The organism is Candidatus Bathyarchaeia archaeon, assembly GCA_035935655.1.
Lineage (GTDB): Archaea > Thermoproteota > Bathyarchaeia > 40CM-2-53-6 > 40CM-2-53-6 > 40CM-2-53-6.
Genome location: DASYWW010000046.1, coordinates 115,344 through 173,014, shown reverse-complemented (window position 1 = coordinate 173,014; position 57,671 = coordinate 115,344). Strand labels below are relative to the sequence as shown.

59 protein-coding genes and 1 pseudogene (2 of these 60 cut by a window edge) are annotated in these 57,671 nt (G+C 52.3%); 26 read left to right on the top strand and 34 right to left on the bottom strand.

The features are described 5' to 3' along the window. Nucleotides 1-324, top strand: the 3' portion of a protein-coding gene (locus VGS11_09940; protein ID HEV2120407.1) for a hypothetical protein. It extends 195 nt beyond the left edge of the window; the window shows 324 of its 519 coding nt (coding positions 196-519); its start codon lies off the left edge, out of view; the stop codon is at nucleotides 322-324. Here the strand turns inward: VGS11_09940 and VGS11_09935 are convergent. After that, the gene (locus VGS11_09935; protein HEV2120406.1) at nucleotides 321-617 is read right to left on the bottom strand and encodes a winged helix-turn-helix domain-containing protein; all 297 of its coding nucleotides are present in this window, start codon (nucleotides 615-617) and stop codon (nucleotides 321-323) included. The genes VGS11_09940 and VGS11_09935 overlap by 4 nt on opposite strands. A gap of 11 nt (nucleotides 618-628) precedes the next feature. Further along, entirely contained in the window at nucleotides 629-1,858 is a 1,230-nt protein-coding gene (locus VGS11_09930; protein ID HEV2120405.1) for a hypothetical protein, read from the bottom strand. Between the two features lie 239 nt (nucleotides 1,859-2,097). Here VGS11_09930 and VGS11_09925 point away from each other — a divergent pair, with 239 nt between their 5' ends. Together VGS11_09925 and VGS11_09920 are read left to right on the top strand one after the other, a co-directional pair. Continuing rightward, the gene (locus VGS11_09925) at nucleotides 2,098-2,943 is read left to right on the top strand and encodes an LLM class flavin-dependent oxidoreductase (GenBank protein ID HEV2120404.1); all 846 of its coding nucleotides are present in this window, start codon (nucleotides 2,098-2,100) and stop codon (nucleotides 2,941-2,943) included. 74 nt (nucleotides 2,944-3,017) lie between these two features. Beyond that, nucleotides 3,018-3,323: an NfeD family protein gene (locus tag VGS11_09920; protein ID HEV2120403.1), complete on the top strand. Its 306-nt coding sequence runs from the start codon at nucleotides 3,018-3,020 to the stop codon at nucleotides 3,321-3,323. Nucleotides 3,324-3,332: 9 nt separating this feature from the next. Here the strand turns inward: VGS11_09920 and VGS11_09915 are convergent, their stop codons facing one another. The 3 genes from VGS11_09915 to VGS11_09905 all read right to left on the bottom strand — a co-directional run bounded on the left by VGS11_09915 (nucleotide 3,333) and on the right by VGS11_09905 (nucleotide 7,504). Further along, a complete protein-coding gene (locus VGS11_09915) occupies nucleotides 3,333-6,092 on the bottom strand; it encodes a vitamin B12-dependent ribonucleotide reductase (protein HEV2120402.1) in 2,760 nt (919 codons plus the stop codon). A gap of 183 nt (nucleotides 6,093-6,275) precedes the next feature. Then, nucleotides 6,276-6,905, bottom strand: a complete 630-nt coding sequence (locus tag VGS11_09910) for an O-methyltransferase (protein ID HEV2120401.1) — start codon at nucleotides 6,903-6,905, stop codon at nucleotides 6,276-6,278. 62 nt (nucleotides 6,906-6,967) lie between these two features. Continuing rightward, entirely contained in the window at nucleotides 6,968-7,504 is a 537-nt protein-coding gene (locus VGS11_09905) for a hypothetical protein (GenBank protein ID HEV2120400.1), read from the bottom strand. Nucleotides 7,505-7,629: 125 nt separating this feature from the next. On the opposite strand from VGS11_09905, the gene VGS11_09900 reads away from it, so the two are divergent. The 3 genes from VGS11_09900 to VGS11_09890 all read left to right on the top strand — a co-directional run bounded on the left by VGS11_09900 (nucleotide 7,630) and on the right by VGS11_09890 (nucleotide 10,236). After that, nucleotides 7,630-7,920, top strand: a complete 291-nt coding sequence (locus tag VGS11_09900; protein HEV2120399.1) for a hypothetical protein — start codon at nucleotides 7,630-7,632, stop codon at nucleotides 7,918-7,920. Nucleotides 7,921-8,032: 112 nt separating this feature from the next. Beyond that, nucleotides 8,033-8,962: a hydroxymethylbilane synthase gene (gene hemC, locus VGS11_09895; GenBank protein ID HEV2120398.1), complete on the top strand. Its 930-nt coding sequence runs from the start codon at nucleotides 8,033-8,035 to the stop codon at nucleotides 8,960-8,962. A gap of 440 nt (nucleotides 8,963-9,402) precedes the next feature. Then, nucleotides 9,403-10,236 carry an aldo/keto reductase gene (locus VGS11_09890; GenBank protein HEV2120397.1) on the top strand — a complete coding sequence of 278 codons (834 nt, stop codon included), beginning with the start codon at nucleotides 9,403-9,405 and terminating at the stop codon, nucleotides 10,234-10,236. An 8-nt stretch (nucleotides 10,237-10,244) separates the two neighbouring features. Here VGS11_09890 and VGS11_09885 read toward each other — a convergent pair whose 3' ends face one another. The 13 genes from VGS11_09885 to VGS11_09825 form a co-directional block, all read right to left on the bottom strand. Then, nucleotides 10,245-12,041 carry a hypothetical protein gene (locus tag VGS11_09885; GenBank protein ID HEV2120396.1) on the bottom strand — a complete coding sequence of 599 codons (1,797 nt, stop codon included), beginning with the start codon at nucleotides 12,039-12,041 and terminating at the stop codon, nucleotides 10,245-10,247. Between the two features lie 77 nt (nucleotides 12,042-12,118). Then, nucleotides 12,119-13,441, bottom strand: a complete 1,323-nt coding sequence (locus tag VGS11_09880; protein ID HEV2120395.1) for an MFS transporter — start codon at nucleotides 13,439-13,441, stop codon at nucleotides 12,119-12,121. Between the two features lie 140 nt (nucleotides 13,442-13,581). After that, entirely contained in the window at nucleotides 13,582-14,925 is a 1,344-nt protein-coding gene (locus tag VGS11_09875) for an LAGLIDADG family homing endonuclease (protein ID HEV2120394.1), read from the bottom strand. Continuing rightward, nucleotides 14,876-15,085 carry a hypothetical protein gene (locus VGS11_09870; GenBank protein HEV2120393.1) on the bottom strand — a complete coding sequence of 70 codons (210 nt, stop codon included), beginning with the start codon at nucleotides 15,083-15,085 and terminating at the stop codon, nucleotides 14,876-14,878. The genes VGS11_09875 and VGS11_09870 overlap by 50 nt, the downstream gene beginning before the upstream one ends. A gap of 204 nt (nucleotides 15,086-15,289) precedes the next feature. Beyond that, on the bottom strand, nucleotides 15,290-16,012 hold the full coding sequence (locus tag VGS11_09865; protein HEV2120392.1) for a GNAT family N-acetyltransferase: 723 nt from the start codon (nucleotides 16,010-16,012) through the stop codon (nucleotides 15,290-15,292). A gap of 78 nt (nucleotides 16,013-16,090) precedes the next feature. Continuing rightward, a complete protein-coding gene (locus tag VGS11_09860; protein HEV2120391.1) occupies nucleotides 16,091-17,005 on the bottom strand; it encodes a hypothetical protein in 915 nt (304 codons plus the stop codon). Between the two features lie 165 nt (nucleotides 17,006-17,170). Further along, nucleotides 17,171-17,593, bottom strand: coding sequence for a zinc ribbon domain-containing protein (locus tag VGS11_09855; protein ID HEV2120390.1), 423 nt, complete (start codon nucleotides 17,591-17,593; stop codon nucleotides 17,171-17,173). Nucleotides 17,594-17,823: 230 nt separating this feature from the next. Beyond that, nucleotides 17,824-18,444, bottom strand: a complete 621-nt coding sequence (locus tag VGS11_09850; GenBank protein ID HEV2120389.1) for a hypothetical protein — start codon at nucleotides 18,442-18,444, stop codon at nucleotides 17,824-17,826. Between the two features lie 57 nt (nucleotides 18,445-18,501). Continuing rightward, a complete protein-coding gene (locus tag VGS11_09845; protein ID HEV2120388.1) occupies nucleotides 18,502-18,807 on the bottom strand; it encodes a hypothetical protein in 306 nt (101 codons plus the stop codon). Between the two features lie 133 nt (nucleotides 18,808-18,940). Further along, nucleotides 18,941-19,522, bottom strand: coding sequence for a V4R domain-containing protein (locus tag VGS11_09840; protein HEV2120387.1), 582 nt, complete (start codon nucleotides 19,520-19,522; stop codon nucleotides 18,941-18,943). A gap of 10 nt (nucleotides 19,523-19,532) precedes the next feature. Continuing rightward, nucleotides 19,533-20,300, bottom strand: a complete 768-nt coding sequence (locus VGS11_09835; protein HEV2120386.1) for a MinD/ParA family protein — start codon at nucleotides 20,298-20,300, stop codon at nucleotides 19,533-19,535. Further along, the gene (locus tag VGS11_09830; protein ID HEV2120385.1) at nucleotides 20,293-21,543 is read right to left on the bottom strand and encodes a hypothetical protein; all 1,251 of its coding nucleotides are present in this window, start codon (nucleotides 21,541-21,543) and stop codon (nucleotides 20,293-20,295) included. Before VGS11_09830 ends, VGS11_09835 begins: the two co-directional genes overlap by 8 nt. Before the next feature lie 141 nt (nucleotides 21,544-21,684). Continuing rightward, entirely contained in the window at nucleotides 21,685-22,479 is a 795-nt protein-coding gene (locus VGS11_09825) for an SAM-dependent methyltransferase (GenBank protein ID HEV2120384.1), read from the bottom strand. Nucleotides 22,480-22,616: 137 nt separating this feature from the next. Here VGS11_09825 and VGS11_09820 point away from each other — a divergent pair, with 137 nt between their 5' ends. The 5 genes from VGS11_09820 (at nucleotide 22,617) to VGS11_09800 (ending at nucleotide 28,998) form a co-directional block, all read left to right on the top strand. Continuing rightward, nucleotides 22,617-24,014 carry a glutamate synthase-related protein gene (locus VGS11_09820; GenBank protein HEV2120383.1) on the top strand — a complete coding sequence of 466 codons (1,398 nt, stop codon included), beginning with the start codon at nucleotides 22,617-22,619 and terminating at the stop codon, nucleotides 24,012-24,014. Then, nucleotides 23,996-25,276 carry an FMN-binding glutamate synthase family protein gene (locus VGS11_09815; protein HEV2120382.1) on the top strand — a complete coding sequence of 427 codons (1,281 nt, stop codon included), beginning with the start codon at nucleotides 23,996-23,998 and terminating at the stop codon, nucleotides 25,274-25,276. The genes VGS11_09820 and VGS11_09815 overlap by 19 nt, the downstream gene beginning before the upstream one ends. Further along, a complete protein-coding gene (locus tag VGS11_09810) occupies nucleotides 25,273-25,644 on the top strand; it encodes a nucleoside triphosphate pyrophosphohydrolase family protein (GenBank protein HEV2120381.1) in 372 nt (123 codons plus the stop codon). The genes VGS11_09815 and VGS11_09810 overlap by 4 nt, the downstream gene beginning before the upstream one ends. Nucleotides 25,645-25,657: 13 nt before the next feature. Continuing rightward, nucleotides 25,658-28,222: a hypothetical protein gene (locus VGS11_09805; GenBank protein HEV2120380.1), complete on the top strand. Its 2,565-nt coding sequence runs from the start codon at nucleotides 25,658-25,660 to the stop codon at nucleotides 28,220-28,222. Nucleotides 28,223-28,578: 356 nt separating this feature from the next. After that, nucleotides 28,579-28,998, top strand: coding sequence for a nitroreductase family deazaflavin-dependent oxidoreductase (locus VGS11_09800; protein ID HEV2120379.1), 420 nt, complete (start codon nucleotides 28,579-28,581; stop codon nucleotides 28,996-28,998). Nucleotides 28,999-29,053: 55 nt separating this feature from the next. Here the strand turns inward: VGS11_09800 and VGS11_09795 are convergent, their stop codons facing one another. Next, nucleotides 29,054-29,284 carry a hypothetical protein gene (locus tag VGS11_09795; protein HEV2120378.1) on the bottom strand — a complete coding sequence of 77 codons (231 nt, stop codon included), beginning with the start codon at nucleotides 29,282-29,284 and terminating at the stop codon, nucleotides 29,054-29,056. Here VGS11_09795 and VGS11_09790 point away from each other — a divergent pair. Then, nucleotides 29,283-30,170 (top strand): cupin domain-containing protein, encoded by an 888-nt coding sequence (locus VGS11_09790; GenBank protein HEV2120377.1) that lies wholly within the window; start codon nucleotides 29,283-29,285, stop codon nucleotides 30,168-30,170. The genes VGS11_09795 and VGS11_09790 overlap by 2 nt on opposite strands. Nucleotides 30,171-30,182: 12 nt before the next feature. Here VGS11_09790 and VGS11_09785 read toward each other — a convergent pair whose 3' ends face one another. Next, on the bottom strand, nucleotides 30,183-31,001 hold the full coding sequence (locus VGS11_09785; protein ID HEV2120376.1) for a helix-turn-helix domain-containing protein: 819 nt from the start codon (nucleotides 30,999-31,001) through the stop codon (nucleotides 30,183-30,185). Between the two features lie 162 nt (nucleotides 31,002-31,163). Between VGS11_09785 and VGS11_09780 the strand changes: the two genes are divergently transcribed. The 3 genes from VGS11_09780 to VGS11_09770 all read left to right on the top strand — a co-directional run bounded on the left by VGS11_09780 (nucleotide 31,164) and on the right by VGS11_09770 (nucleotide 32,617). After that, entirely contained in the window at nucleotides 31,164-31,397 is a 234-nt protein-coding gene (locus VGS11_09780; protein ID HEV2120375.1) for a hypothetical protein, read from the top strand. A gap of 370 nt (nucleotides 31,398-31,767) precedes the next feature. Further along, nucleotides 31,768-32,025: a winged helix-turn-helix domain-containing protein gene (locus VGS11_09775; GenBank protein ID HEV2120374.1), complete on the top strand. Its 258-nt coding sequence runs from the start codon at nucleotides 31,768-31,770 to the stop codon at nucleotides 32,023-32,025. Nucleotides 32,026-32,116: 91 nt separating this feature from the next. Next, a complete protein-coding gene (locus tag VGS11_09770; GenBank protein ID HEV2120373.1) occupies nucleotides 32,117-32,617 on the top strand; it encodes a hypothetical protein in 501 nt (166 codons plus the stop codon). A 54-nt stretch (nucleotides 32,618-32,671) separates the two neighbouring features. On the opposite strand, the gene VGS11_09765 is transcribed toward VGS11_09770, so the two are convergent. Together VGS11_09765 and VGS11_09760 are read right to left on the bottom strand one after the other, a co-directional pair. Continuing rightward, on the bottom strand, nucleotides 32,672-33,544 hold the full coding sequence (locus tag VGS11_09765) for a class I SAM-dependent methyltransferase (protein HEV2120372.1): 873 nt from the start codon (nucleotides 33,542-33,544) through the stop codon (nucleotides 32,672-32,674). A 68-nt stretch (nucleotides 33,545-33,612) separates the two neighbouring features. Next, nucleotides 33,613-34,968, bottom strand: coding sequence for a hypothetical protein (locus tag VGS11_09760; GenBank protein HEV2120371.1), 1,356 nt, complete (start codon nucleotides 34,966-34,968; stop codon nucleotides 33,613-33,615). A 560-nt stretch (nucleotides 34,969-35,528) separates the two neighbouring features. On the opposite strand from VGS11_09760, the gene VGS11_09755 reads away from it, so the two are divergent. The 8 genes from VGS11_09755 (at nucleotide 35,529) to VGS11_09720 (ending at nucleotide 45,617) form a co-directional block, all read left to right on the top strand. Continuing rightward, nucleotides 35,529-35,864: a luciferase family protein gene (locus tag VGS11_09755; protein HEV2120370.1), complete on the top strand. Its 336-nt coding sequence runs from the start codon at nucleotides 35,529-35,531 to the stop codon at nucleotides 35,862-35,864. Between the two features lie 129 nt (nucleotides 35,865-35,993). Next, nucleotides 35,994-39,278, top strand: coding sequence for a hypothetical protein (locus tag VGS11_09750; protein HEV2120369.1), 3,285 nt, complete (start codon nucleotides 35,994-35,996; stop codon nucleotides 39,276-39,278). Nucleotides 39,279-39,443: 165 nt separating this feature from the next. Beyond that, nucleotides 39,444-42,854 carry a right-handed parallel beta-helix repeat-containing protein gene (locus tag VGS11_09745; GenBank protein HEV2120368.1) on the top strand — a complete coding sequence of 1,137 codons (3,411 nt, stop codon included), beginning with the start codon at nucleotides 39,444-39,446 and terminating at the stop codon, nucleotides 42,852-42,854. Nucleotides 42,855-43,119: 265 nt separating this feature from the next. After that, nucleotides 43,120-43,560 carry a hypothetical protein gene (locus VGS11_09740; GenBank protein ID HEV2120367.1) on the top strand — a complete coding sequence of 147 codons (441 nt, stop codon included), beginning with the start codon at nucleotides 43,120-43,122 and terminating at the stop codon, nucleotides 43,558-43,560. 89 nt (nucleotides 43,561-43,649) lie between these two features. After that, entirely contained in the window at nucleotides 43,650-44,048 is a 399-nt protein-coding gene (locus VGS11_09735; GenBank protein HEV2120366.1) for a hypothetical protein, read from the top strand. Between the two features lie 47 nt (nucleotides 44,049-44,095). Then, nucleotides 44,096-44,758: a hypothetical protein gene (locus VGS11_09730; GenBank protein ID HEV2120365.1), complete on the top strand. Its 663-nt coding sequence runs from the start codon at nucleotides 44,096-44,098 to the stop codon at nucleotides 44,756-44,758. Nucleotides 44,759-44,832: 74 nt separating this feature from the next. Then, nucleotides 44,833-45,114 (top strand): hypothetical protein, encoded by a 282-nt coding sequence (locus tag VGS11_09725; GenBank protein ID HEV2120364.1) that lies wholly within the window; start codon nucleotides 44,833-44,835, stop codon nucleotides 45,112-45,114. Between the two features lie 71 nt (nucleotides 45,115-45,185). Next, nucleotides 45,186-45,617, top strand: a complete 432-nt coding sequence (locus tag VGS11_09720) for an SRPBCC domain-containing protein (GenBank protein ID HEV2120363.1) — start codon at nucleotides 45,186-45,188, stop codon at nucleotides 45,615-45,617. On the opposite strand, the gene VGS11_09715 is transcribed toward VGS11_09720, so the two are convergent. The 3 genes and pseudogenes from VGS11_09715 to VGS11_09705 all read right to left on the bottom strand — a co-directional run bounded on the left by VGS11_09715 (nucleotide 45,563) and on the right by VGS11_09705 (nucleotide 46,631). Continuing rightward, the gene (locus VGS11_09715; GenBank protein ID HEV2120362.1) at nucleotides 45,563-45,820 is read right to left on the bottom strand and encodes a VOC family protein; all 258 of its coding nucleotides are present in this window, start codon (nucleotides 45,818-45,820) and stop codon (nucleotides 45,563-45,565) included. The two genes, VGS11_09720 and VGS11_09715, sit on opposite strands and share 55 nt — an antisense overlap. 97 nt (nucleotides 45,821-45,917) lie before the next feature. Further along, a pseudogene (locus tag VGS11_09710) lies at nucleotides 45,918-45,965 on the bottom strand (hypothetical protein). Nucleotides 45,966-46,373: 408 nt separating this feature from the next. After that, nucleotides 46,374-46,631 (bottom strand): hypothetical protein, encoded by a 258-nt coding sequence (locus VGS11_09705; GenBank protein HEV2120361.1) that lies wholly within the window; start codon nucleotides 46,629-46,631, stop codon nucleotides 46,374-46,376. Between the two features lie 104 nt (nucleotides 46,632-46,735). Here VGS11_09705 and VGS11_09700 point away from each other — a divergent pair, with 104 nt between their 5' ends. After that, nucleotides 46,736-47,110, top strand: coding sequence for a hypothetical protein (locus VGS11_09700; GenBank protein ID HEV2120360.1), 375 nt, complete (start codon nucleotides 46,736-46,738; stop codon nucleotides 47,108-47,110). Between the two features lie 3 nt (nucleotides 47,111-47,113). On the opposite strand, the gene VGS11_09695 is transcribed toward VGS11_09700, so the two are convergent. The 6 genes from VGS11_09695 to VGS11_09670 all read right to left on the bottom strand — a co-directional run bounded on the left by VGS11_09695 (nucleotide 47,114) and on the right by VGS11_09670 (nucleotide 53,922). Next, entirely contained in the window at nucleotides 47,114-48,484 is a 1,371-nt protein-coding gene (locus VGS11_09695) for a PKD domain-containing protein (protein HEV2120359.1), read from the bottom strand. A 631-nt stretch (nucleotides 48,485-49,115) separates the two neighbouring features. Continuing rightward, nucleotides 49,116-50,015, bottom strand: coding sequence for a metal-dependent hydrolase (locus tag VGS11_09690; protein ID HEV2120358.1), 900 nt, complete (start codon nucleotides 50,013-50,015; stop codon nucleotides 49,116-49,118). A 167-nt stretch (nucleotides 50,016-50,182) separates the two neighbouring features. Next, nucleotides 50,183-51,109 (bottom strand): inorganic phosphate transporter, encoded by a 927-nt coding sequence (locus VGS11_09685; protein ID HEV2120357.1) that lies wholly within the window; start codon nucleotides 51,107-51,109, stop codon nucleotides 50,183-50,185. A gap of 11 nt (nucleotides 51,110-51,120) precedes the next feature. Next, a complete protein-coding gene (locus VGS11_09680; protein HEV2120356.1) occupies nucleotides 51,121-51,813 on the bottom strand; it encodes a DUF47 family protein in 693 nt (230 codons plus the stop codon). A gap of 121 nt (nucleotides 51,814-51,934) precedes the next feature. Further along, a complete protein-coding gene (locus tag VGS11_09675) occupies nucleotides 51,935-53,233 on the bottom strand; it encodes an SLC13 family permease (protein HEV2120355.1) in 1,299 nt (432 codons plus the stop codon). A 77-nt stretch (nucleotides 53,234-53,310) separates the two neighbouring features. Then, nucleotides 53,311-53,922, bottom strand: coding sequence for a winged helix-turn-helix domain-containing protein (locus tag VGS11_09670; protein ID HEV2120354.1), 612 nt, complete (start codon nucleotides 53,920-53,922; stop codon nucleotides 53,311-53,313). Between the two features lie 42 nt (nucleotides 53,923-53,964). Here VGS11_09670 and VGS11_09665 point away from each other — a divergent pair, with 42 nt between their 5' ends. Continuing rightward, entirely contained in the window at nucleotides 53,965-55,233 is a 1,269-nt protein-coding gene (locus VGS11_09665; GenBank protein HEV2120353.1) for an MFS transporter, read from the top strand. 3 nt (nucleotides 55,234-55,236) lie between these two features. Here VGS11_09665 and VGS11_09660 read toward each other — a convergent pair whose 3' ends face one another. Next, on the bottom strand, nucleotides 55,237-55,647 hold the full coding sequence (locus VGS11_09660) for a hypothetical protein (GenBank protein ID HEV2120352.1): 411 nt from the start codon (nucleotides 55,645-55,647) through the stop codon (nucleotides 55,237-55,239). A 326-nt stretch (nucleotides 55,648-55,973) separates the two neighbouring features. Here VGS11_09660 and VGS11_09655 point away from each other — a divergent pair, with 326 nt between their 5' ends. Then, a complete protein-coding gene (locus VGS11_09655) occupies nucleotides 55,974-56,582 on the top strand; it encodes a superoxide dismutase (protein ID HEV2120351.1) in 609 nt (202 codons plus the stop codon). Between the two features lie 45 nt (nucleotides 56,583-56,627). Here the strand turns inward: VGS11_09655 and VGS11_09650 are convergent, their stop codons facing one another. Both VGS11_09650 and VGS11_09645 read right to left on the bottom strand, forming a co-directional pair. Then, nucleotides 56,628-57,149 (bottom strand): hypothetical protein, encoded by a 522-nt coding sequence (locus VGS11_09650; GenBank protein HEV2120350.1) that lies wholly within the window; start codon nucleotides 57,147-57,149, stop codon nucleotides 56,628-56,630. A gap of 152 nt (nucleotides 57,150-57,301) precedes the next feature. Continuing rightward, nucleotides 57,302-57,671, bottom strand: partial view of an MBL fold metallo-hydrolase gene (locus tag VGS11_09645; protein ID HEV2120349.1) — the 3' end only. The gene runs 407 nt beyond the window's last position; only the last 370 of its 777 coding nucleotides appear in the window; its start codon lies off the right edge, out of view; its stop codon occupies nucleotides 57,302-57,304.

Genomic DNA, 57,671 nt, shown 5'->3' with positions numbered 1-57,671 from the left:
ATGAACAGAAGCCTTCTAGACCAGATAACTCGACTTGCTAAAGACAGACGCTACATCAACGCCTACGTCTTCTACACCTTACTCCACGAATATCTGCACACCCTTGGCTACGCCGATGAAGGAGATGTTCGACGCCTTACGCGCCAGATCTGCGCTAGAATACTGGGACCAGATCACCCGGCCACGAGACTTGCTGTTGACGGCCCGGCGGTCATGTTTCCGGAGATAACCTTCCAGCATCATGGGGAGTCGAGGTCTAGAAGATTGCCGAAATTCGAGATCGTCAGAGAATTCGAAAAAGAATACAAGAGCTACGTCGCTTAGGGTTCTCCAGAATCCCTCTCAAGCGTCGTTTTCTCTCCCAGGAATTTGAGGAAGCTCGCGAGCTTCCAATATGCCTCGAGAAACTCGAGCCCGCGATGCGTTATCGAATACGACGTATCCTCACTGGTGATTATTCTAACCAATCCATAGGAGGAGAGATCCGTGAGAAATCTCTTGATCCTGTCCACCGGAAGCCCCACCGCGTATGAGACTCGCGTGATCTTCGTCGGCCCTCTCCTCTTCAGAGCTTCTAGTATCTCAGAATAAATGTCGACACGAGACCGTTTCGCCACGCCCAGCCAACTCAGAGAGGTGGCTTTGGCAAATCGCCCGTCTTCACAGGAGGCTGCGCGAACTCTACGTCAGACTCTGACTCGATCTCATCACTGTACTTTACCTCGCCACTTACTCGACAGCGAGACTCGAATCGGGCGGCCTTAGCGTAGACGTTTCGAGCTCGGACCCTCTCGCCCATCTCCAAAGTGTGGGCATAGATGTCTTCAACCCGGGCGTTATCTCCAATCTTTACGCGGCCGCCAACAAGGACCCCTACTACTTCTGACCTTTGACCGAGTTGTATTGTCTTCGCCTTGGTTCCTTTTGTTGTCCGCAGGCGTCCTCCAACTTCTACTTCGTCCTCAGCGACTATCAGATCTGCTTCTATCATGCCGCCTACTTCTAACGAGGCGAGTCGTAGGCTTCCTCCAATTCGTGCTGTCCCGCCCATCTCCAGATCCCGCTTCAAGTGGAGGTTGCCAGAAACTTGTAGCATGCCTCCGATGTCCACTTCCTCTCCTTCTCCATTTCCATTAATGTCAACCATTCCCCCAACATCTATCGATTCGAAGGTCAAGTCTCCTTTGCTTTCGAATCTTCCTCCGACGTCGATAGTTCTCCCCTCTCCTCCTTGGTCTAAGACCACTGTTCCTCCGACGTCAATCTTGTCGAATTTCAAAGGTTTGGAGGATCGGAACGAGCCTCCGACATCTATTAATCGAGAAATTTCGCCACCGCCTACCTCCGCACTTCCGCCGGCGTCTAGCCTCATGCACTGAATTTTTCCGGTGACCTCGATCCGGCCACCGACGTCAATATCCTCGACATTTGCATCGCCTTCAACTCTGAATGAGCCTCCGACATCGACCTTGGACGCGTTGATTGAGCCTCCGACGTCCAGCATTCCTCCAACCTCGAAGTCGTGAGCTGCCGCAGACTTTCCAACGAATAAACGAGCATCAACCTCTACCGAACCGGCTTCGAGAGAACCTTGGACTCGCAGCTCTCCATGCTCCACTTCTATGTCGCCCGTCGACTTTAGGTCACCAGTTATCTCGACCCTGCCGTGGTCGACGGTTAGTCTGGAACAGGCGAGACTGCCTTCGAACTCCGCATCTCCATCACAGACGACTTCGCCTGAGACCTCAATGGGCGATTCTCCTTCCGCCTGTACCCTAGCTCTATCAAGGAGGTGAAGTTGGCCATCGACCTTTGCCAGCTTTACGGTAGCATTTCGGGGTACAGTAACATCGCCCATTGGACTATTCCCCCTAGCGGAGTGTCAGCCTCAACGGGTTCCTGTTGATCCAAGTTACGGTTGTCTCTATATTCTCAGGGTTCTTGCGCGTGTAACATTTCATGAGTTTTTCGCCTCTGAAAGGGAACAGTGCTGTCCGCGCTTATAATGTCCGTTCACATCTCGTAGTCACATCAAGTGATTATCGGAGATGCTCTGCCCTTTTTACCATCGCAGACAGAAGACTTCGATGAGAAGAGTTGGAATTCATTCTTGCAGGAACCGGAAATTCCCCCGCAGACTGGAAATTGATTGATGTCGCTGCGTCTGAGTCTGAGATACTTGGGTTCTGGGGTTTTGTCATGCCTGACCACTACATGGGAGGACGCAACTTCGGAGGCGACTCTACCCTTGACACATGGCTCGCTCTAACACATATTGCTCCCAGAACTGAGACGATTCGTCTCGGAACACTCGTCACGCCAATCACGCTGCGCCCGCCATCGATCCTTGCAAAGATGGTTTCAACCCTAGACAACCTCTCAGGGGGCAGGGCGATTCTCGGAGTCGGAGCCGGCTCCTCACAAACCGAGTTCGATGGATACAGTCAATGGTCCAGTTCCCGACTTCGAGTCGAGAAGACGGACGAGGCGGTAAGACTGATACTCAAACTCTGGACCGAGGACAAGGTCGACTTTCAAGGAAAATACTACAGGTCAAAAGGCGCAATCCTCGAGCCTAAGCCACAACAGAAACCGGGCCCTCCACTCTTCTTCGGAGGCGTTGGTAAAAAAATGCTGCTCATGGCAGGGCGATACGCTGACATCTGCCTGATCCCACCTTTTTCACAATTCACCTTTGGGGAGGCAAAGAAACTTGTGAACGATGAGGCCAAGCGTCATGGTCGAGACAAGGAAATATCGTTTGCCGGTGTCGCAGGAAATCTTCCACTGGCTAGCGCAGAATATGACGCGAAACATTACTTGAAAATGTGCGAACAAGCAGAGGAGCAAGGCTGGGACTACATGGTTGTTCCCTTTCGTAGAGAGAACTACATCGAGTCAATGGAGGATTTCGCCACGAACATATTGCCATCCTTTCGTTAAGTTCAACTCTGCGGACCATTTCAAGCAGCAAAACTTAACCTCGGCTTGGTTATTGTGTTGACGCGGAATGTCGCATGAGCGCCATCGATGTAGTGCTGTACGGAATCATCGCTGTAATTGCCGGAGGCCTCGTCATCTGGTTCCTGTTCTACGCGTTTTCGGGCCAGACAAAGCCGCCCTCTAACCTAACTCAAGAAACTCTCAAGAGACTGGTGGGATCAACTGGTCGCGCCACGTCCGACATTTCAGAATCTACTGGCACAGTGCTCGTGAACAGCGAAGAATACTCAGCCAAAACGTCGCAGGGGACAATACAAAAAGGGACTCAAGTGAGAGTTAAGGAAACTGACGGGTTTACGCTAATGGTCGAGAAAGCGTAGAATAGGTTTCTAGCCGCAACCGCTTGTGTTGCCGCAGTTGTTGCACTTGTAACAGGATCCTGCTCGGACCATTATCATCCCACAGTTCTCACACGCAGGCGCGTCAGACTGGTTATCGAAGCTCGCGAGAGGAGTAGCAAATTCGGGAGGCTCGAGAGGTTTCATCTCTGCGGCTGCCGGGGCCGCTGCCTTTGCACCAACGGGCTCAACAAGTTTGACCTGGGTTCCGTTCTCAAGCGTTGTCTTGGCGAGTCCGAGAGCGTCCTGTTCTTCTTTTGGAAGGAATTTCAAGCCTAGCCATCTGAAGATGTAGTCGACTACGGACTTTGCGAATCGGATATCCTGGTTGGTGGTTATGCCGGCAGGTTCGAATCGTGTGTGTGTGAACTTGTTCACAAGAACTTTCAGTGGGACGCCGTATTGCAGGGCTAGGGAGATGGAGGTTGAGAACGCGTCCATTAGTCCGGAGATCGTGCTGCCTTCTTTCGACATGACCACGAATATTTCACCGGGCGTGTTGTCGTCGTATAGTCCCACCATCAGATAGCCTTCGTTCTGCGCGATAGAGAACTTGTGGATTATCGCTTCTCTTTCTTCTGGGAGACGACGTCGGAATGGTTTGAAGACCACCTGCTCCTTCGTCTTCTCGGCTGCTTTGCTCTTATCCTGGATGGTTGTGGTTAGCGGCTGGGTTCTCTTCGAGCCATCACGGTATATGGCGATGGCTTTCAATCCCATCTTCCAAGCGGTGATGTAGGTCTCGACTATTTCGTCCACGGAGACATTGCCAGGCATGTTCACGGTCTTGGATATGGCGCCGGAAATGAAGGGTTGGACGGCGGCCATCATCTTGACATGACCCATGTAGTGTATGCTTCTCGTTCCTTTCGCAGGTTTGAACGCGCAGTCGAAAATGGCTAGGTGTTCTTGCTTGAGACCTCGAGCGCCTTCGATGGTATCGTGGTCTTCGAGATATTTGAGAATCTCAGTGGCCTCGGTCTTGGAATAGCCGAGTTTTGTTAGCGCTTCGGGGACGGTGTTGTTGACGATCTTGATTACGCCGCCTCCGACGAGCCATTTGTATTTGATCAGGGCGATGTCGGGCTCGATGCCGGTGGTATCGCAGTCCATCATGAACGCGATCGTTCCGGTCGGTGCGATGACAGATATCTGGGCGTTCTTGAATCCGAATCTCTCGCCTAACGAGAGAGCGTCATCCCAGGACTTCATTGCTGCTTTCAAGAGCTCTTCTGAGACTCCTTCGGAAGGAATCTTGTATGCGTGGGCCCGGTGCATGTCGATAACGTTGAGGAAGGGCTTCTCGTTTACAGTGTATCCCTTGAACGGACCTAACCTCTTGGCGATCCGGGCGGATGTTGCGTATGCTCTGCCGGACATCAGGGCAGATATGGCGGCGGCGTAGTTTCGGCCTTCGTCGCTATCATAAGGTAGGCCTCGCGCCATGAGCAGAGCGCCAAGGTTTGCGTAGCCAAGTCCCAGCGGACGAAAGTCGTGACTATTCTTCTCTATGGCTTGGGTAGGGTAGCCTGCGTTGCTGACGAGAATCTCCTGGGCGCTGATCACGACATCGGTTGCATGTTCGAAAGATTCGACATCGAACTCTCCATCCAGGGTTCTGAACTTCATGAGGTTCAGTGAGGCGAGGTTGCATGCGGAGTCGTCGAGAAACATGTATTCAGAGCACGGGTTGGACGCGTTGATCCGAGCCGTGTTCGGACATGGGTGCCACTTGTTGACTATCGTGTCATACTGGATTCCAGGGTCGCCGCAGATGTAAGCGGCCTCGGCCATTTCTCTCATCAGGTTCCGTGCCTTGTAGACATCCGCTACCTGGTGATTTGTGATGTATCGGGTCTTCCACTCCTTGTCCTCCGTCACCGCGTGCATGAACTCGTCTGTGACACGAACACTGTGGTTGGCATTCTGGAAGAAGATAGAGCTGTAAGCTTCTCCGTCAACGGCGCCGTCGTAGCCAGCGTCGATTAGAGCCCAAGCCTTCTTCTCCTCTTTCGCCTTAGACCAGATGAATTCCTCAATGTCGGGATGGTCGACGTTGAGAATGACCATCTTTGCGGCTCGACGGGTTCGTCCACCGGATTTTATGACGCCTGCGAACGCGTCAAAGCCCTTCATGAATGAGACGGGGCCACTTGCCTTTCCACCTGTTGACAGGTGTTCTTTTGATGATCGGAGGGATGAGAGGTTTGATCCTGTTCCGGATCCGTACTTGAATAGCATGCCTTCTGTCTGGGCGAGCTGCATTATCGATCGCATATCGTCCTGAACAGAATTGATGAAGCATGCAGAGCATTGCGGACGGTCTTCGACTCCTACGTTGAACCATACGGGGCTGTTGAAGGCAGCCATCTGGTGGAGGAGGATGTGTGTGAGTTCTGACTCGAAATTATCGGCTTCCTCTTCGTCTAGGAAGTAGTTTCCTTTTCGGCCCCAGCGGGCGATTGTTCCCGCGACACGGCCTATGAGTTGTTTGACGCTACTTTCTCTGCCAGGGGTTCCGAGTCTGCCTCGGAAATATTTCGAGGCGACAATGTTTGTGGCGGTCTGGGACCAGAATGAGGGAACTTCGACGCCCTTTTGCTCGAAGATCACCTGTCCTTTGTGGTCTGTTATGACTGCGTCCCTGATCTCCCATTTTACAGCGTCGTATGGGTGGACTCCTGGCTTTGTATAGGACCTTTGATATCGGAATTCCCCTTGGGGAACCTTCGGTATTTGTTGGATTTCCATTGTTCTTACCTAACTCCTCTACTTCTTCTTCCCCGTGTTTCGGAGCGAGAACTGCAGGAGTAGCTTACCACCATCGTGGCCGCTAATTAAAGAGATTTGTACAGAATCGTATAAACTTGTAGTGTAACTAGGAAAAACTTCCCGGCGTATATGCACATTAGAGTGCAATGGTTTCTGAAACATCTACTCTTTCAAACCGACCAGGACACCGTCGCGGAGTGGAACGATTACTGTCGACAGTCCTGGGTAGCGGGATACTTCCTTGTTGAACTTGATCATCGTCTGGGTCAGCTCTGACTTGCCACCTTTAGCAACGTCGCCACCCCACAATGTGTTGTCAGCGACGAATAATCCGCCTCTCCGGAGCCTTATCACGCTCAACTTGAACGCGTCCAAGTAGATGTCCTTGTCAGAATCAAGGAAGACCAGATCATATTCATCTTTGAGAGTCGGTAGAATCTGTAGAGCGTCTCCTTTGAGGACCTTGATGAATTTCTGGAGCTTGGCCTCGGCAATGTTCTTCTCAGCTATCTTGACACGTTCGGGATCTTTGTCGATGGTTGTGACGGATCCGTTGAGTGGTGCGACTGCTCGTCCGAGCCATATTCCTGAGTAGCCGATGGCTGTTCCTATTTCGAGGACTTTCTTGCTCTGGCTGCTGCGAGCGAGGTTGTAGAGGAGCCGGCCGACCAAGGGTCCGATGATAGGGACTGCTCCTGACTCTGCTTCCTCCTCCATCTTCTGAAGAAGGAGATCTCTTGGTTGGGCGATGCGGTACAGGTAATCGTCGATATAGTCGTATGTTATGGCCAAAACTCGGATCGGAGACGAGCCTCGCGGCGGGATAAATAATCCTTTAGAAATTGGAATACTGCTCAGACGACATTCTGGGTTATGTTGTATGATTGTGTTGAGGAATGATCTACGAGTGATCCAATGGTGAGAATTTCGTAGAGCTGATAGCTTATCATGAATCTGAGCTGATGGTTGGCTGAGGTTTTGAAGTTGAAGAGGGTCGTAGCTTGGACAGCGTCTGGAAAATTGCCCGTTGGCGCCCAGCTTGAGGTGGAACCGTCGTAGTTGTCTTGGATTTTGAGAGAGGTGAGCTTCACGGTGAAACCGCGCATGTACGAGGGAAGAGCAGTTTCGTTCGCCTTGCTGACGATTATCGAGTATGAGGTCGGGAGCGTGGTTCGAGGATAGGTCAGATTGGCGATGGAGACGATCAGGAAGACTTTGCCGTAGCCGGAAACTTCGAGTTGCACCCAGCCTCCGCGGTTGGCGTATTGTGTTGAGGAGAGGTATTTCGTGCCGACTGACGGTATGAGTGCGGGGCTTGTGAACTGCCAGACGGCAACAATGATTATGATGATCAGGAGGAGCGAGGTGAGAACTTTTCCTCTCGGGCCCATGAACGGTTGAGATTCTGGTTGAGTTGGTAATGGTTCACTTGCATGTTACTGCATGAAAATTCGCACAGTTACACTAGGGTTAGTAGGATACGGGAGGAGGTTGTCATTCCGGAGCCTCTAAGACATTGCCTGGCGGACCCCGACCGATGCTACTCTGGTACGTCTGGATGCATATTGTGGATGGGGCCTGGCACAAGCTGGACGAGATATCCAAACAGTTGAGGATTCCGGGAAACGCTGTGTCCTGGGCGGCGAAGTTCCTAAGCGATCATGGCATGGCTGAGATGGGTTTCGAAGAGGACGAGATACGACTCCAAAAGACCCATCCGAGGCTAGAGGACGTGGTAAAAACGTTGACGGGAACGCATAAGACTGACAAGGCTCCAGGTTCGGACCTGCCTTCGTCTGTCTTCTGACGATATGGGGTATGTCGTGAAGTCTTATTATCGCATGAAATCTTCTTGCTGAGTCATCTGGGCGCTGCGCGGTCGATCGCTATCGTGAAACTATTGCCACGGTGACTCGAGGATATTTCTCAAGGTCGGAGTCCGGAACAGCAGGCTATCTCTGACTCAGACCGATCATGTAGTTGATCGGATTAGGCAAAAGAATCCAGGTTTGAAGATCGATCGGAAGATCATTGAGAGTTCTAGTGACAGGGATTCGAGGAGGTCGTTGTTCTTTCTAGAACTGAAGGGATCGTTCGACAGGGAGGTTGACGAAGCGGTCTCGGAGGGGAGAATCGACTTCGCAGTCCACAACATGAAGGACGTCCCTGTCAGCTACAGGAATACTCGACTTGTAATCGCGTGTGTTCCGGAGAGAGGATCGCCAGCTGAGGTGCTCGTTAGCGATACGGACATGCAGTTGAAGGATCTGCCAAAGGGATCGAGGATTGGAACGAGTAGTCCGATCAGAGTTGCCCAGCTTAGACGAGCTAGGCCTGATGTGAAGCCTGAGCCACTGTTCGGAAACGTCGAGACAAGAATTGAGAGAATGGACAGGGGCGAGTTCGATGCGGTCATACTCGCTGAGGCTGGGCTAGCAAGGCTAGGTATGGCTGAGAGAATTTCAGAACGATTGTCAATCGACGATTTCATTCCGGCACCTGGTCAGGGAGCATTGGCGATTGTTGCACGCCGGGACAATCTGAAAGTTATCGAGACACTAATGAGCATAGAGGATCCGGCGACCAGGGCTGAGATAAACGCGGAAAGAGAACTCGTACGGAGTCTTGAGGAGACCAGCAAAGTTCCCGTGGCGGGGCTGGCGGAGGCAAGGGGAGACCGAATTCAGATAAGAGCGTGCATTCTCTCAGTTGACGGAAAAGAAAGAGTGTTCGCTCAGAGGACAGGGCTCACGGCTGACGGCCTAAAGCTCGCCCATGAGATGCGAGAGGAACTTGTCGCGAACGGTGCAAGCAGGATCGAGGAGACTTGGAGAAACGCGCACCGTTAAGGGAACAGACGAGTAGAAGATGAATGTAGAATGCCTGCTAAGCGACCTGGGTAAGTCCGGTTTCGGGGGAACCGCTCTTGAGTCTTGAGACCCTCTCGTTAATACCCTCCCTTTTTCCTAGAGGATCTCCTGTCTGGAAGGGATAATGGGCGAGACAGGCTGATCATGGCGGGATACTAGCTTGGATGGCTAGTGAGTTAACCTGCTCTATTCAGCGATTCACGAATGATTTCTAGACGAGACATGAGGGATGCTTCAGATCGCAAATCAGGGCTGAAAATGGGCGATTTTTGGGTATGGCTGGATATTATTTGGGAGAGTTAGGCATCTCCAGAGTTCAAGGGGGAGCATTTTCGTGACACATAATGATGTCCTTCTGCCGATATTCTTACGCGAGTTTAAACTCTGAACCTATTATCCTGGTCAAGGTCGTTTGTTGATTGCTGTATAGACTCCTCGGTAAGACAGGCGAGTCTATTCCGATTGTCGGGCAAGGGACCTGGGGAATGGGCGGAGAGATGGGTCCCAACTCTGCCACAGACAAGGCCTCGGTTGAAGCTATCAGGCTCGGACTTCAACTTGGAATGAATCTCATCGATACTGCGGAGATGTATGGTGCGGGCCACAGCGAGGAGGTTGTGGCTCAAGCGCTCGAGGGACGCCGCGAACAGGTCTTCCTCGCCTCCAAGGTTTCTCCACGCCACTTCGCATACGATGACGTTCTATATTCTGCCCGGATGAGCTTGAAGAGGCTAAACCGAAAACAGATGGACCTCTACCAGCTGCACTGGCCGAACCCGAAGATTCCCATCGCCGAGACAATGCGGGCAATGGAGAAGCTCGTGAACGATGGTCTAATCCGGTTTATCGGAGTAAGCAATTTCTCCATTGAACAGTTGAGGGAGGCGCAAGAGTCTCTCTCGCATGAGAAGATAGTTTCCAACCAGATCGAATACAGCCTAGTCGACAGAAGCCCTGAAAGCGGACTCCTCGATCATTGTCAAAAGGAAAGCGTGACCGTCATCGCGTACAGCCCGCTGGGTCAAGGAAAGATTCCGAGGGGAAAGGGCCCAGCATTCAAAGTCCTCGATGAAATCGCAACGAGGCATAGTCGATCCCGAAACCAAGTCGCCCTAGCCTGGGTCTTACAGCATGATAATGTCGTAGCGATACCGAAGGCATCCGACAATGGCCACGTACGAGAAAACGCAAATGTCGCGGACTGGAAACTCCCCAGCGAAGAGCAAACTAGACTGAATGTCGCGTTCTCTTAATCGGAGCTTCAACGATTAGTCCACTGTTGGAACTTCCTATGCTGGACCGGAAAGGATTCGCTTTCGGATCCAATGCGTCTACCCCTAAGTAGGAGTAGTATGCAAATGGCCAGGGCGGCTATGGCGGTAAAGAGGGCAGTGGCTTCAAGGAGAAGTGGGATTAGGAACTGTGTTAGAAAAGGGGGAGAAGGACCTACTCCGAACTGTCTTTGGTCTAGAACACTCGTGAATCCAGGCTCGGAGGCATTAACCGTGATCGAAAGCGTTTCTGAGTGAAACGCGTCAAACTGGTGAGGGGTCCCATAACTTTCGGAATTTGTGAACTCATTCGTCAAAGGGACCAACGATGGATCGCTGGAGGAGATCGTGACGGAGGCGTTGTAAACAAGATCGTTGCCCGCTTCTATCGATAGCGAGAAAACATTTCTTTGACCTCCAGGTATCGCAATCTCTTGGAAACCCTCGTAGACGACCAGCTGGGGATTCCCGGCCGGAAGGAATAGGAAGAAAGCATCGTTACCTCCCGCATAATTCTGAGTTCCAGCGGGGGTGGAAAGGCTTCCCTGAACGGGGACGAGAGTGTAGGTGGCGTTGCTTACTAGACCCATCGGCACGCCGAACCCGAATGTCGGTGTTCCTATGGGGAAATTTGATGTCCCGATGGTGTAGTGGAGGCCATGATCCACGATGCCGCTTATCACAACTCCTCCGGATGGATTCAGAGCTATTGCCCGGCCGCCAGCATTTCCATGGCCTCCCCATATCTTCTGAGACACGATCGCCCCGGTTGAATCAAGTTCTAGAATGAACATGCAAGCACACGTGTCCGATGGTATGCTTGAGAACGCTACGGTAGCTGAGCCGGTCGCGAAGACGTTCCCGGAAGAGTTCGTAACGACCCCATATCCGAGGAATTGGGCTCCAACATTCGCGGGAAAGTTGGATCTGCCCCCACTCCAAGTCCTCTGCCACACGAGATCACCGGATGGAGAAATTTTCAGGATGAACGCATCCTGGTTAGCGGCTCCCAAGGGAGTGTTATGGTAGCCGGTTACGTAGACATTGCCGAGAAGATCAGAGGATATTCCTTGCCCGGTATCACCGTTGACGCCCCACACTCTCTGCCAGACAAGTTTCCCGGACGGGTCAAACTTGAGCACTAGAGCGCCCTGGTTACCAGACCCTGTGTCGTTGATCCTTCCAGTTACCAGCGCATTTCCTCCATGGTCTGTCGCAACCGCATAGGCTCGGACGTCCATCTCTCGCCAGGATCTCTGCCATATGATCGGCCCTGAAGGGTCGATCTTCAAGAGGACAACCGAGCCGAATGTGTACCCTGTTACAAGGGCGTTTCCAAGGGGATCTACGGCCACGCGGCCATCGAGAAGACCGTCGAGCAGTTCTTGCCAAACGAGGTTGCCGTTCCCATCTATCTTCACAAGAAAAACATGGTTCGAATTATCTAGGAAAGCCGTGTACCCAGCCACGTACGCGTTTCCTGCGTAGTCAGCAGCCAGGTTTCCAGGCCAAGCAAATCCAGGGCCGCTCCAGGTTCGTTGCCAGACGAGATTTCCTCCTGAATCGATCTTCAGGATGAACGTGCGGTTATTTCCGAAGATCTCTGTCTGACCTGAAACTAGAAAATTCCCTTGACCCACGGGCGTGATGCTGGTCGCAAAGTCTTGCTGTGAGCCTCCCCAGAGCCTCTCGAACAGGTAGGGGACCTGCTGGGGTGTAGCGTGTGCTGACGATGAGATGAGCAACAGAGGGATGAGCGAGAGGGCGAGAAACTGTTTCAGAAGCACTCCCGATCATCTAGGATGGCGTAAGTATAAGGGAATCGGAGGACTCTCAGCTTGGACGATCCGAAGAGGCCGTTTCTCTATTCCGTGTGCTGAGGTATTGTCTTGAGCGAACGGACAGGGGAAAATAGAACCCAGAGAAACGCCAACGAGCCCCCGAGTATGGCTATCCCAATCGCGGTCCGTAGTCCCAGAAATTCTCCCAGTAGTCCACCAGCAATCGCCCCTAGAGGTATTGTTCCCCAGACCAAGAACCGCATTGTCGCGTTCATCCGTCCTTGGAGACGAAGTGGAACGATTGCCTGTCTCAAGCTGACCTGGTTGACGTTGTATACGATAGTCCCGATGAAGCTGACGAACTGACCTCCCATGATGGCTAGCATGCTCCAGTTGACCCCAAATCCTCCTATGGTAAGGAGGGGAGAGGCGGTAAGAGAGCCAGACAGGTAGTAAGGAATGGCGCCAAGTCCAGCAATGAGGATGCTCACGAGTATGGCGGGTCCAACTCCAATACTCTTAGCCACCCGAGTAGAGACCGCCACGCCGACAAGAGCGCCTACGCTTGCCACGCTGAAGATAATTCCGGCAGTGACTCCCGCCAGATTCTCAGAAACTCCAAGTCCAGCGGGGCTAGGCTCGATGAGGTAGAGCAGAAAGAGCGTGCCCAGCGCGGTTCCGAAGAAATTGGAAGTTCCTGTACAACCTGCGATCATCCGAAGCATTCTGTTGCCGAAAACCACATGGAGCCCTTCTCGGATATCAGCGAGTACCGAAGGCCTCACGATTTCAGTGTCGATCACCTCTTCATGACCTATCCGTCCTAGCGAAAGTGCGGACGCGAAGAACGAGGCAGCGTCAACGGCAATAGCGATGGGCGCGGTGATTATACTGATGACAATTCCCGCTATCGTAGGTCCCGCAACCTGGGCGGTGGAGGCGCTCGCTTGTAGGTTGCGATTTCCTTCGACCAGCTGGTCCCTGCGTACGAGAGAGGGCAGGTATGATTGGTATGTGATGTCGAAGAAGACCTGTAGGAACCCGACGCAGAAACTGATCGCGTAGAGAAATGGAAGGCCAAGTTTGGTTATGATTCCTAAGGCGGCGGTGACTGGAATCAGAGCAAGTATTGTGCCCCGGAGAATGTTGGATGTGACCATAATGCGCTGTTTGCGATGCCGGTCGATCCAGACCCCTGCTATCAGCCCGAAGAGCAGCCACGGAACGGAGCCCGCGAAGTTGAGTACTCCGACCTCTACGGACTTTGCGCCCAGAATGATGATGGCTGTTAGAGGAAGGGCTAGCCCGGTGAACTGGCTGCCAAACTGGGAGATGGTCTCAGAGGTCCAGAGCTTCAGGAAATCGGAATTCTGCCAGAGCGTCTCTCTCTCGACCGTCGTCTCCATGCCGAGCTAAGATCTAATTCCGGTTCTTAAGGGTCGCTCACTTCACGTGGTTACAATTGACAGTCACGTGCAGTGACGAATAGACATTTTACGATTCTGAAAAACAGACCTGAGAAAATCAGAAATTATTCGCTGGCTTATCAGGCTGCATTATAGACGAGGATTACTGGCTTTCCTTCGAACTTGTAGCTGCTGTCGATCCACGCCTTGTGGCGCCCATACCTCTTCAGTGTAGATTCTGTATGAGTCTTGTCTCCGTCTAGCCTGTAGCCTGTCCATGTTCCGTCCTGGCTGGAATATTCCGGTGGTAGATCCGCGCAATTGTGTACGATGAAGGACAGAAGGTAGGTGTTTGACGGCGTCTCCATGTTACAGACTTTGCCCGAGAATTTCTCTCGCTCGATCTTGTTTATCTTGACCCAGAATCCGTTATCCGTCTTTACAACGTGACTTTCCTTGTTTGAATACTTGCTGCCGTCTTGATGGAATCGAATCTCGTATGAGGGCTTCGCGTTGACCTTTCGCCCTTGGATCATCCCTCGCTCCTTTCTGTCATCCTCGTAAATGGCCGGCAGAATGCCGAGCCGAGAACCCATGAGCAGCGCTTGGTACGCGGCCGTCTTGGATGACGTTGTGAGTCTCCACGTGTTTCCACGTTTGAACCCGTCTCCTTTTAGCCATCCTTCGAGGAAGGGTTGAGGATCTTTTTGTTCAAGAATCCACGATGGGATCTTCTTCCTGACCGCTCTGCTGCCAAACTCTTTCCTCATGAAATCCGCAAAAGATGGTTTGGAAAAGCGTACGAGAAGACCGGTTCTGTGACGGTTGATCGTGCCTTTGACGTTCCAGTGTTTTTCTGCCATCCGAAGGATGTGTTCGGCAAGTTGCCGTTCTGTGCGTCCGAGTGCGAAGTATACCTGGTTGCCAGTGGGGTATCCTTCAGCCATGTACAGCCCTAGAAGATAGAGGAGCTCAGGATCGCCTTCTCGATTCCCTCTGAATCGTGGGAAGAAGACCCAATCATTCTCTGTTAGCTCTCCGGCGGACTTCCAAGTCTTCTTGAGCGATGGTCTCGATTGACGATCGTACCACTTCGATTTTTGCGGATTTGACTCGCAGGCTAAGACAGGATGTTCCGGAGTCAACCTCGTTTCCGGAAGAAGGAATGGCTTTACGACAACAAGATCGCCGGCATAGTCTCTCTCAAAGTATCGAGATGGAAGCTCATAGTTTCCATTCGCCGATACTATCGAGTCTAGGTGCTCGCCCATCGATTCTAATCCGGGGTTAGTGAACACTGAGTCTCCCTTTGGCACGCACCAGAAGGAGTACCCTTTGTCTTTGTATTTTTCGTAGATGTCTTTGAAGCTGCCGTAGTCTTGGGTGTTGATCCAGCGGTAGTAGTGGTACTTGTATCGTACCCGGATCTTGAACTTACTCGGATGGTTCTTTGAGCGTTTTTTTCTTCTCTTTCTTGATTCCAATGCCGTTGTTTGGCTCAGGGTGGCTCACCAGCTGTTTTTCCCATTCGTGAGCGAGCCGGATGAACACGTCCTTGCTGGGACACTTCAGGCGCTTGCTGTGGTACTGGACAAACCGGATGAAACTGTCGATATCATTGTCTTCTTCGAAGTCAACGGTCAATATGTAGCGCGTGGCCGTTTCTCCTCTTTTACTATCCGTCTCGCCGGATAACCAACGTATAGTGGAAGAAGGTTAAGCGAATCGAAACCGGGGGACGGTCTCCATAGTACTATCGAATTACCTGTCTCCGGGAGACATTGCGAAGGTTCGATGGACTCCAAATGTTCTGGAATACGATTTTGCTTCGTCTCTGGTAATAGCCGACTAGTCTTTTTTCACAACTGTGATTTCTATGACTCGCCTGGTTTTGAAGCCTAGCTTCTCATAGACACGTATTGCTCCAGCATTCTCGGTGCGGACATGAAGAAAAGGAATCTCACCTCTTGCTGTGATCTTTTGGATGAGCGCAGAAACAAGTGAACTGGCGTATCCACGACCCCGGTATTCGGGGTGGGTGCAGACAGCGCTGATCTCGGTATGTCCGAGAGGTCGGAGTCGTTCCCCTGCCATTGCTACTAGTTGGCCTGCTTCGCGGATTCCGAGGTATGATCCTAGTTCGGGTGTTCGTTTGAAGAATGGGCCGGGCTTGGTCAGCTCGACTAGCGAGAGCATCTCATCAACCTGCGAAATGCTCAGCTCCTCGATGCTATGTTTGACAGGCGAGGGCACTGAGCCATTCCATACCATCTGTGCAGAATTCACCTTGAAAACAACGGTCCAGCCAGAGGGAAGATCAGGCATAGTGGATAGAGGGAATGCGGCGGTTTCTCCGGGACCGAGCAATTGTGCAAGGGACTGATATGACTCTGAGGTTTGATCGCGTGTCGCGGCAAACGGCGCGACATCAACTGGGTAACGTTTGGCTAGCCTATCTCCTTCTGCGAACGACCTGTGAGTCGTAGAGAGGGCGCTCCATACAGGATTATCCAAGAGGCTCGATCGGTCTTGCCCCACGATCAAGCAGCTGTCAACAAGAGTCTCTGCCATATCTCGGAGAAAAGAATATGCTATCGATAATCGAAAGACAGTAGAATGAGGGTCTGAAGCGCGGTTCCTGATGTTCTCTTAGTCATTGCTCCCTGAGAGTTTTCTCTTTCGAGAAACCATCACGGTCACAATTGAGAGTCCGATTATCACTTGCAGCCACCACAGAGACCTTAACGAGGATAATGCGGAGGATGCCTTGTCGAGAGCCGTGAAGCTGTTCGTGGTTGATCCGGGCGAGGAATGATTGTCATTTGTCGTGGTGTTGTTGCCTGGTGAAGGCTCTTCGGGCTGTGGTCGGTAGTCTCCAACCATTATGACCGCCTGGTAAACATGAGATATTGTCCCGCTCGTTGCAGAGATTGCCACAATGTAATTGCCGACCGGGGTTGTTCTGACTGTCGAGACAACGGTGTAGTAGCTCACCGTGGTATCTGCTATGAGATTGATGCTGCTTGGCCGAAAAGATATCGCGGGAGCGTTAGGAACGTTCGGCGCGATTGTGGCTGACATGTGCACCTGGCCGTTGAAGCCGCCAATGCTGACGATCTGTTCCGGTATTGCGATGTTCCATGATTGAAGGGTGGAGTATGATCCCCAGGTTCTTGTGACAAAGTCTGGACCTGAGATCGGTGACACTGTGATCGGTATCGGGAGGGAGTGCGTCACGGAACCAATCGTTGCATTGACGATCAGGGTGTAGTCGCCCGTGGTGCTTCCGGGAGTTAGTTGGAGGTCCGTGCTCAAACTGCTATCAGGGCTCAGCGTCATCCCCGTCGAGAAGCCCGCTCCAACAAGCCCCGTGTCAGGTCCAACCACAGTTGCAAGGTGGATTGTGCCTGTAAAACCGTTCAAGCTCGTAAAGGTGAGCATTGTCTCAGCCCAGTATCCTAACGGTATGCTGACCTTGCCTGGGTTAGCGAACATGGTGAAGTCAGGGCTCGTTGCCAGAACTGGTCTAGTGAAACTAACAGTCCCGACGACCATGAGCGTCAACTGTGTGAGAACGATCGTTCTGGAGACGAGATGTCTTCGGAAGCTCCTCTACCTCCCCTAACAGACAAGAAACAGGGGTACAGGACACTTAAGCGCGATGTACACAAGTGGACAGGAGCATGAGTTCTCAACTCATGAAGAACAGTTCTCTATCTCGCCCCGATCCTAAGAGGAGGTCTTGGGAACTGTCGCAACGGGGTTGCCGCAACTCGGGCAGAAGGCAGAGTTTTGGTAGAGCAGAGTACCGCACTTGATACACATCCTTGTAGGTCTCATGTCAGATGATGTCTGCGTAGCAACGTTCTGACCGACACGATTTCCGGCCAACAACTGGTCGGTAATGTGTGCGCTTGCCATGAAGCTCCCTCCCACAGTGAGCATCCCGAGCCCGAAGATCGTTAGCGTAATGAGGATAGGCATGGCCAACATGCTGTTGCTGAGTCGCGTAAGATCAGCGGCTGTCCCAGTCGTTCCCGCCACCGAAATTGTTTGAAAAAGCTGATAGAAGTACGCCCCTCCTAACGCGACGAAGAGTGCGCCAAGCGCTATAATCAGGAGACCGAGAGTGTCCATAGATCTTGGAGTCAATGACGCTTCACGATCGGGTCATGGAATACCGCCCCCCAGGGTGCTCCCTCCTCATGAGCGATATGTTACCGATGTCAGATTAAGGACGGGGCTTAGCGCTTCACTAAATGGCGTTGTCTCGATAATATGCAGTCTAGCTTTGCCTAAGTTGAAGATGAACCTGTCCGTGTCTTGGAGCGTAGAAAAGGGAGGAGAAGGGCTTAGCTAGCCCTTTTTGTTTTTCAGCCAGACTAGTCAGTTATGGCGTCGGTGACGACGGCGAAGTTTCTCTGGTTGTCGTTTGGAGCCTTAGCGTTGAGGTCGTTTTGTCCTCTCTGAATCTGATTGGGGTCGATTAGGACCAGTAGTATTCCGCACGAGACATACTGGCGTCCCGGTGGGCATGGTGGGTTGGCCCCTCCACATGGTGAGCCGTTCGCTAGTATTCCTGTTTGTCCTGTGTAGAAGTTGGCGGATACGGTGTTTCCGCGAATTACTCCGATCGCGTCTCTCGCATACTCGATGCCGTTCTGGGCAATGAAGTCTACACGTCCAAGTCCCGTGACGATGTTGTTAGTCGTAGTTACGTTGCTATTGTGATTGGCTTCGATTCCCCCCTTCTGATAGGCGTATACGTTGCTGGAGTCTATGGTGCCCGTTGCGGTGGGTCCGCCCGCTCCGCTGTCGTAGATAATTCCGATGCCAGTCTGGACTCCGTTCGGTTGGAATGCGCCGAGCGTTGTGTGGGCGCCAATGTTGTAGATTATCGCTGACGAAATTGAGACCGTTATTGCAGATGGTACTAGTCCTCCTGAGTCGACGAAGATGCCGTACTGGTTCGCGTCATGAACGGTCAATCCGGAGACGCTAATGCTGCTGGTGATGTAATCGCCGATATCACAATTGGTTGCGTCGATTGTTCCGGTAGTCTAATCCATTGCAGCGGTTGTGAGCGGGCCCCTGCTTGTAGAGACAGGAACACAGGCTAGTGTTGCTCTGACGCCTAAAGCCATGACCGCGAGGGCAGAGACGGAAAGTAGGAGTAAGACGCTGGCTATCTTGATTGTCTTGTCATTGACCATTTTTTTCTTCAAAACACCGGTTGACAGATATGGGAAGATAAGGAAAGTCTCTAGCGTCGAGAATTTCGAAACTAGATAATATCGAAACTCGATATTTTCGAACACCGATGTAGAACATGGATTGTCGGGGGATGCCAGGAGTTTAAGACTCATACTTTGATATCGTAATTCTTCTGGACAACCGCTTGGTTCAAGTCAGGCCAAAACCCATGGGTCCAAACCCAAGTTTACCAATGTTAACCGGTACAGCTCTCATCAGTGCTTCGCAGTGAGCCGTCGGGTCGTCCTAGGATCCGGGACTGGGTTCCGGCAGGAGGATAAATCGGCATAGCTTGTCGCCTTTAGCTCTACAGTCTACCTCCCTTCCTCTAACATCTCTCGCGATCAACTGGGAGAATATTCCTTCAAGGTAGCTCAGAGTGAAGATACACGCGGGCCTCGGGGAACTAGCAACGGGCTCTGATTCGAAGCTGTTAGCGATGGACACACTTGCTTGTCCGGATTCTAGGTTCAACTCGTCGACCTGAATCTTTCCGAAGCCCATGTTTGTCTCTTCCACCGCTACTCGTACGAATTCTGGCATGGCCTGAGGAGTCTTCAATCCGAGGGCCTGGGCCTTCGACAAGAGAGCCTTGCCTTCCTCGGTTCCCACGCGGCGGCCCGCTATTCCGAGGATAATGTTCGCTGAGTTGCCGCTGATACGCATCATTTCTTTGCGCATCAAAGAGAAGGCGTCCCTGCGGAGCATAACGACCTTCTGCCCAAAATACTCGACTTCACCGATTTCATCCTTGAATCTGATGGAGTTTAACGAACCAACCAGCCGACGAATACCATTGGCCGCGAAACGATCTGTTGACCCGGACATGGTGATTCTCCTAGCTGAACTGCTCCACTTGTCTCGCTAGCTCCTGAAACTTAGCTGTCATCGAGTGTCTTCGCTCGGATAGGATGAACACTGATCTGCTTAGAGACCTTTGAACCTCGTCGGAGAATGGGAGCCAGCCTACTACAGGTACGTTGAACTGGTCTCCGATGCCGTTTGCCAGCTTCGATGCTTGGAAGCTTTTCAAGCCTGCAGGTATCATGTTGACAATCAGATGGGTGGATTTTCCTAGGTTACTGGCAACCTTGACCAGTACGCCGGTTCCGAATATGTCCTGGTGGTCGAGTCTTGAGACGATGAGTAGATGATTACAAACGCCCATTGCGAGAAGTGTGTCGTTCTCCAGTCCAGGGTGAGTGTCGATGAGAAGATAGTCAAGCTCGAACTGGTCCTGGAGTTTTGAGACAGCTTTCGAGAAGGATTCGACTTCGAACCCTGTTCGAAGAGTCTTCAACATTTCCTCGATTTTTGTGCTGGCCGGGCTGAAGTAGAGCTTCCCCTGGCCCTTGAGGCCGAGCCGATCGTTCATCGGCACTGCGGCTTCTTCCGCTCGGGCCTTGTCCAGTAGAACGTCGTTGAGGGTGTGCGGGATCTGTTCGGGGTCTACGTTGAAGAGAACATGCAATCCCGGCCCTTCGAGATCCATGTCCATTACGCCGACATTTTTTCCATGCGAGACGAGTGCGACCGCTAGGTTTGCGGTTATGGTAGTTTTCCCTGTTCCGCCCTTGAACGAGTGGACGGCGATGCTCCTAACCATGCTTCTCTCCTTCCAGAGGGTCTTTGTTCTTCGCGAGCTGTTCCTGAATTGACTTGAAGAAGTCCTGGTCCATGAATCGTGAGGCTTCGACGTCAACTGCCTCCATGTCAACCTGCAGATGTGGTGGGAGCATTCTTTTTCGTCTCAGAAATACGAAACCGATCAGCGCGCTTGCCGCGATCATTGTTATGACTGTGAGGAACCAGAGGCTTGCGAGCTGATTCTCCGGGGGTGGCCGGGGAGCAGGCGCGGGAGGAGGGATGACGTAGAGAGAGGTTGAGCCCTGGCCGTTGTTTCCGTAGGGATCGATGGCGGTGACCTGTAGGGTCCATGCTCCTTCTGGATCAGTGCTCTGAACGGTGTAGTTTCCTGTCCATTTGCCTCGCACCTGGTCGTAGAGCAGCTTTATCGGGGTTCCAATTTCGGTCCCTGAGAGGGAGAATTGACCAGTGACGTTTCCTCGGATGAAGTTTGATCCGTCAGGCTGAGTGACCGAGGTCGAGACTGATAGAGAGTTAGCTGAATTGGCTGCGGCAATGGGGGAGAGGTCTAGGCTCGCGGGGAGAATGATGAACCATTGTGAGTCAGGAGGGTTCTTGGCGCCTGTAGTCGCCCCGTTGAGGGAGACTGTGTAGTTGCCGGTCAGTGTTCTGGCGGTCGTTAGCCAGCTTGTGATGACGTTGCCGCTCGCGTCTGCCGGGACACGAATGGGGTATCCGGGAGCGGCGATTCCTCCTTTGGTTATGTAGAGCGTTACTGTCTCACTGGCTTTGTATCCGGTGGCTTTGATGGAGACCAGTTGTGTACGCTGGTAGAGAAGTTTGTCCGTGATCCCTATTCCGAATTGTCCAGTTCCTAGGAGTGAAATGGTAGGCGCTGTCTGGAAGATGGCTACTGAATATTGGCCGACGTAGGTGATTCCCGCTCCCACCCCGAAGTCGCGAGGGTAGACCTCGTTGAGAGTATAGTTGCCTGAGGGCGAAGCGACACTTGTCGTGGCTATGGTATAGTTCTTCCCTGAAGGATCACTGACAGCCCAATAGTCGCTGTAGCTCTGCCCTCCAACAACGCCTCTGACGGTTAAGACTAGGGTCACCCCTGACGAGCTGCCCTCCTGCGTTCTGGTTGGATTGATCGCCAAGGTTGCAGCCGCATGTGCGGGTAAGAGCTGGCTTACTGCAGAAAGGACTAGGAGCAAGACGGCTAGGATGGCTGGGATCCTCCGGCGAAGCACCTCGCTCACTGTTCCCGCGGAAGAAGCCGAAGAGCGACCGTCCATGGCATTGCTTAGCGAAATGGAAGGAAAACGGTTCTGCCTAAAGGCTCACGTTACTGTAAACTGAGACCATAGGTCACCGCTAGGTACCCAAGCTAAGTACGCCTATTATTTCACGCACCTGAGATAGAATCTTCGAGCTGTAACCCGAAAGCTTCCGGTTCGAACGATCAATCCATGCAACTCTCTGAGCTTGTCCAAGTAGCGACCTACAACGAACCCTTCAAGCTGCCATGGAACAGCCAATAAGAAGAAGATTACCGCACCTACGTCTCTGAAACGTGAATTAAGTCGGGCTTCTCGTCCAGCGGTCACACGGAGACCTGCCTCGCTTATCTGTTGCCTAGCCACCCGCAGGTCCCAAAGTGCTTCGACGTTCGAAGCACCTAGAAATTCGTTTAGTTCAGGATAGTTTGAAGATCCTGCCTGCTGCGTCAAAAAGATCCCGCCCCTCTTCAGAACTCTGTAGACTTCGCTAGGGACAAAAGATTCATGCCGGTCGATTATCATGTCCAATGATTCAGTGCGAAAGGGCAACGCGCCCACTTGGGGTCTATTCGTATTGTCTTCAGAGTATGTCCGTATCACGTCGACGCGTAGCGGTTTCAGCCTGTCCCTTGCGATGACCGAGTTCGGCGAGTATCCTTCTGTAGCGAAGGTTCGGCTAGGAAGTTGTCCAAGGGAAGAAAGAAGTTCGCCACCCCCGGTTCCCAAGTCGAGAAGAGACTTGATCTTGGGAAATTCCTTTGCTACCTGCCGTTTGTAATTCCAGGGCGGGGTTTCTTCGACGAGCCGGTTTCTGAGCCACGAGAAATCCCATCCCGAGAATTTCTGTGATTGTGCTTCTGCAATCAGTCTCTCGAACTCGTCCGGACTTCTTGCAACCATTTTCCGCCTGATCATAATGCCTTGGTGTCCTTATATTCGGGGGGATTTCCGACCAGCGGAATTTCTGGACGAACGTTCGGTCCGACTCGCAGAGAACTTATATTTGTTCGACAAATTCCCCTCTTCCTGTGCGTTTGTAGAGGGCATGGTACTTGGAAAATGAAACTATCAAGCCCTCCAATTATGAGCGTTTCAAGATAGAGACGAAACCTGCTCCGCATGTGCATCAGATTCCGAACAAGTTTGACGTGAGCGCGAAGAAAGTGCGGCTTGCGGCTATGCTTGTGCATGAGGCTTTCGAGTACAAGCTCAACAAGGAAGTCGTTCTGAGTAGGCCGTGCATCTACGGCGTCTTCGGGGGACGGTTTGGCGGTTTCAAGCCCTTGAAGCACAAGTGTGTTGGGTGCATGAGGTGTGTCCAGGAATATCCGCACATTATGACGGTGAAACATTCTGAAAGTTACAAGAGACTGGGTGATTCGTTCTGGACGCCTGAGGCCGTGTTCACGATATGGAATGAGGCGTCGACTGGGAAGATTCCGGTGAAGGGGATGGGTTACAAGGGCGCGTTTGGTGGGGAGGGGTTTGATGGTATATGGACGGACATGTCAGAGATTGTTCGGCCCACAAGGGACGGCGTGTATGGTCGGGAGTACATCTCGACCAGTGTGGATATTGGCAGAAAACCTACCAGTGTCGACTTTGCCAAGATCGACCAGGCTTCTCGGACAATAGAAATTCCTGTTCCGATAATCTTCGACAAGCTTCCTGTAGGGGATAGGGCTGCTAGGTCGGCGGTTGGAATGGCGGCAGAGAAGCTCGGGACGTTCTATATCTCGAGACAAAGAACTGCTTTCGATTTCGGCCCCGGAAATCTCATACCAGTTGTTGACGAGGAGAGCGTTCAGGACGTCCTCGAAAGCCCTTCATCAATAGTGGAATATGATGCTGAGAAGTCGGATTTGTTCGATAAGCTGGCTAGCGGGCTTTCACGCTCCATTGTTATTGCTCGATTGCCTCTCCGAGAGGACACGGGAGATCAAGCGTGCAAGCTAGCACGGGAGGGAGTGCACGGCTTGCATCTGTATGCTGATTATCATGGCCAGGATTACTCGAAGGAGCCGAAGCACATCTCCCAATCTCTGAAGGAGGTCCATCAGCGGTTGGTGAAGGAGAGATTGCGGGACCAAGTCACGATTATCGCGAGTGGAGGGATAACTTTGGCGGAGCATGTTCCGAAGGCGATTATCTGCGGCGCGGATCTTGTCGGTATTGACACAACTACTCTCGTCGCTCTCCAAGCGGAGTTCAAGGGGGAGACCCGGGATAGGGCAGACTGTCAGTTGAAACCAAGAAAAATTGATCCAGAGTGGGGTGCTCAGCGTCTTGTGAATCTCTTCGGTGTCTGGCATGATCAGTTGATCGAGATTCTCAGCGCTATGGGAATGCGTGATGTTAGACGGTTGCGCGGGGATATTGGAAGATCGATGATGGACGCGGAGCTTAGGGAGCAGTCGTTCAAGGGGATACCATGGGCAACCAAGAGCTGATTGTTGAGAAGCATTCGGAGAGAATCCATCACGGGTTAGAGGTTCTTCCGTCTCTTCGTCATGGGTTGCCGGCGGGGCTGGGAAACAAGCGCTGGACCGCGGAGTTGATCTTGGCGACCTACGAGATGGCGTTAACCGGGGATTTACCGGAAAACGATCTGGAGTACAAGATTGGGAATTCAGGTGGGGGTTTTGATGTTCTCGGCTGGAAGAACAATGGTTTCGCAAAGATCGATGAACGCGATGCTGACCTTTCAATTTCTCTAAACAAGAGGGGGGAAGGTCGGAAAATCAAGATTCCTTTGCCGATTTATGGTGGTGGGATGTCCTTTGGTTCAATCAGTTTGAACTTCATGCTTGCGAGGGCGAGGGCTGCGAAGAAGCTGGATACTTTCACGTCGACTGGCGAGGGTGGTTATCCGGATGATATTGTTCCGTATCGGAATCATGTGATTACGCAGGTGGCGACAGGAATGTTCGGGGTTCGGGAGGAGACGATACAGTACGCTCCGATTGTCGAGTTCAAGTACGCTCAAGGCGCGAAACCGGGTCTCGGCGGGCATCTGCTGGCGGATAAGGTGACGTCGGAGGTTGCGAAGATGCGGGAGTCATCCATGTTTACCAGTCTTTACTCGCCGTTTCCCTTCCATAGCGTTTACTCAGTTGAAGATCACAAGAAGCATGTTGACTGGATCAAGACTGTGAATCCTCGAGCGTTGGTATCTGTGAAAGTGTCCACGCCAACTGATGTGGATATGGTAGCGATTGGGAGCTACTATGCTGGGGCGAACATCATCCATATCGACGGTGGGTATGGTGGGACGGGGGCGGCGCCAGAAATTGCGAAAAAAAACATTGCGATGCCGGTTGAGTATGCGATTCCGAAGGTCCACGATTATCTCGTATCGGAAGGCGTCCGGGACGATATCGTATTGATAGCTAGCGGCGGCATCAGGACAGCTGACGATATCGCGAAGGCGATCGCTCTAGGAGCTGATGGGTGTGTGGTAGCGACGGCGGAAGCGGTTGCTGTTGGTTGTACTCATTGTGGCAATTGTGAGAGAGGACGCGGCTGCCAGGTCGGCATAACGACAACAGACCCGGAGCTGTCACGGCTTATCGAGCCTGAATGGGGAGAGAAGAGAATTGTCAATCTCTACACAGCTTGGACCAAGCGGTTGAGATCCATACTAGCTGGTTTCGGATTGAAGAGTGTCCAGGATCTCCGAGGAAGAAAGGATCTGCTGGTGAGATACAAATGAATTCACAACAACAGATGGCCAAAGAATTCCACAAAATGTTCGGAGTACTCATCCGCTCCTCTCCCGGCCTCGTCGATCAAGCGACCAAGGAACTGAGGATAAGGCTGATTCGGGAGGAACTGGGAGAATTCGAGAAGGCGGCGAACGATAAGGATCTGGTCAAGATAGCTGACGCACTCGCCGATCTCCTTTACGTGATCTATGGGACAGGGGTGTCCTACGGAATAGATCTAGAACCCATCTTCAGAGAGGTCCACAGGTCGAACATGAGCAAGGGAGATCCCGATGTCCGCGTCATTAATGGTAAGATACAGAAGGCTAAGAACTACAGACCACCCGACCTCCAACCGATCTTAGAAACGATGTGACCGTGTGAGAACATTGCCCGGACAACAAATTATCGATTCAAGAAAATCACTGCCAGTCGACAGGGTCCCGGTGGGCAAGCAGGAGGCCGAGGGTGGATGCGGCGTTGTCGGTTTGGCATGTAATGCTCCACTCGAAGGAAAATATCTCCTCCAGTCCCTCGTCCAGATGCGGAACAGGGGAAATGGTAAGGGCGGGGGAATTGCGGCTGTCGGATTGGTCCCGGAACAGTTAGGGGTTTCCAAGAAAATTCTGGATGAGGATTACATCTTACAGGTTGCCTACCTCGATAAATCTGTTAGAAAACAGGTCGAGGACGAGCATATTCGACCATTCTTTGCCGTTGATCATGAGGCAAGAGTGGATTCTGTCGACGATTATCACTCGATTTCTGGTCTTGAGGTTGAACCGCCTGAAGTTTACAGATACTTTGTGAAGATCAAAAGAAATGCTCTTGCAAACTTTGCCCGTTTGAATGGTCTAGAAGGGCTCAAGGAAAACGAGGTTGAAGATGAATTTCTCTATCAGAACTCTTACCGACTGAATCAGCGGTATTACTCGTCGCTGGGCAAGAAGAAGGCCTTCGTCGTGTCCCATGGAAAGAACATGGTTGTTTTGAAGCTGGTGGGTTTTGGGGATGATGTCGTCAGGTATTATCAGCTAGAAAATTTCAAGGCTCATGTCTGGATTGGTCATCATCGGTATCCGACGAAGGGCAGGGTCTGGCATCCTGGTGGCGCGCATCCGTTCGTGGGATTGCATGAGGCCTTGGTGCATAACGGGGATTTTGCGAATTATCATTCCATAGTGGAATATCTAGCCCAGAGGAACATTCACCCGTTATTCTTGACGGATACGGAGGTCTCAGTGTTACTATTCGATCTTCTCAGCCGCGTCTACAAGTATCCGCTTGAGTATCTTATTGAAGCTCTGGCACCCACAACGGAGAGAGATTTTGAGATGCTGCCGGAGGAGAAGAAACAGATCTACCGATTGATACAGTCGACGCATATTCACGGGTCCCCTGACGGCCCATGGTTCTTCATCGTTGCGCGGAATGACGTGGAGAAGAATGCGTGGCAGTTGATCGGGATTACTGATACGTCGATGCTGAGACCCCAAGTGTTTGCTGTTCAGGAGGGGCCGATCAAGATCGGGATCATTGCATCAGAGAGACAAGCGATTAATGCTGTTCTCGGAAAATTGCAAGAAGATCAGAAGATACCCAGCAGGTTTGCAGACTCGTACTGGAATGCGAGGGGTGGAAGCTTCACGGATGGCGGAGCGTTTCTCTTTACTGTCAGAGATGGAGAGGATGGGAAGGAGTTGGAGTGTGCTGACAAGTTTGGAAAGGTTATCGATCTTCTCAAGCAAGACTGGTTGCCTCAAGCAGGGTCTAGTGTCTCTTTGAACGCGAGTATTGCGATTCAGCTGCAGAAGGGTCCCAGTACGCAGGACCCGTTGGGATTCTATGAGTATGTTCGTCCCGCGCTGAGGGATGCTGGCTTCCAGTATGTGGGAGAGATTCTTGAAGAACTGAAAAGACTGGCTAAGAAGGGAAAAGAGTCCCGACAATTCGCGATAAAATCACTCTCACTACTCTACGATAGAATCTACGACACAGGGCAGAAGAAACGAAGCTCACTACTGCAACTGTACCATGAAGCGTTGAACGACGTGTTCTCCGTTGTTTCACTATCGAACTACGACCTGTACATTCGACTCGATTGGAAGAACAAAACTAGACTGATCCATCCACTATTCGACTCGCAGGTACTGGTTGTCGACGCGCTAGAGTTTCCCGCCGAAGGAGAAGAGAGCGCCGCCCGGTTCGTGGTTAATGCGTACGGTCAAGGCTGGAAGAACATTCTACTCTACAACCTCCGCGGCCACCGATTCATCGGAAGCGGTCTCGGTCCACAAACGAATGGTTTGAAGATCGACTGCTACGGGGATGTCGGGGATTACGTCGCGTCGGGCATTGATGGATGCGAGATCACGGTTCATGGAGCTGCTCAGGACCAGGCCGCGCAGATCCTCAAGTACGGAAAACTAGTGGTTCACGGTGACGTAGGCCAGGCGTTTATGTACGCAGCAAAGGGCGGTGATGTGTACGTGCTCGGCAACGCAGCCGGACGCCCCCTCATCAACGCGGTTGGTCGACCAAGAGTCGTGATCAATGGGACGTGTCTGGATTATCTTGCAGAATCGTTCATGGCAGGAGACCTGTACAATGGTGGCGGGTTCGTTGTTCTCAACGGGTTGAAACCATCGATTGATGGACGATTCGTGGAGCAAGAGTTCCCATATCCGGGAAGCAACTTGTTCTCACTAGCCTCTGGTGGAGCGATATTCATCAGGGACCCCCACCGAAAAGTTTCGAGCGATCAATTGAACGGTGGACGACTAACGGACTTCACAGCGAAGGACTGGCAATTGATCTCGCCTTTGCTAGAAAGAAACGAAGAACTATTTGGGATATCAGTGAACAGTGATCTCTTGACGATCCATCGAAAACACGTGAGACCGGAAGAAGTTTATCGGAAGATAATACCCACCTCTCTACAAGAGCTGGCCTAACGAGTCGCGCGCCACAGAGATCGTGAGTAGTTTCGGGGTGCTTACCCGTCTATGTTCTACCCTGTGGAGAATGGGAATAGGATGGTCTTTGCTGGATGAGATCGGGTTGGCTCCGGGGTTCGTGCGGGAGGTGGTTGCAGCCTGGGAGGCGTGGGACGGAAAAGAGAATGCGCCGATGAAGCTGCAGCAGTTGATGCTAACCTCCGGATAGATGTCTACCGGCTCTACAAGACAGGCGTCCGTCCCCAGGAAAAGCCGAAAATCCCGGTCTACACCGACACTAGGCTATGCTGAAGCTCTCGGCTGCGGAGCTTTAAGGAACAACACCAACGCGACAAGACAGTACGGGATGCCGGATGAAAGGCCAGAGACTCTTCAGTAGGACCCACGTGTCATTCTACCGCGTCTCGAGAGGAAGAATAGGAGGCCGGTTATGGAATGCGCCAGTCCTTCTGTTAACAACCATCGGGCGTAGGGCAGGCAAGAAGAGGACAACGCCCCTTCTCTACCTTAGAGACGGCGAGCGCATCATCATAGTCGCATCTAATAGTGGCAGCGACAGGGAGCCCTCCTGGTGGACAAACCTTAGACACGATCCGCACGCAGAGGTCCAGATAAAGGGAAGAAAGAAGACGATGATTGGGAGAAAGGCATCAGAGGAAGAGAAAAGCGATTTCTGGCCGTTGCTGACCGAGATGTACCCGGCGTACGGCGACTACCAGCTTAAGACTAAACGGGAAATCCCCGTCGTAATCTTGACGGAAGACAACGGCTGAACGGCACACAGTAAGTCCGAGACCGCAACTCCTGACTGCAGTTAGAACAATTGCGCTATGCGTTCTTGTTCTTCGCAGTAATGTGCCTAGCCACTTGCTTCAGCCTCCGCCCGCCAACCGTTGCCCCCGCAGCCTTCGTCTTGTTCAACAGAGAATTCTCCAGGACCCTTGCGTACATCATCATGTACGGCGCCATAGCCAATACAATCTTGCTCTCAGCCTTCTGAATATCCTCCTCTCTCAAGAGGAAAACCCTCTTCAACACCTTCTTGGATTGTCCGCTCATGAAGCTGATTCTCGAGGAAGCCGTCCGTGAAGGAGCGATAAGGGTAGACCTAGCTTGGACCCTGTTCTTTGAGAAGCCAACCATACCTGAAGGACATGGTGGGAGGCTGCTGCCGTTTGCTAATTGGCTCTGGGACGAGCTGGGCAGGAAGGCAGGAAACCTGAACCGGAACTCCGTCGATGTGCTGACTCTGACCATACCCTCTCTAAGTGAGCAGGCGATGGATTTCCTGTTAAGATTAGCATCTTTCTGGTCGAGCGAGGTTTACCTGAAGAAGGACGGAGTGCTTTCAGAGAACCTTTGGAGGAAGCCAGTCGTAAACGTCTTTGATGATAGCCGTCTAGATGGATCTGAAAGCTCGCTAACGAGGAAACGGGAAGGATACTATACACGGTTCCTCAATCCGCTACTCGGGATCGGCCGGGCGGCCTTCAGGGTCGAAGTGATCGAAAATGGTGAATCATCTGCTCGACTCCACAGCCACAGCGAAGTCGACGAATACTATCTGATCCTCGACGGGTCGGGAACCCTCAGATTCAACGACAAAGAAGTGACGGTCAACCGGGGGGATCTTATTGGAAAGCCAACAGGGCCAGACGATGCGTCCCAGCTTATCGCGGATCGGGGGGAAGTCCTGCGTATACTTGACATGGAGGTATGGCACGACCGCCCCGACAACGCCAAAGATCTAATCCATAATCCCGATTTCAACGAGATTTTCATGAGAGGACGAGGGTGGGGCGCTCTTGTCCCGGCAGAGGCCTTCCTCAACCCCACCGACTTCGGAAAATACTACAATGATGGCTACAAACGTACCAAGGATGGCGGATGGGTTCCATCGAAATCGCGAGGACACAAGAAAGTCAGAGTGAAGTCATCGGCATGATGCTGATGCTCGTTAGTTGTTCGCTTTCTTGGCGGCCATCTGCATAGCAACCTGCTTCATCATTCTCCCGCCCACAGTCGCTCCTGCGGCCTTCGTCTTGTTCAACAATGGATTCTCCGGGACCCTTGCGTACATCATCATGTACGGGGCCATCGCCAGCACAATCTTGCTCTCAGCTTTCCGAATATGCTCCTCCAAGGTGCTCCTGGGCTGCCCCTGCTTCCGAGCCAATTCATCCGCAGTGACCCTTTTCGGAATCTCGTAGTACCCGTTTTCCACCGCGGTCACCAGCGCCCTCATCTGCTTCTCTGTTAACTGTCCAAACAAACTGCTCAGTGACAAGAGAAATGTGTCGTCGGTCATTCCTTCCGTGACACTCTTCTTGTGCAGCACTTCCGCGGTCCCGATCCTGTCCAATCCCCTGAGGAGACCCTTCAGATCGTTATCATCATATCCTACCAAACGGTGGTACTCCCATCCTCCGGCCATAACTAGCGGTGGAATTCGCATGAAGCCGCTCCGGTTAATAATCGGACTAATCGGCGTCCCCTTGTGATCAGAACCGCAACAACAAGTCCTTGCCACCAACTGGAACTTGTCCTGGCAGTACGTCCTTGAGATAATCTTCCCATCAAGATGCGCCTTCGTGGTCGCGGTGATCTCCTTCTGCAACTCCTCATACGAAGCGAGACCAGCAGCCTCTATCTCCAGAACATCCGTACCACCATTACACCAGAGCGAGAACCGTGCTGTCGGAAATTTCTCTGTGAGCTCGTTGTAGGAATCTCCGTGCCCGGGACCCGGCTGAAACCGGAAGAACAACTCGAACATGATATGAACGAGAGTTGTTATCGTAAGACGGGCATATAACCGGTGTGCCGGCGTACGCCAGCAACTAATACCAGTTGGACGACGGCAAAATAACTACCAGCGCAGGACGGCTCAAAGATAATCCGCAACGAACACGTCCTCCTTCACTTAGGTGAAAAAGAAATGGCAGTTAGAGAAGATTGGACGAGAATCACACGAAGCGTTCACAGTTTCATCTCGGCGCTCATCCCTTCAACAGGAGCGTCAAAGAGCAGCCGCACTAGCATTCCAATTCCTCCAAGGGTCCCGCAGACAAAACTCTTCGTCAGGAGTACCATGAGTCCGAGATTCCTTGCAGAAATCGAGCGTAAACGAAACCAGGCCTACCTGTCCAACCTGAGGAATCAGATCAGGTAAGAGGGAGAGCAAAGTGCAAGCAAGCGAAGAAAGGGGCTCAATGGACCTCGGATCAGCCGCGCAAGTCGAAGCTATCGCATACGATCCTATCCACCATTGCCCGGTATGCGGGCAGATCGCTCGATGCTTTACGGTAGACGGTTTCCACAACTGCAGCCTCTGCGGGTCAACGTGGCGGAAGGCGGCAGGGGATTCGTAAGAGAAACAGCTCGTCGGAGACGCTCACACACCTCCACTCTCCCACACATCCAACTTTCACATTCATGACGAGTCTCGAAAAAATTATTGAGTCCCAGTCTTGACGATTCTACTTTTACTCAAAGTAATCGTTCACTGTACTTATTTATTGTAAAGGAACCTCGGAGAATGATTGCGAAGGTCAAGGGAAGAAATACTGTTCGGCATTCTGAAATCATGCGCCTACGACAGATTATCAGTATACCAGATCATGATCTCGCAGAACCTATCCTACAAACTATTGAAGTCCTGCCTTGATCGTCTCGCAAAATCCAAACTAGTTAGTCTGGACGTAGAAGAGAGGAGAAAAGTTGTCGGCACGACACGAGCGGGCTTGGATGCTTTGAAGCACTACCGCAACGCCCTTTCCCTTCTCCACGAGAAATTCTAGTCCACCCTACAATCCCAGTATCAGTGTTCTAGATCACAGTTTCTTCATGGTTTAAGTCATCAGTCAATCTGTTCTGCGACCGGAGAAAAAATTGAAGGCTCGCACACTAGCGATATGCATTCTCTCGATGACGGTGATGGTTTTTGCTTCACCTAGCCTTGTTCAACGGGCGCACGCTTCGCTCTGCGGCAGCAATTACACCTATGGTAGCGCCTCTTGGACTCCTGTCACAGGCAAGTACATTCAGATCACAGCAATTGCCTGCGGCAGGGGCACGGGGACATTCACCAGCACCCATAATGAAGTGAGGTGCAGCACCAGCAGCCCATCAAGTGACTGGAGCTTCGGAAGCGGAGCCTACGATTTCGTAGGCTACAAACGCGACTGGTCGGTAGCGTACAGCCAGGTCGTTTCTACATCGAATATCTGTCCCAATAGCTCCCTCGACCTAGGGAGCACAGGTACCTGGGAGAGTTGGACAGGAGACGGATCTCCTAGCTACACGTTGACCGTGACCTATGTCCCGACTGGAGCGTCAACAACACTCTCGACCTGGGCCATGGACTGCGCAACCTCTTTCTGCCCAGTCTGACAACTAACTTCCCTCTTTTTTCTTTTTTTGGAAATCGATCAGGACTGTTGGCGGTCAGATTGCGGCCTTGGTGCCTGTCCCGACTATCGCTTCTCCTCCAAGTCTAACTGGACCTGATGGAAACATGCCGCGTAATGTTTGGACCAATTCTTCTCTCACGTCCTTTTTCTTTTCGGGAGACATTTTCGAGAGAAGTAGAACGATGGGTCCTGCTGTCTCTGTTGACGCTTCCCAGTATTCTTCCGGACTCTTCGCGTCAAACACGGTTACATCGGCTGTCTGAGACTTGAAGTTTGAAAAGCCAGCTTTTGTGAAGAGTCCCCCAAGCATTTCTTGGCTTGGAATACCGAAGGGTCCTCCGGGGGTCCCTGGCGGAAGAGGCTTAGTGTCTGGAAGATGTTTCATTACGGCCTTCATGGGCACGGAGAAGAATGGAGCTTTTTCGGGAGGACCCCACACAACGACGGAAGCTTTCCCGCCAGGCTTGAGGACCCGGCGAATGGCCTTGAGCATGCGAACAGGGTCAGGCATGAACATCAGTCCTAGACGGCAAACTGCGGCGTCGAAACTGCTATCCTGTAATGCTGGCAGATCGTCGTGTTCATTCACCTGAGACGTCACATCCTTGAGACCCTGAGAAGCCATTCGCTCCCTCGCCACGACCAACATACCCGGAGCCAAGTCGACTCCCACAACTCTTCCGTTTGACCCGACAATGTTCGCAATCGTCAACCCGGGTTCGCCTGTTCCACAGGCCAGGTCGAGAACCGAGTATCCGGGTTTGATGCCGGTACTCTTCACCAGTAGGTTGGTGAGAGGTTGAAGATTGTGGATGAACTGTCTCTCCCACTTTTTCCAGCCTGGCGCAGATGCGTCCCACTGCATTCGTTGACGCTGCTTAATCTCGTCCGACTGTAAGGTTGACATTTCGGCCAACTCGGGCTGGCTGAAATATGTCTTAAGCTTTTTGAGAATTGAGAGGGGTCTGAGCTGTTCTATCGTACTTTCATTTTCTTGAGGAGGTCGGCGAATCGCTCGTCGGATGCGAGGCTTCTGAGAAAGGGCTCGGCGCTGACGGTGCAGAGGTCAGGATCGCGATCCACAAACGCTCTTTCCAGCAAGTCGAACGCCCGATCCCGATCTCCGATAACAGCATAGTATCGTGCGAGATGGAACGCGGTGACCTGATCTTTCCCCACTACCGCGGCAGTCTCCTCGAAGACCTCCTTCGCCTTCGCAAGGTTCCCTGCCATAGCATATACGCAAGCCACCCCAATCCTGATCGCCTTGTACGCTGATGGGATGAGAGAGGCAATCTTCTCGATGAGATTAATTGCCTCCCCATAAGACCCCCGGTCAACCGCTAGCAACGCCTGCAGAGCTAGACCCCCGACAAAGCTCGGATCCAAGTCGAGCGCCTTTTGCGCATATTCTTCAGCCAAGTCGAGATTCCCAATCGACTCGTATCCATGGCCGAGATTGACGTTGATGATTGGAGACAAAGGGTCGAGCTCAAGCGCCTTCTTCGCTTCCATCATCCCCTCGTCTACCCGCCCCAAAGTCGGTCCGAGAAGTATCGAGAGCCAGTGGTGAGCTGTGGCATAGTTAGGGTTCAGCTCGATCGCCTTCCGATACTCGCGCTCCGCGCCAGCCCAGTCCCAGTCGGCATCGGACCGGAGTAAGCCTAACGAAGCGTGCCCTTCAGCGAGATTGTTGTCCAGCTCCAATGCACGCGCAATCGCCTTCTCTGCTTGCGGATACCCATCCTTCGCCGGCAAGTAGCTGTTGATAACTAGCAGATTGTAGCAGTCTGCGATCCCGACGTGAGGTAAGGGGAATGAGGGGTCCTTCTGAGCCGCGGCCCGGAAATGCTCGATTGCCTCGGTCATTCCTTCCTTCGAGCGTTTGTTCCAGAGAAACCGGCCCTTCAAGTACAACTCGTAGGATTCAACGTTTCTAGTCCCCTGTTTCTCGATGTTCCGCTTGTCCCCCGGCAATAGTTCGATCTGCAACGAGTCCACGACCTTCCGGGCTATCTCCTTCTGAACAGCGAAGACATTCTCGATCTTCCTCTCATAGTCCTGTGACCATACGTGCTCGTCCCGCCTGACATCGATCAGTTTCACTGTGATCCGCAGATCATCCGCAGCTTTCCTCACGCTTCCCTCAAGGATACTGCCGACGTTGAGTTCTTGCGAGATCTCTTCAACGCTCTTGGCAGTCTGCTTGTACCTCATCACAGATGTTCTCGAGATCACCTTCAACCTCCCAATCTTCGAAAGAGTAGAGATCAACTCTTCAGTCATACCATCGGCAAAATACTCGTCCTTGGGATCTGGACTAATGTTCACGAACGGCAGAATGGCAATTCGCTCTCTCCCCGCCGCGACCCTCTCAACCTTGGGACCAGCACCTTTCTGTTTCGGACCTCGCAGCCAACCCTTGATCCCCAGCCCCTCTCCTCCAGGTTTCAGCTAGCCCACCACCCCGGTTTATCCTATCTTGAAAGTATCACGGCTCAAGAGAACCGGTCACGGTTTAAGATATCGTCGTCCTCTCGTTCAAATCTTACTCCAATGAAAGGGGCAGATGATAATCTCAGGAAGTCGGTCAAGTCTAATGAGCAGGCCTGAATTCAGCTTGGACCTAGAGCAGCCCTCGACGAGCAACTAACCTAGTATCAATCTGTCTCTGATGAATTCGTCGAAGAGCTCGCCCACTTACTGAAGGCCCCCTCAGGGGGGCTGTATCGCTTTTGTTGAGTCACTTGTCTCGGATGTGTAATCACCCCCACAACTATAGACTTCCCTCTCTTAGGCGCGCTTCAGCGTTATTGCTGTGACGAAGAACGCTAGGATTCAGTCCTTTTAGGATCACTCAACCCTCCAGAATACTCGCGTGGTGGACGAACATGACTAGTGGATTGAGAGAGTGGTTGTTACAATTGCCGGGTGTTGTTGAAGGACCGCATAGTTTTGGCGGAACTGAATATCAGGTCAACGGTCGCCAGTTCATGCACAGCCATGGCCCGAGATATCTGGACATTCACTTGTCGCGCGAGGACCAAGAGCGGGTGCTTCGTGAAGGCAAGGCTGAGAGGCACCGGTTTACACCGGCACGGGCCGGATGGGTTACCTTCCATGTACGATCCGAGGGAGATGTCGAGAAGGCGAAGGAATTGATCACATTGGCCTACAATGATGCGCGGAAGATAACGGCGTTTCGAGAACAGCGTCCTTCTTCATGATTATCCATTCGAAATCTATCCGTCTTTAGACCACCTCCCCTAGGGGATCGGAGCTCGGAAAATTGCACCAGGTGCACTAGCTTCCCCTTACGGTTTAATATCGTGTTCGGGGTTCAATAGCGTCCTGCGTTGTCCACGTTGGAGCCTCCGCCAGCTATCGAGAAGTCGCTAGCTGAAGCGACGCAGCATGTGGGCAAATACCAGTGGACGAAAGCGGCCGAAGATTATCAGCGAATCTTAAGTCAGCTCGAAAACACAAACGATCAGGCCCGAATAGCAGACGTGTCCGAGCGTCTCGCAAGATCTTTCTTTTACGCATCATTCCAATCTAGAACAAGAGACGAATTCAAAAATCTCATGGGTCTTTCACAAGATGCCGAGGAAAAAGCGGTCCACGCTTACCAGACCTCTGGTTTAGAAGACCTCGCAAAGAGAGCGCAAGCCCGAGCCTCCTTCTCTAAATTCTGGGCTCTGGACGATGTAAACGAAAAGCGAGATGTTCTAGGAAAGTGTGTGCGGTTAGCGCAACAATCGGCCCACTTTCTCGAGGTTCGCGGTCACAAGGCTGAACTTGCGGAGACCTTATTGGACCTACTGTCCTACAAGGAGAAGGCTATCCATCTCTCACAAGAACGAAGAGAGCTAGTTGACCTCTTCGAGTCTGCTCTCGAGACTGCCTGGAGAATAGTTGAGGACGAGACTCTCGCTCAAGAAGAGATCAGACTTGGAGCGGTTAACCTTCTCGCCCGGTTGTACATGTCAGGAGACTACGTTCTAGAAAAACCGAGATACGAAGAACTCGAAAGAAAACTGGAGAAGCTAAAGGATCGCATACCCAAAATCCAAGAAAAAATAGGAACAACCTACGCCGACGCCCTATCCGCGGAGGCACTACTCATCTTGGCAGGTGACCTCGAAGGAGACATTCCCAAAGCCCTCGGTCTGTACGAGAAGGGCATGGGAATGGCAAAAGAGCTACAGGACCAATACGTGATCGGAAGATTTCACATCCCCGCTGCAGCCATGACACGATGGGCGGGCTTGGGAGAGGAGTACGCGGAAAAACGAAGAGAACAGCTCGAGAAAACGATCGAGTTAGCACAATACGCGATCGTCAATCTCCAACCCTCATCACCTGGCGAATATCTGAAACGTGCGTACGGAATACAAGTTGACGCCTCCAACTATCTCGCACTAACAGTTGAGACCAACATCGACAAGAAGAGAAGCGTTCTCCGGAAAGCCATAGAGACGACAAAGAGTGCGATGAGATATGAAAATCAGTCCTTCTTGACCGGAATGGGACACCAGCTCAGCAGAGCCATGTACCTGCTTGCCATGATGGATGCTGGAAACGAAGAGAAAACCCGCCTCCTCAAAGAGGCTTTGCCTATCAGGGAGGAAACAGTTCGCGTTCTGGGACTCCTAAGCCCTCACTCCTTCAGTAGGGGAGCGATGATAAACTATCTCGCTCTGATCAAGGCCGAGTTATCAGATCTAGAAAATAACCACCAACAGAAACTCAACATGCTCAAGGAAGCAGCTTCAGACATGGCCCAATGCGTAAAACTGTGCGCAACAATCACAGGAATAGTCCCCGGTCTCCCGGGACAAGTCCGCGCTCAAGCACAATACGCGGAGTGGCATGGTGACATTCTCCAAAAGCTCTACAACCTGACGAGTGAAGCCCCCATAGGACGAGAAGCCATCCACGCTTACCAACAATCCATATCGCATCTCGCCAAGTCTGGAAGCCTGGCCTCGATCGCGCCTATCCGGTGGAAAATTGCGCAGGCCCACGATCAGTTGAGAGAATATCAAGAAGCCTCCGAATCGTTCCGACAAGCAGCACAGGACTATGGCCTGGCTGGAAAAAAGATCCAAGCGTTGAACGAAGTATTCCAAGAATATGCTCGGTACATGGAAGCTTGGGAAGTCATAGAAGAGGCCAGACTGAAACATGATCGAGAGCAGTACACGGCCTCCGCTGAAGCGTATACGAAGGCTGCCGAGCACCTGAGAAGCATCAAGAACTGGAGTCATCTCTCACGTCACTATACTGCCTGCTCGTTTCTCGAACTGGGAGAGGGCATGAGCCGCCAAGAAAGGCAACAATCCGCGATCGAATCTTTCAACGCCGCAAAAACCAACTTCCAAGAAGGATTAGTTGAGCTGGAACAGAAACCCGCAACAACTCCGGCCGATACCGAAAGAAGAGAACTGGACAACTGGCTCGAGATGACTCGGGGGAGGCTCAAGTATACTCTGGCGAGATTGCAGCTCGAAGAAGCGAAGATTCTCGATTCAAGGATGGAAGAGGAAGCTAGCTCCGCCAAATACCGTCTATCTTCTGACAGCTTCAGGAAATTGTCCAATGAGACTCTTCACCAGGGAACACGAGCTGAACTCGACACGCTGAGCACCCTCTGCGAGGCTTGGGCGAAGATGAAAAGCGCGGAGGCTACAGCTTCACCTGAGCTATACGCGGAGGCCGCTTCGACCTTCAAGCTGGTCGAATCTAAGCCGGGCAGTAAGAAAACCAAGCTAGGCGCTCTAGCAAACTCTGCGATGTGTAAAGCGCTAGAGTTGGGTGTTACTTTTCGTCGAACACGAGACCCCGGACTCTACCAGTCGATAAAAACGAATCTGGAAACCGCCGCAGACTTCTATGAAGAAGCGGGAATTCGAAAAGCTGCGGATTGGACGAGGGCAACCCAGAGGTATTTCGACGCTCTAACCTATCTGAGACAGGCCGAGATTGAGATCGATTCTAAGAAAAGAAAGGAACTGTTTCAGCTCGCTGAAAACCACTTACAACTGGCCGCAACGATCTACGGAGAAGCCGGTTACGTGGCGAAGAGAGAAGAATCTCTCCGACATCTAGAGAGAGCCCGCGAGGAAAAGCAGCTACTGTTGATGCCAGTGGAAGTTCTAGCAGAAAGCCCTACGGTCGCCGATGTGACAATTTCACCAATGTCCTTAGCTGAAGACCGCGCGACTGGTCTTGAGAAATTTGAGAACGCTCACGTTGTGGGAAGCATGCGATTATCCGCGACAGACGTGACAGCCGGCGAACAAATCACGATCGACCTCCAGCTCGTCAATATAGGAAAGGCCCCTGCGATTCTTGGCATGATAGAGAGTCTGGCCGTCAAGGGCTTAGAGCTTCAAGCACGAGAGGGAGAGCTCTCGATAGAAAGTCACGGTATCAGCTTGAGGGGAAGACGCCTCGAGCATCTCAAGAGCTACGCGGCGAGTGTCACCGTTCGCGCTCGTAGGAAAGGTGATTACGTGCTGAGACCTCGCCTGACTTTTCTTGACGAGAATGGAAAGCATGGCTCCTACGCATTCGACCCTGTCATGGTCCGGTCAAGAGAGACAGGCTTTCTAGGCTGGATTCGCGGTCCCAGCTAAGCCACACTCTCGTACTTGTATCCGTTTCTTCCCTTGTCAATCCCCCGATTCCGACAATGTTAAATTCTCATCACCGAGAAGCTGAATTTCGATTCCACACCAGCTTGCTCCCTCTTCTAGGGCGGGCCCGCAGGCGGGTTGAATAGAAAATTGCTCTCGAGGTGAGTGCAGATAGTAATCAGTTGGCTGAGTCAGGGACGCAAATCCGCCTCATATAAGATAGTCTTACTTCTGAGCCTCGCGATTGCTTCGTCACAGCTCCTGTTAACAATCAGTTCACAATCAGTGACACCGACTCCGGCGCCTTCCCCGGAGGCGGCTGCAACACCCATGCTTCCACCCTTCGTCGGTCGAGTATGCCTAGTCCCGGGGGATTCTACTGCCTGTCCGCAAACTCTTCCTCGCCTGACTGCAGACTCTACCGGTCGGTTAGACGTCTCGGTAAACGTTCTCGGATCACCCAGCTTCAACGCGTCAGGGGTATACCTTCACTGGGACCCAACCGTAATGAACGCGACTGGCCTGGACCTGACGAACACAATTCTCGCTAGTCACATCAGTGATAGTTGCATCAACAATGTCGGATCTGGATGTGGATCGCACGATGGCTTCGGCGTCGCACATCTTGATATCATCGGCGCCAACACAGCCGCTCCATCCTCGGGCCGACTGTTCAAAATATCTCTCATAGGACCAGCCGGAGCAGATCCTCACATCGGATTTGCAACGGGCTGTTCCACAATCTCAATCGGATTTGCCTCGACAACGGGCAGCGTACCGAACACTGATCTATGTTTGATCTTGGGCATGTTCACGACCACTATCTGCACGACCCTTTGCATAGCAACCCTAACAGCGGACCCTGAAAGTGTTCAATCACAATCGCTAGGAGTGCATCTTCCAACTGCTCTCTCTTCGGTACCACGTCCAGGCAATATCACAGGCATTTTTACGGGAGGCGGCGCGCCGAACTTCGCTGACACATGGGTCTTGCCCTATCAGGTCGTGCTACCGGGCAACATCACCGGCTGGAAAGCCCAGTTCATGAACGGCGTAATAAATTCGACTACCGTCCCACCAACCCCCATAGGGATCCAGCTCAAAGTATTCAGGAAGACCATCCCGACCGCACCAACCCTCCTCACAGTTGCTGAGGCAGGGCCAATCCATGATCCGAGACCCGTGCTTTCAGCCAGACTACCCGATTATCCGTTTGTGCTCACTGAATGGACAGTCATACCTTACTACACGGACAGTCTGATCACTGTTCTCCCTGGCGATTTCATCGGGCTTACAATCCAGTCAAATTCCACCTACGGAATCTATGAGTATCCAACCACGAATGTTACCGGCTCAGCAAGGATCGTTACGAGGAACGTTCCTCTCAACGGCACAATCAATCTAGCGGACATTTTCACAGGCACACTCCCTGGATCCGCACCGGCCGTCGAGATAACAATTCAACCTTCTCCAGCTAAGCTCGACACCCCAGGGGATGGAATACCTGACTTCGTCGCTCTATCCCCGGAGATGCAAGCTCTTGGGGTCGATCCATGCCGGAAAACCGTGCTAGTACAACTGGACTACATGCAGCCAGCTCAAGGTCTCTACACTTTCAAGCCGCTTCAACAGGCTCTTGACATTGTGACCAATGCTTTCGACTCGGCTCCTACTCCAGCTGCCGCAAGTTGTCCATACCAAGGATTTCCCTTGAAGTCAACCGGCATCAAGCTCATATTTGATGTCAGGAACGCGATTCCCGAGCAGGATGCCCTTAGCTTCACACATAGCGAACCCATGTCGTTCGACACCGTGAAGGCAACCTACTTCGACGCTAACAGGGCGCACTACTTCCACTATGGCCTGTTCATCAACCAGACATCTCCAGGCGACACTGAGTCCGGCGTTGGGGAGACATTCGGAAGCAACTTCATTGTCAGTCTTGGTCTTTGGACCAACAAGGTAGGATCAGTAAACGAGCAAGCGGGCACGCTCATGCATGAGCTAGGTCACAACCTTGGTCTAATGCATGGTGGCACTGATGAGGTCAACAGAAAACCCAACTATCTTAGCGTGATGAGCTACGAACACCAAGTAGTAGGCATCATAACAAAGACTCCGACAGGAAACGTGACCCGATTCGACTATTCAAGCCAAGCCTTGCCGACGCTTAACGAGACTAGCCTGAACGACTGGACGGTCTTGTCGAACGCGAGCGACTATACGAGCTGGGTATGTCCTGACCATCGAACCGTGAAGAGAGACCTGCTGAATCATCCGTTGGACTGGAGCTGCAGTGGAACCTTCACCGCAGGCATCGTGAACGATCTCAATAATGACACTCTGAAAAGCGTTCTGACCGGTCATGATGACTGGTCAAATCTTCGGTTCAACTTCGTCCAGAGTGACAACTTCAATGTTGGCTGCAGGATAAACTGCGACATCGGATGCCGAATTAACTGTGATATCGGATGCAGGATCTTCTGTGACATAGGCTGTCGCATAGGGTGCGACATTGGGTGTCGGATAGGATGCGACTTTGGCCAGGAACTTAACCGCCCGACAGCAGTCGCGATCGAGGCTAGCTGGGCTGCCTACTTCTCGACACCGCATCGCTCCACATCCATGAGCGTCAACTGTGTTCCCGCTTCCGTCGTAGTGAACAATCCTAGCACCTGCACTGCCTCGGTGAGCGATGCCGACTCTGGGACATCAAAAACCCCCACCACGACCGTTAGCTTCCTGAGCAGCCAGTCGGGAACATTCACTCCTTCCACCTGCTCCTTGACGGGCACTGGGGCGACCGCGACCTGCGCAGTAAGCTACAGCCCCGCCGCTACTTCTGTCGGCCCCCAGACTATTACCGGTGGCTATGCAGGGGATGTGAGCCACCTCGGCAGCAGCGGGTCCACCTCGATCAACGGCCTCTCCTTCCCCACCTTCCCAGTTAGCACCAATACTACTCTAACCACTGACCTTACCGGTCGCATAGTGATCGGTGCGGACAATGTCACGTTGAATTGTAACGGGCACACTATCCAGGGAATCACAACAGACCAGCTCGCAGGCGCATATCCAGGCATTCTGTTGAATAATCGGAGGGGAGTGATTGTTGAAAACTGTCGAGTCACAAACTTCTACATAGGAATCCAGCTCTTATCCTCAACGCGAAGTCTTGTCTTCCATAACAGCGCCTATTCCAACAGCTACGGATACATGATAACCCAGTCTACCCTCGATGCGCTGTTCCTCAACAATGCGACCAATAATCTTCACGATGGTTTCCGCTTGGAAGCATCAAGCCTTATCGGTCTCGCAGGCAACCGGGCAAACATCAACCATGATAACGGGTTTCTATTAATCAGCTCACCATCGAACGGTATTCTATTCAACAGCGCGAACGGGAACGGCGCCTATGGATTCGCACTGACCTCACATTCCTCCAACAACCTTGTTCAGAGTAATCTTGCATGCACGAACAGCATCTTTGACGCGTATCAGGACACGACGAGCACTGGCAATATCTACAGGAACAACATATTCTGCAAGACCAGCGGACTACCTCGCAGGACCTGACCCCACCAAGCGACTAGAACGGGAAATACGCAATCGAAGACCACTTTGGAATCGACGATGGAAAAACGTTTCTGGAATCGTTCTTGAAACTCGCGTCTGAAACAGGTACTAAAACCAGAAGTGAATCTGTACCGTGAATTCTCAAGGGGTCCGGGGGCCTACTCAAGTCGCCCGCCACTAACAGCAACCGTCAGCCATAAACCCAGCATGCTCACGCACGGCTGAGCCAGTCAATATATCCAGCCCCAGCCCCATCCTGCCACCTATGCCAATGATTGATGTTTACGCACCAAGCGACCTCTTCCCAGCCGGCACCGACAGTCGACTCGGCAAAGAACTCACCATGGCCGTTCTCCGCGCCGAAGGCGTCGCAACCCCCGGCCCATTCCACCTGAACAACACCGCCGCCTTCATCCACCGACTAGACCCGCACGCCGTACACACCGCAGCAACAGACTCCGCCCGCACCGTCCGCGTCCAAGTCATCACCCCACCAGCAGCACTAACACGCGACGGCCAGAAACAACTCGTCAAGGAAATCACCGACATCATCACCAGGATCTCCGGCGACCCGACCCAAGCAAGCCGCACCTGGGTAATACTCACCGAGGCAGCAGAAGGCGGCTGGGGACTCTCAGGCACAGCCTACGGCCGAACAGAGTTCGCAGCACTCGCAGCCAAAGCAGCCGCCGCCCGCTCGAAATAAGCGACCAACTACATTGCACTCGCTCTTTCAGAGCATGAAACCCGACCCGAACACTCTTATCGGACCCAGATGAGAGAGATTCGAAAACCATGCAACCTCAACCGAAGCCGAAAAAGCCAGCCGGAGTCATCGCAATCGCGCTAATCGCTGCCGCAGGCGGCTTGCTGTCATTGTTCGGAGCCGCGTCCGTCTTTTCCGGCAACGCCACAGGTCCCAGCTGGCTGGCAGTCGTAGTAGCAATCTTCGGCATCCTAGGCCTCGCACTCGGCGTCGGGTTCTACACTGGAGCACGCTGGGCCTGGATGGGAGGAATCGCGATCTACATCGTCTCGATTCTGCTCGGAATCCTAGAGATAGTCTATGGGGGTACTATCGGAGGAGTCGGCGGAGTCATCAGAATAGTGGCCGGAATAGTCATCCCACTGTACCTTACCCGGGTCGGGCCGAAGAAATTCTTTGGGAAAGGACCAGTCTCTCCCAGCTCTTAGCTCCCCAACGTCATCTCTTCAGCAACTCTTAACTCGACGAGGGACACATGGGGAAGCACGTTATGCAATCTGTAACCAGTAAGGTCGAGATTCGCGATCTAGCACCTGGCTTGTGGATCTGGCGTGCAGAGCACCATCACTGGAAGCCCGGCGACGACTGGCAACCAATTGTCACCTCGACCTATGTCGAATCTGGAGGGGAGAGACTGGTGATTGACCCGCTTGTTCCGAAAGCGGCAGCTGAAGAACTGTGGAAACGTCTAGACAGCCGGCCGCCAACGATGGCTGCAGCGATAATTCCTGACCACGTGCGCGACATTGACGAATTCGTCCGTCGCTATGGAGCCCGCGGCTTCGGTCCGAGGCTGTTCTGGCCTGACGACGTCCCAAAGACGCCGCTGACGATGATCGAATCGGACCAGGTGCTTCCTGGAGGCTTTGTTGCTCTCTATGATGGAAGAGGGCGGCTTGAGACACCTCTTTTGCTGCCTGAGCAGCGAGCGATAGTCTTTGGAGATGGGCTAACTGAGCGAGGTGGCGATCTCAGGATCTGGGGTTCACCGTGGCATGAAAAGCGAGCACTGCCAGCAATGCGAGAGTTACTCAAGGTTCCATTCGAGAAAGTAATCATTTCTCACGCTGACCATGAGCCGGTGCACAACCGCGCCGCCTTTGAACGCGCGCTAAACCTTCCTCCCTGGGAGGGCTAGCGGACCCCCGAAATTCCTGACCTTGCAATGACTGCAACCTAATAGACACGACCAGAAGGGAGGCGCGAATCGGTTTGTACGTTAGTATTTCCATCCACAGCCCACATCCGGACAAAGAAAAGCTAGTGATCGATTCTATGCATCGATATGGTGAGATAGCGAAGAAACAGCCTGGCCTTGTCAGCGTACACACGCTGAAAGATGAGAACACTGGCGAGCTTATTGGAATGGCCATATGGTCCTCGAAAGAATCATTTCTGGCTGCTAGGCCTGCCTTGATGAAGGTGACAGAGAAGGATGATTTTGACGCGGGGGAGAAAGCCCCAATCAGGGGCCACCGCTTAACCCCCGTCTAGGACCCAGCTGACACACTGGGGTGTTGCGGTTGAAACCGAGACCCAGTTCTAGCCGATCGGTCAAGAGCCTGGTGAGCGGTGGAATCGCCATTAAGGAGATTTCTATTCGCGCTGTCCCGTCAGGAGTTTTCGCCGCCCTGACAAAGCCCGCAAAGCTGGACACGTGGTTCACAACAGGGTCCAAGGTCGACCTCCGCGTCGGAGGAAGCTACACCAATAAGGACAAGGATGCTGGAAGATTTCTCGAGATTGTGCCCAACAAACGCCTCCGGTTCACATGGGACAACCCGGATCATGCACCGGGAACCATAGTGGAAATAGTCCTCACCAGAAACCGGGAAGGAACAACCGTTTCACTATTACATCACGGTTTTAGCAAGAGGAAGGATTTCGAACACTACTCTTCCAACGTGTCCGGCTGGAGCTGGGCGCTTTTCAATCTGAAAGCCTACCTTGAAGGGAAACCAGTGGTCCAGTACGAAGATTGGCTCAAGAAAAAGTGAGACTCGCAACTACTTGGGTTCCCTGGTTTGAGCCAGCCGCACGCTCCTTCTTCTCCGCCGTCGGTAAGCTTCTGCCAAAGCCTGTCCACTTCCTCCTGTGTTTTGCAGTCCACCGAGAACGATATGGCTACGGTGAACTTGAATTGGGGTCCACCGTTTAATGCGATGAAATCTTGTCCCTCGATTTGGACTTCCACAGTCATCACCTTCCCGCCGGCCTCCGATGGATCTCAATACCCCTCTTTTCCATAGCAGACTAATCTTTCCAATCTTTGAATTCTTGAAAACGGAAGTGTAAGAATTTCGCGCCTCCTCTGCCTTGTCGTCGAACCAGAAGAATGGCGTGATCTTCTACATATGAGCAACTGTGCATCAGATCATTTGCTAACTCTACTGCCGTGGTCGGTACGATTGGGCTACGGTAGTTTCAGCTAGCTGACCTATCTATGTTCTTCCATCAGATATTGACGATCGGATATCTTTGGGTCCGGAATACATCGGGCTGGCTCCAGGGTTTGCGAGAGAAGTCCTCGAGGTCTTCGACACCTGGGAGAAGAAAGAATCTATTCCAATGAAGGTCGAGGAACTAATACTAATCCTCCGCATAGAAATCGATAGACGCTATAACCCAAATCCGCATTACCAAGAAAAACAAAAGGTCCCCGTATTCAAGGACCCAACAATGCTGTCCAGGTGGGTAATAGCGAATTTTTCTCGGCCCTCGAGGCCTAGTCGAGTCTCGCGCCAGAGATGAGTCTACACGTAGATGTTGGACCTGCCCAGCTTGTCAAGATCGAAGCCCAGTCGTCCGACCATGTACTTGAAAACGTCCCTTCCAACCTCCGTCGCCTTCTCCGAGTCAACCAGGTCCTTCCGGAACCGGGACAATAGACTAACAGAGATATCCGTCAACGCCGCAATCAGCGTCACAACCTCCTCCACCGACACCTGCTTCCGGTCCTCGAAAACGTCCTTCTTGATGAACTCCAAGACCATACGCGCATACTTCGCCATACCGTCCCCGCCCTCCTCCATATCAGAAAGCACAGGACCCGAATCAGACATAGACAAGAGAGAAGATTATCGGCTAAATAAGAGACACGACGAGAAGAGACGACGTGCAGAGACCCAGCCTCGCCACCACAACTATCTCCGTTCTCAGCTTCATCCTCGGATCCTGGCTCATCTTCGACGCCACACGAAAACTGGTCACAGGATACTACACCGGAGAACAGACGATCGGACTAGGACCCTGGGCCACAACCGTCTCCACCATAGGAATACGAACATCAGATACGGCCCTCCCGTTCGTCTTCCTCGGCATACTTTGGATCGTCAACGGAGCTATCGTCTTGCTCGGATCCAGCACAAGATACGAGCGTGCTATCGCGATATCTATCATCACGCTGTTCTACGCTTTGCCTGGAACTCTCATCGGCCTCGTGACTATCTTCCTGTCCCTAAGGGAAAAACGGCTCGCGAAGCCCCGCTAGTGATTAGCGATGCGTGTGATTCATCCGTCGCTTCGTCCGCGCCAGATTCGCCCGCGCCCTAACCGTGAGCAGAACAAGCGAGCCAATCAACCCCAAAAGCCCACCGATAACAAGCAGCCACATGCTGGTAGAGATCGCAGAGAACGTCCCACAGAGGAAGCAGCCTCCGCTGGGACCTCCTCCTGATCCTCCGCCTGAGCTTCCAGAAGCCGCTTTGTCATTGACTGTTTGAGAGCTGGTAGAGGTTTTCGGTGGAGTAGACGAGTCTTGAACGGTCTCAGTCACTATGTACGACTGAACACCAGCGTAGGTATGGGTGACTGAGGCTCCAGTGGCGGTATTACCATCACCGAAATCCCAGCTTATAGTGTAGGGGCCCATTCCTCCCAGGATTGTTGCCGTGAACGTTACAGGTGAGTTCACGACAGGGATTGAGGGAGAGAGTGTGAAGCTCGTTGTCAGGTCCGACGGATTAGACATTCCAAAGATTTCGGTCATCGGCGCTGCAGCGGCATCGTTCGCGGCCAGAGTTGACAGACCGAAGTTGTTCTCCATCAGATGGAGAATCGAGAACTCGTCATACACGTCGCTAGAGGAAACGTAACCCTGCTTGACAATTCCTGGACTGTAGAACATGATCGGAGCTGGGTCGTACTCGTCCCACCAGAGCATCAGCATAGTCCTGTACCCGGGCGCAAAGAGAGTGCTGGCCAGAACCGATCCTGAAGCTGGACTCGCCAAAGATCCTGACGATCCGACGAGGAGGTCGTGGAGATATGAGTCTCCGGTCTGGATGGAGTTGTCGTGCATGTTGTGGCCATCCGTTGGAGTCAGCCAGATGAAATTGGCAGGCGATCCGGAGTTCAACGCTGCCACATACTCGGGATCGAGCGGACCAGTGCTCCCGTGAATGTTGGAACTCGTGTGAATGCTGGAAAATCCTGTGAAGGGGAAGTGGTCGTTTCCTCTCGGACATCCGTCCTCGCAGAACGCCTGCCATTTCAGACCTCCCGAGGCCATTCGATCCATGAGGGTGGGAGCGTTGATACAGCAAGAGTACCCGTCAGAGATTCCCTGGTCAGATCCGGAAATCAACGCCGTATAGCAGCCAGCTGAACATCCTCCAATAGTCCTCCCGGAGGCACCGTAACCATGGTAAAGAGGAATCGTCGCTCCAGCGGCCAACAGGGTTGCAATAAATGGAGCATTCGAGCTTCCAGCTCCGGTACCCATAACATCTGCATAATTCTGGTTCTCCATCGCTACGACAACGACACTGTCGAAGTAGGTTCCTGACGCTGCATGTGCCCGCGGAAGAGCAGGCACTGCAATCATCCCAATGACTAGCAATGCGACTAGTAATAGAGTTCTCAATCTCAACGTTCTCCTTCAGGTTTGAACCCGGCAACGCTGTGCTCCGGGTGCGGATCTAACGATACCATTTCTTGTTCTCAATCTCAACATTCCTTCACGACCTCGGGCGCGATGATTATGGCCCGAGCCGAACGGTCTGCTCGCACTGCCGAACGAGAACCAGACTCCCTGTTGTGAGCGAGTTCCTCGGCAAGAAACTAGTATACCATGCATTTTCGGTATAGGCGATACCGAACCTCTTGTCCAAGATTCGGGTTCTCCTGCCCAGTCACCACTGCAGTCTTGCGTGGAAGCACAGTGCCCAAGGGCCTTCGAGTTGGCCTCGAGACTAAGGAACCCGAGAAACAGCAGGTCTGGAGGGGAAGCTGAATCCCTCTACTCGGTTGTCGACTCCGAAAAGTTCTGTTTCAATCAGGGTCGCTCCCGCCTGCGAGACTGAATCCGTCGTGTGGTGAAGGAGGAGTCTCATGAAAAATAACTCGTTCCCAATTTCTGAAGAACCTCGAGGCTCAGCGGTTGGAGCTACTAACGGCTCCATTGCTCCAAACGGCGCATTATTCCAATCTCATTCATAACATCTGCGGTGCAAACCGATTACTTCGTTAGTTGGTGAGTTCGAGGCGAAAATCTGCTAAACGATAGCCTTCCTACCGCCTCGAGTGTAATATCGAACGAGGATGTATGAGATAACGGGGATTGCAACCACGCCTTCAAGCAAGGGAATCGGATCGGCGAGAATATTCTGCAAGTTCGCCAGGATTTCCAACCGGAACAATACGAACCAACCCGCGAGAAGAGCGATGCCGACCACAAACAATGGAACCTGAAACGGTTTTAACTGCGGCAGCTTTGGAAGCTTGTCTCTCCTTTGCGTTTCCCCCGCTGCGAACAGCATCGCAATCGCCGAGTAGCCGACCGCCCAGACTGGGTTGGATTCAATGAGTTCTGCAAACGGGTGCGCATGGGCAAGTCCAAACGGGTACGCCAGCCAGATTGCAATGACTGCTAGAGAACCTACTAGGAATCCACGATCCAGAAGATGACTATTCTGGGCGAATCCGTAGACTCGTCTCCAGGGAACAGGCTGGCTTCCCTCCCTTAGGTCCGGGTCCGCGGCGTTGACGTATCCGAGTACATCCTCCTGATAGAAGTAGACTCTTACGTTCGGGTCGGGCGTACTCTGGCTCATGGTCTGGTCGTACATTCCTCGTTTCACGAGTCTCGTTAGAGGGTAGAACCATTCGACGCCCCTGTCCTTCGCGGTTGTGAAGGAGTCTTGAAGCATGTGGAGAAAGATCCCCAGGGAGAAGAATGGGTTTACCAAGTAACCGATGAGTATCATGAATACGTTGTGGAATCTTGCGCGGTGATACTGCTCTTCGGCGTAGACTTGCTGTCTGACGTACCAGTATTCCCTGTCAAGATCAGGGATCAACGTTCCGAGACCGATCAATAACACGATCTCAGGATTGTTCCCGAAAAAGACCGCTCCAATGGCCAATCCGAACGAGAGATGCGAAGGAAGGTCCAAGATTCTTCTCGTGAAATTACTCTCAAAATAAAAGCTAGCGCGGACCAACGATCCTCGGCGAAACTTTGGGCTTCACACCCTCAGCTTCTATTCGATAATGTCTGGAGGTTTTTCCCAAATATTGGCAGAGCTGCCCGGACCCATCATGGGGACCCCTATTTCCCGAGTTACCCGATAATCAGAGTTAACCCATATCCGAGAGCAAATCCTAGAGCTGGCGAGATAGCCCAGCTTGCAATGATGAGGAAGACGTTTCTGGCGTTCATGACCCGCATCTTGCTGGCCAAGCCGGACCCTATGATTCCCGAGGAGACTGTTTCAGTGGTGGATAATGGAACTCCAAGCTGGTTCGCCAATTCAACTGTTCCGGCGCCCAGTAGCTGGGAATAGAACGCGTTAGGGTACCGGAGGTTGTAGATTCCCTCCGTCAGTCTTCTTAGAGCGCCTCTACCGAGAGCAAACACTCCAAGAACGCTTCCAGTCCCGACCACCACAGTTGCAACCTGAGACTGGTTGGAGGGCACGCCGGCGATAAGTCCTAGAGCGTTGCTGCCGGTGACGTATGCGGAGAGAAAGGCCATCACGATCAACCCGGCCTTCAGTAGTGAGAGTTTCAGCCATAGGTTTCGTACGCTATATCGGTCGTCGAGTCGGACGAAGAGCAGTCCGAGACCTGTCGCTACTATTGGCGCGCTTATCCAGAAGAGGAGAATGAGAACCAGATAATCGGTCTGATGTAGCGCGCGGACAGCGAAACTCACACCCAAGATTGTCCCGGTTAGCGATTTTGAAAGAGATAGAGGGATCTTGGACAGTTCTCCTCCGATGAAAATTAGCAGTGTAGCTAGGAGTATCGAGAAAATTTCCGTGCTAGTTTCGGCTGGAAGAAAGGTTTGCCTGACTCGAAAGAGCTTGGGACCCTCGACCAACAATCCCAGTAGATATCCTGCAAGGGCGATCATGATTCCCGAGCGTTTGTTGACCATTCTACTACCGATAATCGTCCCACAGCATGCTGAGAGATTGTTTCCGCTTACGACGGCTCCCAAAAGCCCCGCTAAAACAAGGGAAAGAGCGTCAAGGGAAAGGTTCAATATTGGGCTTCCTAGGCGCCGAGACCCTTCATTATCGCGATAACAAGGTCCGACGCGTCCTCGCAACGGTCGAGAATATCATCGGCCTCGATCGTGGTCTCGATGTAGTTGTGGAAGGAAGCGTAGTCAAGCACTTCCCAAGATCCATAAATCTCGTCGAGCATATTGTCCTTAACATCATCTCCCTGTTCTTCCAATCGTTCAATCTTCTTGGCGAGTTCAAGAGATTGCCTCATGTCTGAGCCTGCGATGTTGAAGAGTTTCCGTAGCACCTGAAGCTGCATGAGCCCAATCTCTATCAAGCGAACTTGATCTTTGCGGATGATCGCGTCGAATTCTTTGGCCTCCCGCAACGGCCTCTTGCTCACCCTTCTGATCTGGCGTGACAACGCGTGAGCTCTGTCGAGAACACCGTCAACAGAGTCGGCTAACCTCTCGAACTCTCTCATTAGAAGCGCCGATATGGATCCCTTCCCGAACATTTCCTCAAGCGATTGAACTATCGTGTCTCCCTTCTTCTCCAATAGACTAATCCTGTTAGTGCATGTTTCAATATCCGAGAGTCCATTGGGAGAGTTAGTAAGTATCTTGATTAGAAGATGAAGCGACTCCTCGCCGAGGCTAGCGAGCTCATCGATCCGGGTGAAAGCGTCCCTCTCGCCCAGCTGGAAGAAGCCTTTGACGCGACGAATCACTTGGTTCATAACAATCATTCTCCACTGGAAAGAGAGAGGGTATCTAAGCGACCTTGACAATTCAGCCCGGACGGGCTAGAAAAGAATGCTGTATCTATCAATCTGACACCGAGGCTCCCCAACCTCTGCCTTAGAGACGCAGCAGAAGAATCAGATTCGCGATAGCTAGATCGATTATTGTCAACGGAATGGATCTCTTCGCGAACCGGGCGAAACTCAACCTTTGTTTAGGCTTGTTTAGAATGTTCAACGCGACAATGTTGGAAGCCGTACCCACAGGCGTAGCCATTCCTCCTATCCCAGTGCCCACAGCGAGCGCCCAGGCAAGTGGCGCGATGGGCACGCCGGGAGTGTTAGCCATAACCGCAATGACCGGTATGAAAACCGTGGCCAATGGCACGTTGTCTACAACCTGTGAGATCAGCGCGGTTACCCAGAGAACCAAGGTCACTGCCAACGCGACGTTTCCTCCAGAGATCTGTATCATCTCGCTCCCTAGCATTGAGAGGACTCCTGTTTTTCCGAGGGCGGCTACGAGAATGAACAAGCCTCCGAAAAAGAAGAAAATCTGCCAGTCTATTCGAGCGAGGACGTGCTGAACCTCGTTCGACCGGGACGATTCGTAGACCAGTATGAGAAATGCGGGGAGAAGAGTTGCGAGAGCGGCTGAGACCCCGAGAAAACTGTGGACGACAAGAAAGCTAACTGCGAGCAATAGGGATACGAGACTAACCCGCAACAGTCCACGGTCCTTCACAGCTTCTGAGGGGCTCCGCAGATCGAGAACGGGTCTCTGCCGATGACGTCTCATCGCGTCCCGATGGAGAAAATTCCGATTTTTTAGATAGAGTAACGCGCCGTTCACCGCAATTGCGGCAAGAGCTATCGGTGCTGTGTTCTGTAGAAACTGGTTGAAGGTCAATCCGAGAGAAGAGCCGATTATCACGTTTGTTGGGTCTCCTACCATGGTAGCCAGGCCGCCTATGTTTGCGGCGAGAACCTCTGCAATGACGAATGGAACCGGGTCGATCTCCAGGCCTTCAAACACTTCTACCGTCAGAGGCACGATGAAGAGTGCGACCGTCACGATATCAAGGAGGGAGGCCATTCCGGCGGTCATGAGTGGGAGAAGGACGTACATGCGGAGGGGATGAGCATCGACCGATCTTGCAAGGTGTAGTCCCACCCATTCGAAGAATCCTGCTTCGCGGAGTGATGAGGCGATGATGAACATTCCCAGCAATACTCCGAGCGCCTGCCAGTTGATTGCTGAAGCTAGATCCGATTCCGTGAGAACGCCGGTTCCCACCATCAACGTTGCGCCTAGAACGGCTGCAGAGGGCTTGTGGAAGCGATCCGAGAGGATGAGAATGTAGGTGCCGATGAAGACTCCGATAACTATGACGCCTATTGTCGTGGAGAGAACCAAATTCCCTCGCGGCTAGAGGCTTGTTTCGTAAAAAAGGCTCCCTTGAAAAGAGTGGGCTCATTTTTCTGCTTAGGATTCTAGGTTCCGAGGCGGGGTAGGCTGACGAGTATCAGTCTGTTTCCTTGCAAGGATGGCTTATCGTGTCTCTCTACTTCGGTTATGGTTTTGTTGATTCGTTTGAGTTCTGCCAGAGCGTGATTGTAGGCTTTGTCTGACAGAATTGAGTAGGAAAGGGTGATTCGTTCTTCAGCGACCGCGTTGGCGATTTGTTTCAATGTCTTTTCGTCTGCGCTGGCGATCTCTTCGGCCATGAGGCGAAAATCCAATCCTATTGAAACGAGGGTCGACTGGAGAATGGTCTTGAGTTCTTCAGGTCTCGCGGCCTTGAGCCTTTTCCTCTGTTCAGAGGGGTCTAAGGCTTCGAAGAACTTTTCGTCCAGGCGGTAGTACTTCTCAACATAGTTCTTCTTGACGAGGGCCTCGGGCTTGGCGAGAATACCGTCCCTTACCATTTGACTTACGAAGTGGTAGAGGTTTGCTTTGCTGACCCTTACGAGCTTTGACATCTGAGTCACAGTCATTTTGTCTTGGTGAGTGAGAAGCATTAGAATGCCGAGCTTTGTGGGATTCTGGAGCGTGTTTAGGAGTACGTTGTAGATATCTCTCTTTGACATTACCAGAAGGCTCAAATACGCGTCAATTTAATTGTTACGTATCAAGGGAGTTTATACGTGACCCTCGATCAGATAGAGCAGCGGAAACCTAGCTTCCGTCGGGTGTTCTCCAACAGATCCTTCAGTCTTCTCTGGATCGGTCAAATGGTTTCGCAGTCAGGAGACTACATCTTCGACATTGTAGCGCTCTGGCTGGTCCTGCAACTGACAGGGGACATTTTCAAAGTAGGGTTGACAACTGCGACCATTCTCCTCCCTCCAGTTGTGATCGGCCCTCTCGCAGGGGTCTACGTGGACAAGTTCAACCGTCGAGACATCATTCTCCTCAGCAATATTTTCCAGGCCACAACAGTCGCAGCTATCGCAGTTCTCTATACATTGGAGGCTCTCACCTTCCCGATTCTACTCGTACTACTGTTTCTCTTGAACGCTGGCGCTCAGTTTGTCAGACCCGCTGTCACGGCGATCATCCCGGGGCTTATGGCTAAGGAGGATCTTGCAGCAGCAAACAGTCTTTTCACGATCAGCTCATCTCTGAACCAGATTGCTGGATTCGGGATAGGGGGGTTGCTGGTCCTATTTTTGGGAATAGAGCTCCCGATCTATTACGATAGCTTCACTTTCGTATTCGCTTCTGCTAGCGTGTTCTTGATCGCTCGATCGGTTCTCGATGTTCCTTCCGTCACATCTTCGGCGTCCATCGACGGCGAGAATCCTTCTTCGTTCATGGACAAGTTTCTCCAAGGACTACGTTTCATACGGACCAGTCGTCTCTTGTTGGAGATCATCGCTCTGGCCTTAGTCCTAAACTTTTTCGGCGGAGGAATCCAAGCTCTCATAGCACCCTACGCAAAGATAACTGTCCACGGCAACTCTGGAATTTATGGTGCAATGCTAGCCGCACTGTCGCTCGGAACAGTGCTCGGCTCCATCGTGATCGGCAAGATAGAGGCGAGAAAGTATGTCGGAAAACTGTTGTTCCTCGGCGTCTTGGGAACGGGAAGCTCCGTGTCTGTCATCGGGTTCACCACAGTAGCATCGTATAGCATCATGCTCATGCTTGTAATCGGCGTTTCTCTAGCCTTTGCAAATCTCCCACTGCAAGTGCTCATCCAAGCGAAGGTTCCCGGCAACTTGCTGGGACGTGTCTTCACCTCCCTCGGAGCGCTGGTAACCGTTGCGACCCCAATTGCCGCGGTCACAACCGGCGGTGTCGCAACCACTCTACAGATCGGTCCCACGCTACAACTTTACGGGATTCTCATGATAATCGTGACCGCAGGCGCATATCTCATCTTCCAAGAAGTGCGAGATGCAAAATACTGAGAGCTATCTCTCTGACCCCGCAATAGAACGATCGAGTGCTTGGAACTCTGTTAGGTCTGCAATTGCCTGACGGTCAAGTAATCCTTCAGTCTCGTCGTCTGGCGGACGCATATGCTTGTCGATGTTTCCAGACATCAGATTCTTGACGAGGTGGGCGAACTCGTGTGCCAAGGTCACGAGAGGCTCGCGTGAGAGCTCGAAGACCGTGATCAGAAACTCGGTACGACTATTCTTTTCGCGGAAAGAGAGTAGTCCCTCGTAGTAGCCTGCTCTAGTGCCTTTGATGGGGGGAGGCGGTCTGTGACTGTACTCTATCAATAATCGGCTCCTATCCACACGGTATTTTTGGCATAAGAACGCTAGGAATTCGGTGAAGTGGTCAGGGTATTCGGTTCCTTCCATGGGGATGGTCAATACGAATTCAGGATCCTTTAGAAGCTGAGTCTGGACCTGTTAGAATAAAAACTCGCCCATTTCAAGCCCGAATCTCGATTCTGGAAAGAGACACCTTACTATCCTGAAATTCGTTCGGAATTGTCCGCTTCTTTCAAGTCCATCCGAGCCCACAATTGCGCCCTGAATCGCCTGTCTCGGCTGTTATAAGCACCAGACGGGAAATGGTTTCTGGAAAATAGGGGGTCTTAGCGACCGACCCTCGCACCGCAAGAGTGGTTGATGGTTGAGAGTTCCACGCGCAGTTTTGAGCATAGTTTTATCAACAAAGCAACAGCCGAGACCTCATGCCACATCATCGGTACAAGCTACCTGACCTTCCTTACGCGTACAACGCCCTCGTCCCGACAATAAGCGAGGAGATCATGCGGTTACATCATGACAAACACCATCTCGCTTATGTAAACGGCGCAAACGCCGCCCTGGACAAGCTGCAGAAGGCGCGCGAGACCGGGTTCGCCGGCGTCGACATCAAAGCAATCGAGCGAGACCTCGCCTTCCACGGTTCAGGCCACACAATGCATAGCACTTTCTGGCCCAACATGAAATCGAACGCTGGAGGAAAACCAGGCGGCAAGATAGCAGACCAGATCAACACTGACTTTGGCAAGTGGGAATCGTTCAAAGAACAATTCGGCACCGCCGCCAAACAGGTTGAAGGAAGCGGCTGGGCTGTCCTAGCATACGAACCGTGGACCCAGCAATTGATCACGCTCCAGGCCGAGAAACACAACGACCTAACGGTACAAGGAGTAGTCCCAATACTCGTCCTCGACGTCTGGGAACACGCATACTACTTGCAATACCGAAATGATAGAGCCGCATATGTCGACGCTTGGTGGAACGTCGTCAATTGGGACGACGTCGAAAAGCGTCTTGAAAAAGCCAGACGATAGACGCGCGCCCCCCCAAACTCGAACCCTTTTTCATTTTTGTCCTCTTCAAGGCGCCAGAGATTCTGCAACTTCAATTCTAGAAGCCGGAGACATTTCCAGAGTTCTAACATTCTTCTGAAGGTCATTGTCATAGGCCAATCTGAAGTGCCACGGCGGCTCTCGTCCCCTGAAAACGTGTCCCGCGGTAACCAAAGCGAGTGCTAGCTCCTTCTTCTGACCGTGCATGTGAGGACCAGTTAGTTTGGCTACTTGGACTGCTCGGAATCCTTCCGCGTAAGTATGCCAACGTTTCCTCTTCTTGTCGTAGAAAGGAGTTGCTTCCATCAGTCTCGCCGCATATGCAATCACCGCTCGATCATTCATTATGATGCTAATCTTCGCACGCCACTCGTCATTCCCGTAACTTGCCCAGAGAACTGACCCCTCGCCCTCTATGATTCCCGCCAACCAAGCTCGGTCCTCTCCGCAACGAAGAGCTCGTGTTACCTGACCTTGAATTTTCTTCTTTCGAGCACGAATGCTGAAGACCGCTGACTTCTGCATGTCCCTGTTACAGAATGGACCCATTTGCTTGAGATCGTCTTTTCTCGCACTGGTCGACGAAACTATTCGACTCGATCTATCAGAATTATACGCCTGGGTGACCTAAAGAAGAACGACTGGCGAACTACATTCATGCTCGGCTGACCGTTGTCAGCTGGGACGATGTCGAGAAGCGGCTAGAAAAGGCCAGACGCTAGCTCCTCCAAGTCTTCCTCCTCTTCCTTTTTCTTCGCTACGGCCACAGGCTTTACCGCACGCGCTTTGACCTTGACCTTGGACGCCGGAAGCGGCTTGCCATGCCCCGGACAGATAATCTCTGGACCCAGATCCAAGACCCGTCTAATGCTCGCCCCGGTCTGAGGAATACTCTCCATTAACAACGGCTCCACAAGCCGGCCACGACGAGCTCTAACGAGATCCCCGACAATGGCTACACTTGGCTGGTTAAGAAACAGCGTAACCGACCCCTTCGTATGTCCAGGCGTCCAGATCACAGACCCATCCAAACCCACTTCTTCCAACACAAATTCTTCGTCCGCAGCGAGA

Bases quoted from the DNA above. Each gene is read 5' to 3' on its own strand.
- VGS11_09730 (HEV2120365.1), top strand. From the start codon at position 44,096: ATGGGGAAGCACGTTATGCAATCTGTAACCAGTAAGGTCGAGATTCGC.
- VGS11_09880 (HEV2120395.1), bottom strand. From the start codon at position 13,441: ATGGAGACGACGGTCGAGAGAGAGACGCTCTGGCAGAATTCCGATTTC.
- VGS11_09825 (HEV2120384.1), bottom strand. From the start codon at position 22,479: ATGATCAGGCGGAAAATGGTTGCAAGAAGTCCGGACGAGTTCGAGAGA.
- VGS11_09755 (HEV2120370.1), top strand. From the start codon at position 35,529: ATGACTAGTGGATTGAGAGAGTGGTTGTTACAATTGCCGGGTGTTGTT.
- VGS11_09735 (HEV2120366.1), top strand. From the start codon at position 43,650: ATGCAACCTCAACCGAAGCCGAAAAAGCCAGCCGGAGTCATCGCAATC.
- VGS11_09680 (HEV2120356.1), bottom strand. From the start codon at position 51,813: ATGAACCAAGTGATTCGTCGCGTCAAAGGCTTCTTCCAGCTGGGCGAG.
- VGS11_09705 (HEV2120361.1), bottom strand. From the start codon at position 46,631: ATGGCGAAGTATGCGCGTATGGTCTTGGAGTTCATCAAGAAGGACGTT.
- VGS11_09845 (HEV2120388.1), bottom strand. From the start codon at position 18,807: ATGAGTCTTAAACTCCTGGCATCCCCCGACAATCCATGTTCTACATCG.
- VGS11_09865 (HEV2120392.1), bottom strand. From the start codon at position 16,012: ATGGCAGAGACTCTTGTTGACAGCTGCTTGATCGTGGGGCAAGACCGA.
- VGS11_09915 (HEV2120402.1), bottom strand. From the start codon at position 6,092: ATGGAAATCCAACAAATACCGAAGGTTCCCCAAGGGGAATTCCGATAT.
- VGS11_09740 (HEV2120367.1), top strand. From the start codon at position 43,120: ATGCCAATGATTGATGTTTACGCACCAAGCGACCTCTTCCCAGCCGGC.
- VGS11_09780 (HEV2120375.1), top strand. From the start codon at position 31,164: ATGGCAGTTAGAGAAGATTGGACGAGAATCACACGAAGCGTTCACAGT.
- VGS11_09905 (HEV2120400.1), bottom strand. From the start codon at position 7,504: ATGGGCCCGAGAGGAAAAGTTCTCACCTCGCTCCTCCTGATCATCATA.
- VGS11_09920 (HEV2120403.1), top strand. From the start codon at position 3,018: ATGAGCGCCATCGATGTAGTGCTGTACGGAATCATCGCTGTAATTGCC.
- VGS11_09765 (HEV2120372.1), bottom strand. From the start codon at position 33,544: ATGTCAACCTTACAGTCGGACGAGATTAAGCAGCGTCAACGAATGCAG.
- VGS11_09650 (HEV2120350.1), bottom strand. From the start codon at position 57,149: ATGGGTCCATTCTGTAACAGGGACATGCAGAAGTCAGCGGTCTTCAGC.
- VGS11_09810 (HEV2120381.1), top strand. From the start codon at position 25,273: ATGAATTCACAACAACAGATGGCCAAAGAATTCCACAAAATGTTCGGA.
- VGS11_09795 (HEV2120378.1), bottom strand. From the start codon at position 29,284: ATGAGCGGACAATCCAAGAAGGTGTTGAAGAGGGTTTTCCTCTTGAGA.
- VGS11_09800 (HEV2120379.1), top strand. From the start codon at position 28,579: ATGAAAGGCCAGAGACTCTTCAGTAGGACCCACGTGTCATTCTACCGC.
- VGS11_09715 (HEV2120362.1), bottom strand. From the start codon at position 45,820: ATGACTGTGGAAGTCCAAATCGAGGGACAAGATTTCATCGCATTAAAC.
- VGS11_09815 (HEV2120382.1), top strand. From the start codon at position 23,996: ATGGGCAACCAAGAGCTGATTGTTGAGAAGCATTCGGAGAGAATCCAT.
- VGS11_09840 (HEV2120387.1), bottom strand. From the start codon at position 19,522: ATGTCCGGGTCAACAGATCGTTTCGCGGCCAATGGTATTCGTCGGCTG.
- VGS11_09835 (HEV2120386.1), bottom strand. From the start codon at position 20,300: ATGGTTAGGAGCATCGCCGTCCACTCGTTCAAGGGCGGAACAGGGAAA.
- VGS11_09785 (HEV2120376.1), bottom strand. From the start codon at position 31,001: ATGTTCGAGTTGTTCTTCCGGTTTCAGCCGGGTCCCGGGCACGGAGAT.
- VGS11_09930 (HEV2120405.1), bottom strand. From the start codon at position 1,858: ATGGGCGATGTTACTGTACCCCGAAATGCTACCGTAAAGCTGGCAAAG.
- VGS11_09790 (HEV2120377.1), top strand. From the start codon at position 29,283: ATGAAGCTGATTCTCGAGGAAGCCGTCCGTGAAGGAGCGATAAGGGTA.
- VGS11_09655 (HEV2120351.1), top strand. From the start codon at position 55,974: ATGCCACATCATCGGTACAAGCTACCTGACCTTCCTTACGCGTACAAC.